The sequence below is a fragment of the Hymenobacter terricola genome (assembly GCF_017921975.2).
GTDB lineage: Bacteria > Bacteroidota > Bacteroidia > Cytophagales > Hymenobacteraceae > Hymenobacter > Hymenobacter terricola.
Window position 1 is genome coordinate 1 of the sequence record NZ_JAGEMO020000071.1, and the last position, 57,671, is coordinate 57,671.

The 57,671-nt window shown below is 60.1% G+C and carries 51 protein-coding genes (1 of these 51 running past the window's edge); 28 read left to right on the forward strand and 23 right to left on the reverse strand.

Annotation, left to right across the window (positions count from 1 at the left end):
• Positions 1-121: 121 nt before the first annotated feature.
• The 5 genes from J4G38_RS23340 to dnaG form a co-directional block, all read right to left on the reverse strand.
• Complete coding sequence (locus tag J4G38_RS23340) at positions 122-1,348, reverse strand: bifunctional 3,4-dihydroxy-2-butanone-4-phosphate synthase/GTP cyclohydrolase II (protein ID WP_210515644.1); 1,227 nt, start codon at positions 1,346-1,348, stop codon at positions 122-124.
• Positions 1,349-1,429: 81 nt separating this feature from the next.
• Positions 1,430-2,623 (reverse strand): glycosyltransferase, encoded by a 1,194-nt coding sequence (locus tag J4G38_RS23345; RefSeq protein WP_210515646.1) that lies wholly within the window; start codon positions 2,621-2,623, stop codon positions 1,430-1,432.
• Complete coding sequence (locus J4G38_RS23350; protein WP_210515648.1) at positions 2,623-3,924, reverse strand: glycosyltransferase family 4 protein; 1,302 nt, start codon at positions 3,922-3,924, stop codon at positions 2,623-2,625. Before J4G38_RS23350 ends, J4G38_RS23345 begins: the two co-directional genes overlap by 1 nt.
• A 119-nt stretch (positions 3,925-4,043) precedes the next feature.
• Positions 4,044-5,099, reverse strand: a complete 1,056-nt coding sequence (locus J4G38_RS23355; RefSeq protein ID WP_210515650.1) for a potassium channel family protein — start codon at positions 5,097-5,099, stop codon at positions 4,044-4,046.
• Between the two features lie 33 nt (positions 5,100-5,132).
• Positions 5,133-7,259 carry a DNA primase gene (gene dnaG / locus J4G38_RS23360; protein ID WP_210515652.1) on the reverse strand — a complete coding sequence of 709 codons (2,127 nt, stop codon included), beginning with the start codon at positions 7,257-7,259 and terminating at the stop codon, positions 5,133-5,135.
• Between the two features lie 38 nt (positions 7,260-7,297).
• On the opposite strand from dnaG, the gene J4G38_RS23365 reads away from it, so the two are divergent.
• Positions 7,298-7,987: a hypothetical protein gene (locus J4G38_RS23365; RefSeq protein WP_210515654.1), complete on the forward strand. Its 690-nt coding sequence runs from the start codon at positions 7,298-7,300 to the stop codon at positions 7,985-7,987.
• 129 nt (positions 7,988-8,116) lie between these two features.
• Complete coding sequence (locus tag J4G38_RS29250; protein ID WP_210515655.1) at positions 8,117-11,119, forward strand: leucine--tRNA ligase; 3,003 nt, start codon at positions 8,117-8,119, stop codon at positions 11,117-11,119.
• Between the two features lie 150 nt (positions 11,120-11,269).
• On the opposite strand, the gene J4G38_RS23375 is transcribed toward J4G38_RS29250, so the two are convergent.
• Positions 11,270-11,425 carry a hypothetical protein gene (locus J4G38_RS23375; RefSeq protein ID WP_210515657.1) on the reverse strand — a complete coding sequence of 52 codons (156 nt, stop codon included), beginning with the start codon at positions 11,423-11,425 and terminating at the stop codon, positions 11,270-11,272.
• 131 nt (positions 11,426-11,556) lie between these two features.
• Here J4G38_RS23375 and J4G38_RS23380 point away from each other — a divergent pair, with 131 nt between their 5' ends.
• Positions 11,557-14,172 (forward strand): M14 family metallopeptidase, encoded by a 2,616-nt coding sequence (locus tag J4G38_RS23380; RefSeq protein WP_210515659.1) that lies wholly within the window; start codon positions 11,557-11,559, stop codon positions 14,170-14,172.
• Between the two features lie 52 nt (positions 14,173-14,224).
• On the opposite strand, the gene J4G38_RS23385 is transcribed toward J4G38_RS23380, so the two are convergent.
• The 3 genes from J4G38_RS23385 to J4G38_RS23395 are packed head-to-tail and all read right to left on the reverse strand — an operon-like array spanning position 14,225 to position 15,457.
• Entirely contained in the window at positions 14,225-14,575 is a 351-nt protein-coding gene (locus J4G38_RS23385; RefSeq protein WP_210515660.1) for an MmcQ/YjbR family DNA-binding protein, read from the reverse strand.
• Positions 14,576-14,586: 11 nt separating this feature from the next.
• Positions 14,587-14,760 (reverse strand): DUF6728 family protein, encoded by a 174-nt coding sequence (locus J4G38_RS23390; protein ID WP_201987300.1) that lies wholly within the window; start codon positions 14,758-14,760, stop codon positions 14,587-14,589.
• 52 nt (positions 14,761-14,812) lie between these two features.
• Positions 14,813-15,457 carry a phytanoyl-CoA dioxygenase family protein gene (locus J4G38_RS23395; RefSeq protein WP_226163740.1) on the reverse strand — a complete coding sequence of 215 codons (645 nt, stop codon included), beginning with the start codon at positions 15,455-15,457 and terminating at the stop codon, positions 14,813-14,815.
• 180 nt (positions 15,458-15,637) lie between these two features.
• On the opposite strand from J4G38_RS23395, the gene J4G38_RS23400 reads away from it, so the two are divergent.
• A complete protein-coding gene (locus J4G38_RS23400; RefSeq protein ID WP_210515662.1) occupies positions 15,638-16,105 on the forward strand; it encodes a nuclear transport factor 2 family protein in 468 nt (155 codons plus the stop codon).
• Between the two features lie 6 nt (positions 16,106-16,111).
• Here the strand turns inward: J4G38_RS23400 and J4G38_RS23405 are convergent, their stop codons facing one another.
• Both J4G38_RS23405 and ispG read right to left on the reverse strand, forming a co-directional pair.
• Positions 16,112-16,393: a hypothetical protein gene (locus tag J4G38_RS23405; protein ID WP_210515663.1), complete on the reverse strand. Its 282-nt coding sequence runs from the start codon at positions 16,391-16,393 to the stop codon at positions 16,112-16,114.
• Positions 16,394-16,431: 38 nt separating this feature from the next.
• Complete coding sequence (gene ispG / locus J4G38_RS23410) at positions 16,432-18,423, reverse strand: (E)-4-hydroxy-3-methylbut-2-enyl-diphosphate synthase (protein WP_210515664.1); 1,992 nt, start codon at positions 18,421-18,423, stop codon at positions 16,432-16,434.
• Between the two features lie 143 nt (positions 18,424-18,566).
• On the opposite strand from ispG, the gene J4G38_RS23415 reads away from it, so the two are divergent.
• Entirely contained in the window at positions 18,567-19,052 is a 486-nt protein-coding gene (locus tag J4G38_RS23415) for a TlpA disulfide reductase family protein (protein WP_210515665.1), read from the forward strand.
• An 82-nt stretch (positions 19,053-19,134) separates the two neighbouring features.
• Positions 19,135-19,743 (forward strand): thioredoxin family protein, encoded by a 609-nt coding sequence (locus J4G38_RS23420; protein ID WP_210515666.1) that lies wholly within the window; start codon positions 19,135-19,137, stop codon positions 19,741-19,743.
• A 130-nt stretch (positions 19,744-19,873) separates the two neighbouring features.
• On the opposite strand, the gene J4G38_RS23425 is transcribed toward J4G38_RS23420, so the two are convergent.
• The 3 genes from J4G38_RS23425 to J4G38_RS23435 form a co-directional block, all read right to left on the reverse strand.
• Entirely contained in the window at positions 19,874-20,845 is a 972-nt protein-coding gene (locus J4G38_RS23425) for an NAD(P)H-quinone oxidoreductase (RefSeq protein ID WP_210515668.1), read from the reverse strand.
• A gap of 136 nt (positions 20,846-20,981) precedes the next feature.
• Positions 20,982-21,527 carry a PAS domain-containing protein gene (locus tag J4G38_RS23430; protein ID WP_210515670.1) on the reverse strand — a complete coding sequence of 182 codons (546 nt, stop codon included), beginning with the start codon at positions 21,525-21,527 and terminating at the stop codon, positions 20,982-20,984.
• Between the two features lie 37 nt (positions 21,528-21,564).
• Positions 21,565-21,930, reverse strand: a complete 366-nt coding sequence (locus tag J4G38_RS23435) for a hypothetical protein (protein ID WP_210515672.1) — start codon at positions 21,928-21,930, stop codon at positions 21,565-21,567.
• Between the two features lie 189 nt (positions 21,931-22,119).
• Between J4G38_RS23435 and J4G38_RS23440 the strand changes: the two genes are divergently transcribed.
• Positions 22,120-22,674: a hypothetical protein gene (locus tag J4G38_RS23440; RefSeq protein ID WP_210515674.1), complete on the forward strand. Its 555-nt coding sequence runs from the start codon at positions 22,120-22,122 to the stop codon at positions 22,672-22,674.
• 154 nt (positions 22,675-22,828) lie between these two features.
• On the opposite strand, the gene J4G38_RS23445 is transcribed toward J4G38_RS23440, so the two are convergent.
• The gene (locus tag J4G38_RS23445; RefSeq protein WP_210515676.1) at positions 22,829-25,018 is read right to left on the reverse strand and encodes a glutamine synthetase III family protein; all 2,190 of its coding nucleotides are present in this window, start codon (positions 25,016-25,018) and stop codon (positions 22,829-22,831) included.
• Positions 25,019-25,268: 250 nt separating this feature from the next.
• Between J4G38_RS23445 and J4G38_RS29065 the strand changes: the two genes are divergently transcribed.
• Positions 25,269-27,131 (forward strand): LTA synthase family protein, encoded by a 1,863-nt coding sequence (locus tag J4G38_RS29065; protein ID WP_210515678.1) that lies wholly within the window; start codon positions 25,269-25,271, stop codon positions 27,129-27,131.
• 31 nt (positions 27,132-27,162) lie between these two features.
• Positions 27,163-28,497 carry a tRNA (N(6)-L-threonylcarbamoyladenosine(37)-C(2))-methylthiotransferase MtaB gene (mtaB, locus tag J4G38_RS23455; protein WP_210515680.1) on the forward strand — a complete coding sequence of 445 codons (1,335 nt, stop codon included), beginning with the start codon at positions 27,163-27,165 and terminating at the stop codon, positions 28,495-28,497.
• On the opposite strand, the gene J4G38_RS23460 is transcribed toward mtaB, so the two are convergent.
• Positions 28,494-29,288: a helix-turn-helix transcriptional regulator gene (locus J4G38_RS23460; protein ID WP_210515682.1), complete on the reverse strand. Its 795-nt coding sequence runs from the start codon at positions 29,286-29,288 to the stop codon at positions 28,494-28,496. The genes mtaB and J4G38_RS23460 overlap by 4 nt on opposite strands.
• A 93-nt stretch (positions 29,289-29,381) precedes the next feature.
• The gene (locus J4G38_RS23465; protein WP_210515684.1) at positions 29,382-30,623 is read right to left on the reverse strand and encodes an ABC transporter permease; all 1,242 of its coding nucleotides are present in this window, start codon (positions 30,621-30,623) and stop codon (positions 29,382-29,384) included.
• 193 nt (positions 30,624-30,816) lie between these two features.
• Here J4G38_RS23465 and J4G38_RS23470 point away from each other — a divergent pair, with 193 nt between their 5' ends.
• Both J4G38_RS23470 and J4G38_RS23475 read left to right on the forward strand, forming a co-directional pair.
• Positions 30,817-32,094 (forward strand): asparagine synthetase B, encoded by a 1,278-nt coding sequence (locus J4G38_RS23470; protein WP_210515686.1) that lies wholly within the window; start codon positions 30,817-30,819, stop codon positions 32,092-32,094.
• 163 nt (positions 32,095-32,257) lie between these two features.
• Positions 32,258-34,111 (forward strand): glycoside hydrolase family 2 protein, encoded by a 1,854-nt coding sequence (locus J4G38_RS23475; protein WP_210515688.1) that lies wholly within the window; start codon positions 32,258-32,260, stop codon positions 34,109-34,111.
• A gap of 19 nt (positions 34,112-34,130) precedes the next feature.
• Here the strand turns inward: J4G38_RS23475 and J4G38_RS23480 are convergent, their stop codons facing one another.
• Positions 34,131-34,436: a hypothetical protein gene (locus tag J4G38_RS23480; RefSeq protein ID WP_210515689.1), complete on the reverse strand. Its 306-nt coding sequence runs from the start codon at positions 34,434-34,436 to the stop codon at positions 34,131-34,133.
• Between the two features lie 193 nt (positions 34,437-34,629).
• On the opposite strand from J4G38_RS23480, the gene J4G38_RS23485 reads away from it, so the two are divergent.
• The 3 genes from J4G38_RS23485 (at position 34,630) to fahA (ending at position 37,443) form a co-directional block, all read left to right on the forward strand.
• Positions 34,630-35,730 carry an Mrp/NBP35 family ATP-binding protein gene (locus J4G38_RS23485; protein ID WP_210515691.1) on the forward strand — a complete coding sequence of 367 codons (1,101 nt, stop codon included), beginning with the start codon at positions 34,630-34,632 and terminating at the stop codon, positions 35,728-35,730.
• A gap of 46 nt (positions 35,731-35,776) precedes the next feature.
• On the forward strand, positions 35,777-35,992 hold the full coding sequence (locus tag J4G38_RS23490; protein WP_068195361.1) for a NifU family protein: 216 nt from the start codon (positions 35,777-35,779) through the stop codon (positions 35,990-35,992).
• A gap of 164 nt (positions 35,993-36,156) precedes the next feature.
• Complete coding sequence (gene fahA / locus J4G38_RS23495) at positions 36,157-37,443, forward strand: fumarylacetoacetase (RefSeq protein WP_210515693.1); 1,287 nt, start codon at positions 36,157-36,159, stop codon at positions 37,441-37,443.
• On the opposite strand, the gene miaE is transcribed toward fahA, so the two are convergent.
• From miaE to lpxK, 3 genes are read right to left on the reverse strand one after another with little or no spacing between them, the layout of a single operon-like run.
• On the reverse strand, positions 37,444-38,040 hold the full coding sequence (gene miaE / locus J4G38_RS23500) for a tRNA-(ms[2]io[6]A)-hydroxylase (protein WP_210515695.1): 597 nt from the start codon (positions 38,038-38,040) through the stop codon (positions 37,444-37,446).
• Between the two features lie 10 nt (positions 38,041-38,050).
• Positions 38,051-40,093: a putative porin gene (locus J4G38_RS23505; protein ID WP_210515697.1), complete on the reverse strand. Its 2,043-nt coding sequence runs from the start codon at positions 40,091-40,093 to the stop codon at positions 38,051-38,053.
• Positions 40,094-40,150: 57 nt separating this feature from the next.
• A complete protein-coding gene (gene lpxK, locus J4G38_RS23510) occupies positions 40,151-41,242 on the reverse strand; it encodes a tetraacyldisaccharide 4'-kinase (RefSeq protein WP_210515699.1) in 1,092 nt (363 codons plus the stop codon).
• 55 nt (positions 41,243-41,297) lie between these two features.
• Between lpxK and J4G38_RS23515 the strand changes: the two genes are divergently transcribed.
• From J4G38_RS23515 to groL, 14 genes are all read left to right on the forward strand, one after another.
• Positions 41,298-41,987, forward strand: coding sequence for a uracil-DNA glycosylase family protein (locus J4G38_RS23515; protein ID WP_210515701.1), 690 nt, complete (start codon positions 41,298-41,300; stop codon positions 41,985-41,987).
• Positions 41,988-42,019: 32 nt separating this feature from the next.
• Positions 42,020-43,141 (forward strand): Nif3-like dinuclear metal center hexameric protein, encoded by a 1,122-nt coding sequence (locus J4G38_RS23520; RefSeq protein ID WP_210515703.1) that lies wholly within the window; start codon positions 42,020-42,022, stop codon positions 43,139-43,141.
• Positions 43,131-43,892: a zinc ribbon domain-containing protein gene (locus J4G38_RS23525; RefSeq protein ID WP_210515705.1), complete on the forward strand. Its 762-nt coding sequence runs from the start codon at positions 43,131-43,133 to the stop codon at positions 43,890-43,892. The genes J4G38_RS23520 and J4G38_RS23525 overlap by 11 nt, the downstream gene beginning before the upstream one ends.
• 122 nt (positions 43,893-44,014) lie before the next feature.
• Positions 44,015-45,556: a tetratricopeptide repeat protein gene (locus tag J4G38_RS23530; RefSeq protein ID WP_210515706.1), complete on the forward strand. Its 1,542-nt coding sequence runs from the start codon at positions 44,015-44,017 to the stop codon at positions 45,554-45,556.
• A 67-nt stretch (positions 45,557-45,623) separates the two neighbouring features.
• Positions 45,624-46,928, forward strand: a complete 1,305-nt coding sequence (locus J4G38_RS23535) for an anthranilate synthase component I family protein (protein ID WP_226163742.1) — start codon at positions 45,624-45,626, stop codon at positions 46,926-46,928.
• A 125-nt stretch (positions 46,929-47,053) separates the two neighbouring features.
• Positions 47,054-48,490: a tRNA (N6-isopentenyl adenosine(37)-C2)-methylthiotransferase MiaB gene (miaB, locus tag J4G38_RS23540; protein WP_210515710.1), complete on the forward strand. Its 1,437-nt coding sequence runs from the start codon at positions 47,054-47,056 to the stop codon at positions 48,488-48,490.
• Positions 48,487-48,756, forward strand: coding sequence for a type II toxin-antitoxin system HicA family toxin (locus J4G38_RS23545; RefSeq protein ID WP_210515712.1), 270 nt, complete (start codon positions 48,487-48,489; stop codon positions 48,754-48,756). Before miaB ends, J4G38_RS23545 begins: the two co-directional genes overlap by 4 nt.
• 11 nt (positions 48,757-48,767) lie before the next feature.
• Positions 48,768-48,989 carry a type II toxin-antitoxin system HicB family antitoxin gene (locus J4G38_RS23550; RefSeq protein ID WP_210515714.1) on the forward strand — a complete coding sequence of 74 codons (222 nt, stop codon included), beginning with the start codon at positions 48,768-48,770 and terminating at the stop codon, positions 48,987-48,989.
• 22 nt (positions 48,990-49,011) lie between these two features.
• The gene (locus J4G38_RS23555; protein WP_210515716.1) at positions 49,012-50,304 is read left to right on the forward strand and encodes a sigma-54 interaction domain-containing protein; all 1,293 of its coding nucleotides are present in this window, start codon (positions 49,012-49,014) and stop codon (positions 50,302-50,304) included.
• Positions 50,285-50,833 carry an LptE family protein gene (locus J4G38_RS23560; protein ID WP_226163744.1) on the forward strand — a complete coding sequence of 183 codons (549 nt, stop codon included), beginning with the start codon at positions 50,285-50,287 and terminating at the stop codon, positions 50,831-50,833. Before J4G38_RS23555 ends, J4G38_RS23560 begins: the two co-directional genes overlap by 20 nt.
• A 203-nt stretch (positions 50,834-51,036) precedes the next feature.
• On the forward strand, positions 51,037-52,503 hold the full coding sequence (locus J4G38_RS23565) for a hypothetical protein (RefSeq protein ID WP_210515718.1): 1,467 nt from the start codon (positions 51,037-51,039) through the stop codon (positions 52,501-52,503).
• Positions 52,504-52,529: 26 nt separating this feature from the next.
• Positions 52,530-52,934, forward strand: coding sequence for a preprotein translocase subunit SecG (gene secG, locus J4G38_RS23570; protein ID WP_210515720.1), 405 nt, complete (start codon positions 52,530-52,532; stop codon positions 52,932-52,934).
• 221 nt (positions 52,935-53,155) lie between these two features.
• Entirely contained in the window at positions 53,156-53,446 is a 291-nt protein-coding gene (gene groES / locus J4G38_RS23575) for a co-chaperone GroES (protein WP_210515722.1), read from the forward strand.
• 52 nt (positions 53,447-53,498) lie between these two features.
• Positions 53,499-55,145 carry a chaperonin GroEL gene (gene groL / locus J4G38_RS23580; protein ID WP_210515724.1) on the forward strand — a complete coding sequence of 549 codons (1,647 nt, stop codon included), beginning with the start codon at positions 53,499-53,501 and terminating at the stop codon, positions 55,143-55,145.
• Positions 55,146-55,593: 448 nt separating this feature from the next.
• Here the strand turns inward: groL and J4G38_RS23585 are convergent, their stop codons facing one another.
• Entirely contained in the window at positions 55,594-57,159 is a 1,566-nt protein-coding gene (locus tag J4G38_RS23585; RefSeq protein ID WP_210515726.1) for a peptide MFS transporter, read from the reverse strand.
• A 172-nt stretch (positions 57,160-57,331) separates the two neighbouring features.
• Positions 57,332-57,671 carry the 3' portion of an AraC family transcriptional regulator gene (locus J4G38_RS23590; protein ID WP_210515728.1) on the reverse strand. 572 nt of this gene lie beyond the right edge of the window, so the window shows 340 of its 912 coding nt (coding positions 573-912); its start codon lies off the right edge, out of view — the gene reads right to left on this strand; it ends in the stop codon at positions 57,332-57,334.

The following is a 57,671-nucleotide window of genomic DNA, read 5'->3' on the forward strand; positions in this document are numbered from 1 at the left end:
GTGCCCGGCAGGGCGACACTCGTTCACCGAATGCCGCCCTGCCGGGCACGCCCCCGCCGGGGCTTAACTACTGAATCGCAACGGTTTTACTACCGGCCTGCCGCCCCCGCTGGGGCTACGCCTACGCCGCCGGCGTTTCGGCCGGCACCACCCGCATGATGTCGTGGCCCATTTTGTCGCGTTTCGTGGCCAGATACACTTCGTTGTGCGGGTTGGAGTGGATTTCGATGGGCAGCGTTTCCACAATTTCGAGGCCGTAGCCGATGAGGCCGGTGCGCTTCTTGGGGTTGTTGGTGAGCAGGCGCATCTGCGTCACGCCCAGGTCGCGCAGAATGGATGCCCCCACGCCGTAGTCGCGCTCGTCGCCCTTAAAGCCCAGGTCTTCGTTGGCTTCCACGGTATCGCGGCCCTGCTCCTGCAGCTTATAGGCTTGCAGCTTGTTGAGCAGGCCAATGCCGCGGCCTTCCTGGTTCATGTACACGATAACGCCCCGGCCCTCCTGCTCAATCTGGCGCATGGCCTGGTGCAGCTGGGGGCCGCAGTCGCAGCGGCACGAGCCGAAAATATCGCCCGTCACGCAGGAGCTGTGCACCCGCACCAGCACCGGCTCGGGCCCGCTGATGTCGCCCTTCACCAGGGCCAGGTGCTTGGCTCCGTTCGAGCGCTGGGTGTAGGCATACAGGTCGAAATCGCCGTCCTCGGTGGGCATTTTCACTGATATTTCGCGGTGAATCAGGCTTTCCGTGGCGAGGCGGTATTTGATGAGGTCCTGCACCGAAATCAGTTTCAGGTCCCATTTTTTGGCTACTTTTTCCAGGTCGGGCAGGCGGGCCATCTCGCCGTCTTCCTTCAGGATTTCAACCAGCACCCCGGCCGGCTCAAACCCGGCCAAACGGGCCAAATCCACGGCGGCTTCGGTGTGGCCGGCGCGGCGCAGCACGCCTTCCTTGCGGGCTTTGAGGGGGAAAATATGACCGGGCTTGCCCAGCTCCTCGGGCTTGGTGGTGGGGTCGATAAGGGCCAGAATGGTCTTGCTGCGGTCGGAGGCCGAGATGCCGGTGGTCACCCCGTTCTTCAGCAAATCGACCGACACGGTGAACGGCGTGGCGTGCAGGGCCGTGTTGTGGCCCACCATCAGGTGCAGGCCCAGCTCTTCGCAGCGCTGCTCGGGCAGGGAGGCGCACACCAGCCCCCGGCCGTGGGTGGCCATGAAATTAATGATTTCGGGCGTGGCGCACTGAGCGGCGCAGATAAAGTCGCCCTCATTTTCGCGGTCCTCGTCGTCGACGACGATGACGACCTTGCCGGCGCGGATGTCGGCGATGGCGGATTCGATGGAGTCAAGCATGGAGTTGGTGGTATTTCGGGCCATAACAACGAGCCCCGGTGCAAAGTTAGCCCCGCCGTGCGGCACGGGTAGGGCGCACGCCTACTGGCCCTGCTGAAAGCGCTGCGTGGGCTGCCACACCGTGGTTTTGATGCCGCGCAGGTAGCGCCAGTACCCCAGCAGCAACGCCGCGTTCATGCTGTAGAAATGGGTAACAAACCGCAGCGGGCGCGAGTGCCGCCCGCGGCGGCGCAGGGCCGAGTCGAGCAGCAGCAGCAGCGGCAGGCCCAGCTGCCCGGCCAGCGCCAGCTGAGCAAACCAGCCCGCCCCACTAGCCACCAGCCCCGCCGTGGCCGCCAGCAGCACCAGCAGCAGCTGCGGCGTGTACCAGCGCAGCACCTTGTGCGACCACAGCGCAAACGCCACCCCGCGCCACGGCGGCCAGAGCAGCGCCCGAAACTCCTTCAGGTTCTGAAAATTGCCGGCCGAGATGCGGGCTTTGCGCCGGAATTCCTCCGGCAGATGGTCCGAAACGTCCTCGTAGCACACCGCCGTCAGCTCGTTGATGGCCTGGTAGCCGTCGCGCAGCACGGCCAGGGTGATGTAAAAATCATCGACCAGAAACGCCGCCGGGGCCGAATGATAACAGGCCCGCCGCACCGCGAAGCAGCCGCCAAACGCACCCATCATGGCGCCCCACAGCACGCCTTCCTGGTATTTCATCACGTTTTCGCGCTCCAGGTAGGCCTTTTCCTGGCCCGAAATGCCCTCGGCCCGGTGCTCGGGGTTGATGATGTGACCGCCCACCAGGCCAATCGCGGGATTATGGAAGTGCTTCACCAGCTCGTGCAGCGTGTCGGGCGCGAAAAACACGTTGGCATCGGTGAGCACCAGCACGGGCGCGGTGGCCTGCCGGGCCAGGTTTTCGATGACCGTGGGCTTGCCCGTGCGCTGGGCGTAGGCTTCAAAATGCAGCTGCGGGTACTCGGCCGCCAGCACGGCCAGCAGGTCGTTGGTTTCGTCCGAGGAATTATCGGAGCCCACCAGCAGTCGCAGCCGGTCGAGCGGGTAAGTAGTGGCAAACGTGGTGCGCACCTTCTCCACAATCACGGCTTCCTCGTTGTGCGCGGCCAGCAGGATGTCCACGGCCGGCCAGTCGGCGGCGGGGCCGTACACGTCCTGGTTTTGCTGGCGGCCCCGCGCCAGCCGCGCCAGCAGCAGCGGAAACAGCACGTAGGTATGCGCCACCAGCAGCAGGCAGCCCCAAAACACCAGCCAGAGGACCACCGTCGCCATCAAGCCAGCACCGGCCGCAACCGCTCGTAGAGGTCCACAAATTGCTGGGTTACCTGCCGCCGGTCGTAGAGGCGGGTGGCGGTGTGGGCGGCAGCCGCACCAATTGGGGCCGCCGAAAGCTCACCCCGGCCCCAGGCTCGCAGCGCATCCAGCCACTCAGCGGCCGAGTCGCGTAGCAGAATGTCGTGGCCGTCGCGCACGGCAATGCCTTCGGCTCCCAGCGTGGTGCTGAGCACGGCTTTGCCCAGGGCCATGCCCTCGATGATTTTGATGCGCATGCCACCCCCGCTGAGCAGTGGCACCACCATCAGCTCGTACTGCTGCATGAACGTTGGGGCCGAGTCCACAAAGCCGTGGATGATGACGTTATCGGTGCGCGGTTTCAGCAGCTCCTCGGGCGTGCCGCTGCCAGCAATGTGCAGCTCCACATCCGGCATTTCGGCGTGGATGGTGGGCCAGACTTCGCGCAGCAGCCACTGCACGCCTTCCAGGTTGGGCAGCCAGTTCAGCGAGCCAATCATGAACAGCGTGCACGGCTTGGGCTTGATGGCGGGGTCGGGCTGAAAGCGGGTAAGGTCCACGCCGGCGGGGATGAACTTGATTATGGGTCCGTAGACTGGTTGAGGCAGGGCAGCAACATCGGCAGCCGTTACGGGCGCGGGTAGACCTCCATAGAACATGCTCCGAAGCCGGGTGGCATCGTCTTCCGTAATGGCTACCACCGCGTCAAAACGGTGCAGCATTGACTTTTCGAAGGCTTTTAGCCGTCGAACCATATTCTCCAGGTACCACTTTTTCAATGGGTTTCCGGTGCGGCTCGCCAGCATTTCCCAAATAGTATACTCAACGTTGTGTGCCCGCAACGTGAGAGGCGGCAATGTTGACCAATTAGGCAAGATTTTTAATGATACCTGACCAGTAATAAAGCTAGCGTACCAAGCCATAAATGTGCCTTCCATCTGCACGGCGTCAAATTGCTCCGTCAGCAACAGGTGCGTCAGGCTTTGCGCTAGATTGGGACTGATAAAACGTTCCACGATATAAGGCTGCTTGCTAAACAGCAGGTTTTTCAGCGCTCGTACCGGCGTAATATCCGTGTCCACATCCACTGCTACCAGCCGGAAATTGGGCCCCAGGTGGTCCAGCGCATTGGCGGGCTGGTGGTGCTTAGGCGTGTTGATGGCCAGCATCGTGACCCGGTGGCCGGCCTGCACCAGGCCGGCAGCCACGTCATACATGGCAATGGCGCCACCGGTAGTCAACGGAAACGGAACGCGGGGACAGAGTTGCAGAATGTGCATGTTTATTTCAGTGAGCAGTTAACAGTAAGCAGTTAGCACTGCACATGAGCGATGCGGCGATACCTGCTTGGCTTCGAAATCAACTACTACTTGTTCACCGATAACTGTTAACTATTTTTCTAAAGTTGCCGGAAGCGGACCTCAAAGTTCTCAATCTGCTCTTCGCTGCCAAGCACCAGCAGCACGTCGCCGTCCACGAAAACGTAGTCGACGGGCGGGCTCACCAGCAGCGAGCCATTGGCCTGGCGCAGGCCAATGATGGTGGCCCCGGTGATGGAGCGCACGTCGAGCTCGCGGATGCTGCGGCCCCGCAAATCGCGGCGCAGCTGCGCGAAGGTCATTTCTTCGAGGCGCAGCTTGTCGGCGCTGAGGCCGGAGATGAGGTCGAGGAAGCGGATGACTTCGGGGCGCACCACGAGCTTGGCCATGTGCGAGCCGCCGATTTCGTCGGGCATTACCACCGAATCGGCCCCGGCCGAGATGAGCTTGCTTTCCGAGGTTTTGAGCGAGGCACGGGCGATGATTTTCATGCGCGGGTTGAGGGCGCGGGCCGAGAGGGCGACGAACACATTATCCGCATCCTTGGGCAGGGAGGTGATAAGGGCCGAGGCCCGCTCCACGCCGGCCTGCTTGAGCACGAGGTCGGTGGTGGCGTCGCCAAACACGGTAAAAATGCTGCCGCCGGGCACGCCGTCGCCGTCGTAGTCCTCGCCGGTGTGGCCTTCGGTGATGCTTTTCATCAGCTCCTGGTTCGACTCGATTACCACCACGCGGGCCCCGCTGGCGCGCAGCTCCTGGTAGGCCCGGCGGCCGTTGCGGCCAAAGCCACACACGATGACGTGCCCGCTGAAGCGCTTAATTTCCTGGTCGGTCCGAATCATTTTGTAAATTTTGCGCAGCTCACCACCAAAGATGAAAGAGGAAAACACCGACACGAGGTAGGCCACTACAATGAGATTGTAGAGAATGAAGAAGGAGACAAACAGGCGGCCGGCTTCTGAAAAGGGCCGCAGCTCGCCAAACCCCACCGTAGACACGGTGGTCACGGTCATGTAAAACGCATCGACCGGGCCGTAATGCTCGAAATAAGTAAACCCCGCCATGCCAATAACCAGACTTGAAACGGTCAGGACAATGGCCAGAATCAGGCGGTTGATATTAAGGCCTTTGAGCATCTGGGAAGTTTGGGAGGCACAAAAGAACGAAACTTATGCGCCCCGCGCCACCACGGTGCCCAGCAGCGCCGCCAGCTCATTGTCCAATTCCTTGAGCCGCTTGATGTCACCGAGAATTTCGAACATTTCGGCGTCTTCCAGGGGGTGGCGGAGCTTTTCGAGGCACTGGTCGAGCTCGCGCTGGACGTGCACTTTGTTGAGACGCAGCACGGCGTTGTCGCAGGCCAGCTGGGGCAAGTCCACTTCGTTGAAGACGTAGATTTCCTTGGTGCGCCAGTTGGGGCTGATTTCGTAGCGCTCGGTGGCCAGGTCGGTGATGAGCTGGCGGATGTCCTCGCGCTCGTTCTGGGCCAGCAGGCGGGCTTCGGGGAAACGGCCGGCCAATAGCTCCTGCCGGCAGATTTCCCACATTTCGGCGTAGAGCGGCACCGTGAGCGGGTTTTCGCCAAGCTGGCCCATGAGGTAAGCCGCCACGCTGATTTCGGGGTCGATTTCGCGGCCGGCATAGAGCACCAGCAGGCGCAGCACCTCGCGCTCGCACACCTGGAGCATGTCGGGCGCGTCGTCGGCATCGGCCGCTTTGCCCGGGGCCGACTGGAACGAAGCGCCCGCGCCCAGAATTTCCACGGTGGCCTCGTGGCCGCCGTACATGAGCATTTCGGCCTCTTCCTCGTCCGACATAGGGCGCGGCGCGGCCGGCTGGCCGGGGCGCTGGCCCTGGGGGCTGGAATTTCCGCTGTAGCTGGTGCCGCTGCTGTTTCCATAGCTGCTACCGGAGCCGCTGTTGCCGCCGTAGTTCCCTCCGCTCCTGCTGTCGCCCGACTTTGGCGCGGGGGCCTTCACCAGCTTGTTATACTCCGTGATGAGCACCTGCTCATCAATGCCGAACGTGGCCGAAGTCTGCTGCAAAAACACCTGGCGCTTGATGGCGTCGGGCACTTTGGCGATGCTGTGGAGCACGTCGCGGATGGCTTCGGCCTTCTTCACGGGGTCGTTGCTGGCCTCGCGGGCCACGAGCGTGGTTTTGAAGCTGATGAAGTCCTGGCTCTTGGTTTCGATGTACTCGGTGAAGCGCTGGTCGCCCACTTTGCGGATGTAGCTGTCGGGGTCGTCGCCGTCGGGGAAGAGCACCACGCGCACGTTCAGGCCGCCTTCGAGCAACAAATCCGTGCCGCGCAGCGAGGCCTTGATGCCGGCCGCGTCGCCGTCATAGAGCACCGTCACGTTATCGGAATACCGCTTGATGAGCCGGATCTGGCCCTCCGTGAGCGAGGTGCCCGACGAGGCCACCACATTCTTAATCCCGCCCTGATACAGCGACAGAACGTCCAGATACCCTTCCACCAGGTAGCAAACTTCCTGCGTCCGAATGGCCTGCCGGGCCTGAAACAGGCCATAGAGCACGTCGGACTTGTGGTAAATCTCCGACTCAGGCGAGTTCAGGTACTTCGCCATCTTGTCGTCGCGCTTCAGCGTGCGCGCCCCGAAGCCGACCACCCGGCCGCTGATGTTGTGAATCGGGAACATCACGCGGCCCCGGAACCGGTCGTAGCGCCGGCCGGTGTCGTGGCCCTGGTCGTCGGTGCGGGTGACGGTGAGGCCGGTTTTTTCCAGATATTTCTTGTCGTAGCCGGCCGTTTCGGCGGCCTTCATCAGGTCGTCCCAGCTATCGAGGGAGTAGCCCAGCTCGAAGGTTTGGATGGTGCTCAGGTTCAGGCCGCGCTCCTTGAGGTAGCCATAGCCGATGCTCATGCCCTCCTCGGAGTTCAGCAGCAGGCGGTGGAAGTGGCTTTTGGCCCAGTCGGAAACGATGAACTGGGAATCCCGCTCGTTCTGCTCCAGCTGCTGCTGAGGCGTTTTTTCCTCCTCCTCAATGGTTATGGCGTACTTCTTGGCCAGGTATTTCAGGGCTTCCACGTAGCTGGTGCCCTCCACGTCCATCACGAACTGCACCACGCCGCCGGCCTTGCCGCAGCCGAAGCATTTGTAGAGGCTTTTGGCCGGGTTGACGGAGAACGACGGCGACTTCTCGTTGTGAAACGGACACGGCGCCCACAAATTCTGGCCCTTGCGCTTGAGCTGCACAAAATCGCCGACGACTTCCACAATGTCGGCGGTCTGGATAATCTGGTCAACTAACTCTTTGGGGATACGGGCCATTGGGGCAGTTCAATCTAATATATTTGTCCGACGCTTGTTTGCCTGACTGTAGCGACGAGCTAACGCTCAGCGAACAAGGCACCGCCACGCCACTTTGGTGGTGGGCTACCAGCGGCAACGCCCTCGAAAATAACGTCGTCAGCGGGTTTGCTCCTTGTGTGCGGCGCTTCGAACCAGCCTTCTATCACAAAACTACGGCCGGCCGGGGCATCGGTCCACTCCCGGCCCGGCCCACGCCAGCCATCACCCCCTTCATTCCTTATCAGATGCTTTTTCTGAGTCTGTTTTCTTTCTTTGCCAACCAGCGCCGCCACTGGTTCGACAACACCAGGCACTACCCCAAAGAATACGTGGCCGGCGGCTGGGCCGCACTGCTGCAAGCCGAAACGGCCTTCAACAAAGGGCCGCTCTACAACGCACACCTCGAAACGCTGGAGGTAAAAAAAGAGCTTGAGGAAGTGCGCTATAAGTTTACGCTGGCCCGCGAAAAATGGGAAAAGGAAGAAGCGCAGCGCCTTTCCGCCAAGCAGCTGCTGAAAGAGGCGCACAGCCTCTCCCAGCACGACAAGCGCCACGCCGCCCGCGTGCGGCGGGTACTGGAGCGCATGGCCGAAGTAGCTGGCCTTACCGAGTATGAGCCCGAAGTCCGCATGCGCTACATCCAGGAACTGATAAAGCAGAGCCTGGAAAATGAGCAAGCCGAAAACCGCGAAAACCAGCCGCAGTAGCGCCGCAGCACGAACTTTATAGTTCGCGTACCTGAACGATATTATCAGCCCGACGACGCGAACTACAAAGTTCGCGCTACAGCCCTTTGCGCTACGTCCTACCTTTGCCGGGAATAAACTCCGCGCAAGATGCCCGCATACCGCCCCGAAGAAATCGAAAAGAAGTGGCAGGCCCACTGGAAACAGCACCACACGTTCCAGGCCGACAACCACTCCGAGAAGCCCAAATACTACGTGCTCGACATGTTTCCCTACCCCTCCGGGGCGGGCCTGCACGTCGGCCACCCGCTGGGCTACATTGCCTCCGATATCGTGACGCGCTACAAGCGCCTGCGGGGCTTCAACGTGCTGCATCCCATGGGTTTCGATTCCTTCGGCCTGCCCGCCGAGCAGTACGCCATCCAGACCGGCCAGCACCCGGCCGTGACCACCGAGCAGAACATCGAAACCTACATCAAGCAACTCAACAGCCTTGGTTTCAGCTACGACTGGAGCCGCGAGGTGCGCACGTCGGATGCCTCTTACTACAAGTGGACGCAGTGGATTTTCCTCAAGCTGTTCAACTCCTGGTACAACCTCGACACCAACAAGGCCGAGCCCCTCACCGGGCTCACCGCCCGCTTTGCCGCCGGCGGCAGCGAGGGCATCAACGCGGCCGGCGATGCCGAGGAGCGCCAGGTTTTCACCGCCGGCCAGTGGGCCATGTTCACCGAAAAGCAGAAGCTGGCCGCCGTGCTCCCCTACCGCCTCGCTTACCAGCAGGACACCTACGTGAACTGGTGCCCCGGCCTGGGCACGGTTTTGAGTAATGACGAAGTGAAAGACGGCCTGAGCGAGCGCGGCGGCTTCCCCGTCGAGCGCCGCCTCATGCCGCAGTGGAGCCTGCGCATCACCGCCTACGCCGACCGCCTGCTGCAAGGCCTCGACCAACTCGACTGGCCCGACGCCGTGAAGGAGATGCAGCGCAACTGGATTGGCAAGAGCATCGGGGCCGAAGTGACGTTCCCGGTTATTGCCGGGGAGGCTTCCAACGCATCCGAAAGTGCTTCCAACGGCCCGGCCATTAAGGTTTACACCACCCGCGTCGATACCATCTACGGGGCCACCTTCCTCGTTTTGGCCCCGGAGCATGAATTAGTGGATGTCATCACCACGCCCGCCCAGCGGGCGGCCGTGGACGAGTACATCGCCGCCACCAAGCGCCGCTCGGAGCGCGACCGCATGGCCGACGTGAAGGCCGTGTCCGGCGTGTTCACCGGCGCGTATGCCGCCAATCCGGTGAATAACGAGCCCGTGCCCATCTGGCTGGCCGACTACGTGCTGGCCGGCTACGGCACCGGCGCCGTGATGGCCGTGCCCAGCGGCGACCAGCGCGACTATCTTTTCGCCAAGCACTTCAACCTGCCCATCCCCGCCATTTCCGATGCCCAGCAGGGCCTCGACCAGCAGGCCGACCCCACCAAGGAAGGCCACTACATCAACTCCGGCATCATCAACGGCCTCACCTACAAGGAAGCCACGCCGAAGCTCATCGCCTTTCTCGAAGCAAAAGGCCTGGGCAAAGGCAAGGTGAATTTCCGCCAGCGCGACGCCATTTTCGGCCGCCAGCGCTACTGGGGCGAGCCCATTCCGATTTACTACAAGGACGGCACCGCCTACGGCATCGCCGAAAGCGACCTGCCGCTGGTGCTGCCCGAAATCGACGAGTACAAGCCCACCGAAACCGGCGAGCCACCCCTCGGCCGCGCCGCCAACTGGCTCTACAAGGACAAATACCCCTACGAGCTGAGCACCATGCCCGGCTGGGCGGGCTCGTCGTGGTACTACCTCCGCTACATGGACCCCACCAACGAAGCCCGCTTCGTCTCGGAAGAAGCCGAGCACTACTGGGGCTCCGTGGACCTCTACATGGGCGGGGCTGAGCACGCCACCGGCCACCTGTTGTATGCGCGGTTCTGGTATTTGTTTCTGAAGGACTTGGGGCTGGTGAGTGGCAATGAGCCGTTCCAGAAACTGATTAATCAGGGGATGATATTGGGGCGGTCGAATTTCGTGTATCGTTACAAAATCAAGTGGGACGTAGAGCGTAATGAAGACACTCGTAATGAGATTACATTCATTGAATTTCCGCAAGTATTTGTCTCTAAATCATTTTTCGACTTATTGTCAAATGCTGATAGTGAAGATGAAATGCTCACGAATCAAGTTTACAATTTTGTTGACCAATTGGTTAAGAAAATCGAGATTCAGAATCCCGGTTTTACCATTAATGCGCATATTTCTCCTGCCGATAAACACGCGTGCTCTGTATTACATGTTGATGTTAGCATTGTCAATAATGACGTATTGAACGTAGCCGCTTTTAGACATTCGCGGTCTGAATACGCAGCAGCTGAATTCATTTTCGAGGAAAATGGCACCTACTTGTGCGGTTGGGATATAGAGAAGATGTCCAAGTCAAAATTGAACGTCGTTAACCCCACCGAACTCATCGACAAATACGGCGCGGACGCGCTGCGCCTCTACGAAATGTTCCTCGGCCCGCTGGAGCAGTACAAGCCCTGGAACACCAACGGCATCAGCGGCGTGAGCGGCTTCCTCAAGAAGCTCTGGCGCCTCTTCCACCCCGAAGACGGGGCCCTGGCCGTGACCGACGAGCCGGCCACCCCGGCCGAATTGAAGGTCCTGCACCGCGCCATTCAGAAGGTGCAGGAAGACATCGAGAAGTTCAGCTTCAACACCTCCGTCAGCCTGTTCATGATTACCGTGAACGAGCTCACGGCCCTCAAATGCCACAAGCGCGCCATTCTGGAGCCGCTCGTGCTGCTGGTGTCGCCTTATGCGCCGCACCTCGCCGAGGAGCTGTGGCAGGAGCTGGGCCACGCGCCCGGCAGCATCAGCCACGCCGGCTACCCCGAGTTCCGCGCCGAATTCCTGGTGGAAGACTCCGTAGTGTATCCCCTCGCCATCAATGGCAAGGTGCGCGAGCAAATGCAGTTCGCCGCCGCCGCCACCGCCGCAGAGATTGAAACCGCCGTGCTGGCCTCGGACTTCCTGGCCAAGCACGGCGAAGGTAAGTCGGCCAAAAAGGTGATTGTCGTGCCCGGCCGCATGGTGAACGTGGTGGTGTAGTTGCTGCGGTTTGATTGACACGACAAAGGCCCGCTGCGCATGCAGCGGGCCTTTGTCGTAATTCTATTGGGCTAACAATGCCCCGGAGAGCGGAAGAGAAAGTCAAGCCCCAGCGGGGCGGACAGTCAGCGGCAACAGGTATGGCCGGATTTATTTTCGGGTATCTGGCTTTGAATTCTTTGGCTTTTCTACAACCTTACTTCTGTCAGCCGCGGGTTTCGCCACTTTGTAAGGGAGGTTCAGCTCGCGCAGGAGCTTCTGCACAACATTCACCCGGTCATCAGGCACGGTTACAGTCAGGTCCATGATTCAAACTTAAGCCTGAGCGGCGCAGAAGCAACCGGCTGCTTTGGGGGTTGTTCATACCGGGTTTAAACTTACTTCGCGTTGCTTTTGTGCCCTACCTTGTTGCCAATTAAGCCATTTTCCGACCTTCTATGCTACAACGCTTCCTGCGCCAACAGCCATCAACGGCTTCTTGCTCTCAATCATTTTCACGGCTGGCAGTTCTGTTTTTCGCCGCTCTACTCAGCTTCTCCAGCCGCGCCCAAACCACTGACACGGCCGGTCCGCTCCTCACGCCCGAGCAATTTCTTGGCTACAAGCTGGGTGCCCAGTTCACGCCCCACGCAGAGCTGCTGCGCTACGTAGCCCACGTAGCCGCCCACACGCCCGGCCGCATGAAGCTGGTGCGCTACGGCAGTACCTACGAGCACCGCCCGCTGGAAGTGGTGCAGATTGCCAGCGCCGAGAATTTCGGCCGGCTTGAAGATGTGCGTCACAACAATCTGCGTCTGGCGGGCCTGGAAACCGGCACCGGCCAGCGCCAGCAGCCGGCCGTGTGCTGGCTGAGCTACAACGTGCACGGCAACGAAGCCGTGAGCAGCGAAGCCGTGATGCAGGTGCTCTACGACCTGGCCAACCCCCAGGACCAGCAGATGCAGGACTGGTTGAAAAACACCGTCGTCATCGTGGACCCCTGCATCAACCCCGACGGCCACGACCGCTACGCCAACTGGTACAACCGCGTGCGGAACCAGTCGCCCAACGCTGGCCCCGATTCCTGGGAGCACCACGAGCCCTGGCCCGGTGGCCGGTTCAATCACTACTACTTCGACCTGAACCGCGACTGGGCCTGGCAAACCCAGCAGGAAACCCGCCAGCGCATCGTGCTCTACAACCAGTGGCTGCCCGCCGTGCACGCCGATTTTCACGAAATGGGGCCGAATAATTCCTACTACTTCTCCCCGGCCGCCAAGCCCTACCACGCCGATATTACGCCCTGGCAACGCCAGTTTCAGGGCATCCTGGGCGACTACAACAAGGTGGCCTTCGACAAAAACAACTGGCTGTATTTCACCCGCGAAATCTACGACCTGTACGCCCCCACCTACGGCGATACCTGGCCCAGCTTCAACGGCGCCATCGGCATGACCTACGAGCAGGGCGGCGGCGGCCCGGCCGGCGTGGCCTACTCCCGCCTCGACGGCGACACCCTCACGCTGGCCCAGCGCATTGCCCACCACCACGCCGCCAGCCGCGCCACCATCCAGGCCACTGCCGAGCGCCACGATGACTTGCTGCGCGAGTTCCAGAGCTACTTCGCCACTGCCAAAACCAAGCCCCAGGGCGAGTATAAAACCTATGTGCTTTCGGCTGGCAACGACCCCGGCCAACTCCGCACCCTCACCCAGTACCTCAACCGCAACCAAATCAGCTACGGTTTCGCCTCCAAACGCACAAAAACCAGAGGCTTCAACTATACCACCGGCAAAACCGAAACGGTACAAATTGAGCCCCGCGACGTGGTCGTGAGCATGTACCAGCCCAAATCGACGCTGGTAAAGGTGCTGTTCGAGCCCCGCCCGCAGCTCGAAGACTCGCTCACCTACGACATCACCTCCTGGGCCCTGCCCTACGCCTTTGGGGTGAGAGCCTACGCCCTTGCCGGCCGCCTCGATGTTTCGGCCAGCGCGCCCGCGCAGGCCATGGTACGCGGCAGCGCGGCCTCCACTACCGAGCGCCCCTACGCCTACCTGGCCCGTTGGAACAGCCTGCAGGACGTGCGCTTCCTGAGCCGCCTGCTGCAACAAAAAGTAAAAGTGCGCTACGCCGAAAAGGCCTTTGAGTCCGAAGGCCAGCAGTACGCGCCCGGCACGCTCGTCATCACCCGCACCGGCAATGAGGCCCTGGGCACGCGGTTCGACCAGCTGGTGCGCGCCCAGGCCGACTCGGCCGGCACCGTGGTTACGGCCGTGAAATCGGGCTTTTCCACCTCCGGGCGCGACCTCGGCTCCGGCACCGTGCACTTCGTGAAACAGCCGAGCGTGGCCGTGGTGGCCGGCCCCGGCGTCGACGCCACCGCGTTTGGCGAGGTGTGGCACTTCTTTGAGCAGCAGCTGGGCTACCCGCTCACGGTGCTGGGCACAGACTACCTCAGCCGGGTTTCGATGCAGAAATACGATGTCCTGATTCTGCCCAACGGCAGCTACAATGACATTTATTCCGACCGCAACCTCGAAAACCTCAAGGCCTGGGTGCGCGACGGCGGCCGCCTCATTGCCCTCGAAGGCGCCGCCAAGTTCCTCGCCAACAAGAAGGATTTCCTGCTCAAAACCAAAACCGTCGACAGCGTCGCCATCAAAAAGGCCAACAAGGAAAACCCCTACCAACTCCTGCGCCGCTACGGCGACTCGGAGCGCGAAGAAGCCGAGGACGTGGTGCAGGGCAGCGTGTACCGCGTGCAGCTCGACAATACTCACCCGCTGGCCTTTGGCTACGGCGACACCTACTTCGCCTTGGTGCGCAGCCCGCTCAACTATGGCTTCCTCGGCAAAGGCGGCTGGAATGTGGGCGTCATCAAGAAAGACAGCTACTCGGCTGGCTTCATCGGCACCAAAGCCCGCAAGGATTTAACGGATACGTTCGTGGTGGGCACCCAAGATTTGGGGCGCGGCGAAGTGGTGTATCTGGGCGATAACCCGCTATTCCGCGCTTTCTGGCAGGGTGGCAAACTGATGTTTGGCAACGCGGTTTTCTTGGTTGGGCAGTAGGCAACCAAACCGTCGGTAGTCAACCCCGGCGGGGCAGCCCAACTTGATTCTGCTAGGACTCCAGCGCTGCCTTCACCGCCTTTGGCAGCGAGGCCCTCACTAAATCATACGAGTGGTCGATGAGCTGCCGCAGCTGGCTATCCGGCGCGCCGGCACCGATGAGCACGGTGTTCCAGAGCTGCTTATTCATGTGGTAGCCGGGCAGCACGTAGTCGTGCGCCTCCCGCAGCTCCACTGCCCGCTCGGGGTCGCATTTTAGATTCATGCTGGCAAAGGTATTGATGTCGGTCAGCGCGAACATTTTACCGCCCACTTTGAACACCAGCGTATCGGGGCCAAAGGGTGTGTGTTCCGTCACGCCGGCCTTCAACAGACAGTAGTCGCGGAAATCCTCAATATTCATCCCGAATTTTCTTACAGCACGTAGCGGAACAGCATCACTACCAGGCACACCAGGAACATTGCCAGGCTGAGCTTATTGATGAAGTGCATGGTCTTCATGTTGAAGTTATTCTTGCGGTTGGGGTCGTGCTTGCGGAAATAATAACCGAGCACGGGGCCGAAGTTGAAAAGATTTTTACCGTTCATGGCGGGGCGGGTTGGGGTGTAGCTAAGGTAACACCTGGGCAGGAAGAAAGATTTATTGCATTACCTGCTTTCGCTCGCGCCATACCAATTCAGTTGGCAGTTCCACCGAGGCAAATTCCAGGTGCAACACCCGGCGCGGCCGGTCGCTCGTGCTGCGGTTTGACGCGTGCAGTAGCAATGGCTTCATGAGCATGGCGCCGCCAGCGGGCACGGCGCAGCTGGTGGCCGCCAGCGTGAGGCCGGCAATTTCGGCGGCCGGCACCACGCCCCGTTGGTGCGAACCGGGTACCACTTTCAGCGCGCCGTTGGTGGCGTCGCAGTCGTCGAGGTGGATGCGGATGGTGCATTCGTTTTCCAGCACGGCCACGGGCGGCTGCACCGAAATACCCTCCGGCTTGCTGGTCCAGGGGCCGAAACCGGGCAGGTTGGCGCGGCGGTCCACGTTTATCATCAGGTCCTGGTGCCAGGCCACCAGCCAGTTCGAGCCGGCTGGTTTGTCGAAATAAATGCTTTTCGTGAGGTGACAGCCGGCGGGAAAAAGTTGCGCCAATGCCCTACGCAAGGCATCCGTAGCCAGCAGCGGCCACAGTCCCGGCACCTCGCCCAGCACATCCCGGATGGCAAACACCTCCTGGCTGCGCCGAAAATTGGGGCCGCTCGCGGGGGCGCTTTCCACACTTCGCAGCAGCGTGGCCACCTCGTGGGCATTGTAATAGGGCGGGCAGCACCGCAAAGCCTTCGGCCCGCAGTTCCCCGGCCCACTCGCTGGGAGCATTAGTACCTTTCATGGGGCGCAAAGCTACTCCAGTGCCCGCGTCACGACCGAAGCAGCTCACCGCTCTGCCGCTTGCCTGTACCCGATTACTCCCGCTTGCCCATGAAAAAACCCACTCCTTTCCTACTGCTGGCCTCGCTATTCAGCGGCACTACCGCCCTGGCCCAGAAACCCTCAGCCGAAGCCAACGCGGTGAAGCAAACCGTCACCGCCTTTTTCGATGGCATGCGGCGCGGTGATAGCACCGCCGTGCGCCGCACCCTGGCCCCGGCCGCCGTATTTCACGCCTTCGGCGGCCAGCCCGGCCAGCCGCCCACCCTGCAAATCGAAAGCATCAGCGGCTTCCTGAAAGCCGTGGGCTCGCCCCACCCCGAAATCTGGGACGAGCGAGTGCAATTCGAACGGGTTTTAATCGACGCCAACCTGGCCAGTGTGTGGGCTCCCTACGAGTTCTACCTGGGCAGCAAATTCAGCCATTGCGGCTACGATTCGTTCCAGCTGGTGAAGCTGGCCGATGGCTGGAAAATCGCGCACATCATCGACACGCGAAGGAAGGAGAAGTGTAGGTAGCTTTCTTTAATCGCCAAAAGCAATAAGGCCACAATCAGCGGCATTTGCCTGCTTTAAAATATCAGTCAAATTTGAAAGGGAAGTACGATTTAGCTCTTTTAACTGGGCAATTTTTCGACTAACTGATTCATTTGACCAACGAAATTTTCCATAATAATCCAAGTGCTTTTCAACAACATTTGCTATCTGTGCTTCCTCAAATTCCTCCCATTCAATTCCACCAATAAATTTCAATTTTGGAGAATTATTAGTTGGTTGGCCATCATGAATCTGAAAGAAATCGAGCATAAATTGTTCAAGGAATCTTTAACACTTCAGCAAATATTTTAAACCCCCACCGGCTCCTCCACCAATTCCTTCTCAATCCAGCGGCCATCCTCGCGCATCAGCTCAATCAGGTCATCCACGGCCCGCTCTTCGGGCACCGATTTCTTGATGACTTCCTGGCCGCGGTAGAGGGAGATTTTGCCCTTGCCCACGCCCACGTAGCCGTAGTCGGCATCGGCCATTTCGCCGGGGCCGTTCACGATGCAGCCCATGATGCCGATTTTGATGCCCTTGAGGTGGTCGGTGCGCTTGCGAATCATGGCCGTGGTTTCCTGCAAATCAAATAGCGTGCGGCCGCAGCTGGGGCAGCTGATGTATTCGGTCTTGCTCATGCGGGTGCGGGCCGCCTGCAGGATGCCGAATGAGAGCTGGTTGAGCGCATCGATGTCGCGCAGCCAGTCGGCCTGCTCCTGCACGGGCAGCAGGTCGGTGCAAAGCGAGATGCCGTCGCCGAGGCCGTCGATGAGCAGGCCACCGACATCCGTGGCCGCGTCGAGCTGGGTTTGGGCCGGGTTCTCCATGGTGTAAGTGCGGCGGACGAGGACCGGGCAGGTCACGCCGGCATTCATCAGCTCGAAAAAAGCCCGCCGCATTTCGGGCATGGCGTGGGCGTTGGTGGTGCTCAGCGCCAGCACCACGTTGGAGGCCTCGCGCAGGCGCGCCAGCAGGTCTTTATCCAGCGCGTCCAGCTCCGCGACGAGGAAGTTGAGCTGCGGGTGCAGCCTGGCAAAATCGTCCATGTAGTTATCCACCGTCATCAGGGGGAAATGGTCGGGGCGCTGGCCGGCATCGACCCAGGCGGTGTGCGTCACGATTTCCCGGAGACCGTTGGGCAGCATGTAGGGTACCGGTCGCTCCCCCGTGTAGATGTAGTCGGCCCCGTGGTCAGCCATCTGGAACTTGTCCAGAAACGGCGAATACAGGTGGCCCGCGGCGCGCAAGTCGGCGTATTCCAAGTGTGGCAGCCGCGACAAGTCCACGATGACCCGTGGCACGTTCTGCCCGCCGAAATTGGCTACCTCGTGCGTGTGGCGGCGAAAATATTGGAACGGATTGATGGGCTCCTCGCCCACCAGCGGCTTAATGGGCCGGGCTTCCACGGCGCGGCCGGTGTAGCGGTCAATCAGCATGCGGGCCACTGGTGCTTCGGCTTCGGGCGCTTCGGTAAGGCTCACGCGCACGGTATCGCCCAGGCCGTCTTCAAGCAGCGTGCCGATGCCCACGGCACTTTTGATGCGGCCGTCTTCGGCCTCGCCGGCTTCCGTTACGCCCAGGTGCAGCGGGTAGGGCTGCAAGCCTTCTTCGTCGAGCTTTTGCACCAGCAGGCGGTAGGCCTGCACCATCACCTGCGTGTTGCTGGCCTTCATGCTCAGCACCACATCGTAGTAGTTTTCCTCCTCGCACAGGCGCAGGAACTCCAGCGCCGACTCCACCATGCCCAGCGGCGTATCGCCATAGCGGCTCAGAATGCGGTCGGACAGCGAGCCGTGGTTGGTGCCGATGCGCATGGCCGTGCCGTACTGCTTGCAAATCTGGACCAGCGGCCGGAACCGCTCCCGGATGCGCTCCACCTCGGCCGCGTAAGTGGCGTCGGTGTATTCAATTTCTTCGAACTTCTTCTTATCGGCGTAGTTGCCGGGGTTCACGCGCACTTTCTCCACGATGCGGGCGGCCAGCTCGGCGGCATTGGGCGTGAAGTGAATATCGGCAATGAGCGGTACGTTGCAGCCGCGCTTGCGCAGCTCTTTTTTGATTTCCAGCAGGTTCTGGGCCTCTTTCATGCTGGGCGCGGTGATGCGCACGTACTCGCAGCCGGCTTCCACCATGCGCAGCGTCTGCTCCACTGAGCCGAGCGTGTCCATCGTGTCAACGGTGGTCATGCTTTGCACCCGAATGGGGAAGTCGCCTCCCATCGGCACGCCGCCAATGTTGACCACGCGGGCCACGCGGCGCTTGTACTCGGTCAGGCTGGGGCAATACGTTTTGTTCATGAGCCAAAAACTATGGTCGGAAGGCGAAAGTTGCGCCACCCCGCAAAGGTAAAGCCGTAAGCGGGTCGACTTCGCGAATTTGCCGCCGCAACTTCTGCCCTACTCACGCTGTCTGTGAACAAAATGGTCCAATGTAATTGCCAATGTCCCGACTGAAATTCCTGCTCCTAAGCGTTTTCTTGCTCCTGGCGGCTCCCGGCTTTGCCCAACAGGTCACCGTCATCCGGTTTCCCGAGCTTCAAAAGCGCCTCTCGCGGCCCACCGACACCACGTACGTCGTCAATTTCTGGGCTACGTGGTGTGCGCCCTGCGTGAAGGAGCTGCCTGGTTTCGAGCTGGTGCGGGCCACGTATGCCAGCCGAAAAGTGAAAGTACTGCTGGTTAATCTGGATTACGCTTCGCAGCTCGACAAGAAAGTCAAGCCCTTCGTCAAACACCGCGGGCTCAAATCCGAAGTGCTGCTGCTCAACGAGTCCGACCCCAACGACTGGGTGGGCAAAGTGGACCCCAAGTGGTCCGGAGCATTGCCTTTTACTTTGATAATCAACAATAAAACCAAACAGCGCGCTGCATTTGAGCGCGAGCTTTCGCCTACTGAGCTAACCGCAGCTCTCCGAAAATTTTTGTAAATTCAAGTAGCTGTCCCAACGATGGCGTGCTTGAGTTTTGCACGACGCTAGTTTTTCAGCCCTTCACTTCATTTTTATCGCCATGAACAAGCTCCTGCCCTTTCTCACCCTCTGCTTCGCCTTGCTGCTGAGCAGTTTCGTAACCCGGCCCACCGCCGATGGCTACAAAGTAGGCGACAAAGCCACCGATTTTAAACTGAAGAACATCGACGGCAAAATGGTGTCCCTGGCCGACAACAAAGCCGCCAAAGGCTACATCGTGGTATTCACCTGCAACACCTGCCCCTTTGCCCAGGCCTACGAAAGCCGCATCGTTGCCCTGAACACCAAGTATGCGCCCCTGGGCTACCCCGTAGTTGCCATCAACCCCAACGACCCCGCCGTGGCCCCTGGCGACTCCTACGCTGCGATGCAATCCAAGAAATACGCCTTCCCCTACCTGCAGGACGAATCGCAGGAGGTGGCCAAAACCTACGGTGCTACCCGCACGCCCCACCTCTTCATTCTCACCCGCCAAGGCAATGATTTCGTGGTGTCGTATATCGGGGCCATTGATGACAACTCGGAAGATGCCAAGCTGGTGAAAACGAAATACGTGGAAAATGCGATGACCGAAATTCTCGCCGGTAAAGCCGCCACTACCAATTCGACCAAAGCCATTGGCTGCGGCATTAAGTGGCGCCGGGCATAAGCTGATAGCTGAACTCATTGAACGTCATGCTGAGCGAAGCCAAAGCACCACTACCGCGAGCGTAAATAATTACTGCTGCGGTAGAGGTGCTTCGGCAAGCTCAGCATGACGTGCTGTTGTATAGTTGCTGTTACGGCCCTACTTCCAACACAATCTTACCAATGTGCGCACTGCTTTCCATCAGCTGATGCGCGGCGGCCGCTTCGGCCAGAGGAAAGGTTTTGTAGATAACGGGCCGGAATTTCCCGGCGGCCACTAGCGGCCACACGTGCTGTTCCACTTCCGCTGCCAGCGCGGCTTTGAAGTCGGCGGAGCGGGGCCGCAGCATGCTCCCCGAGATGCTTAAGCGACGGCGCATCACCTCCAGGGCATTAAATTCGCCTTTGCCGCCTTGCATGGCATTCACGAAAACCAGGCGGCCGTCCTCCCGCAGCAGGCGCAGGTTTTTGGCGATGTAGTCGCCGCCAATCATGTCGAGAATAACGTCGACGCCTTCGGCGTTGAGCACCTGCTCAAAATCCTCCGTTTTGTAGTTGATGGCCCAGTCGGCTCCCAATTCGCGGCAGGCCGAGCACTTGGCATCATCCCCGGCCGTAATGGCCACGCGGCTGCCCCGCGCCCGCGCCAGCTGAATGGCCGTGGTGCCAATGCCGCTGCTGCCGCCGTGCACCAGCAGCAGCTCGCCGGGCTGCAATGCCCCGCGCTGAAAAACGTTGTGCCACACGGTAAACACGGTTTCGGGCAGCGCGGCTGCTTCCACCATGCTCAGGCCGGGCGGAACGGGCAGGCAGTGGCGGGCATCTACCACGGCCAATTCGGCGTAGCCCCCGGCCGGCAACAGCGCGCACACGGCATCGCCTGGTTTCCAGCGCGTAGCCTCGGCCCCGCATTGCACCACGGTGCCCGCTATTTCCAGGCCCGGCACCTGGCCGGAGGCATCCGCACCGGCGTATTTGCCTTGGCGCATGAGCACATCGGGCCGGTTTATTCCGGCTGCATGCACGCGAACCAATACTTCGTGCGCGGCCGGCAGTGGGTCCGGCTGCTGGCGCATTTGCAGCACTTCGGGCCCGCCGGCCTGCTGAATAACGATGGTGTTCATGCGAGGATTAATGAAAAAGTAAAGTCGGGCGCTTCAAACAGTCTTCGGATACGCACCGCCTCGTGACAGCTAACGAAAAACGGCTCCGAAGAGCCGTTTAAATTTCACCAGAAATAAGCGGCGCAACGCTATAATGCTACGCACTGCCCAACTGCTGCCGCAAGGCCTGAACTTCCCGCTCCAAATCCAGCGTCCGAAACACCACTTTGGCTTCGAGGTCAGAATAGGCCAATTCCAGCTGTTCGCGCATCTGACGCTGTTCCTGAATGTCGGTGCAAGTGCCAAACCACGCAATTATCTGCCCGTCGTCACCCCGCCGCGGCAACGCCTGCCCCAAAAACCAACGGTACGACTCGTCCCTGGCTTTGAAGCGGTATTCGATGCGGTAGTCGCCGCCGGTCGCCAATGAATGCCCCCACACCTGGCGGGCCCGGGCCTGGTCATCGGGATGCAGCAGGTTGTTCCACATGTCCGGCCCCACGCTATCGGCCAGCGTGTAGCCCGTAAAGTCAATCCAGCGCTGGTTGAAGTACGTGTGGAAGCCGTTGATGTCCGTTATCCAGACCAATTGCGGAATAAGGTCGGCCAGAAAGGTGAACTGCTCGGGCCCAACCAAGCCATTTTCGGAAGCAGCGGGCATGGACACGGCGGGCAACGGGGTAACGGGAGGCGAAGGATTCACGAACGAATGGGGACGTAAGGTTCGGTAATAATAAAGATTAGGCGCGGTCAAGCTGCATTTCCATGCCCGAGGCAAAGTACAGATTGAGTTGGCCGCGCAAGCCATCGGCTGAGCGGCGCATGCGCGTAACCAGCGCGCGGGTGGCCTCATTGGGCAGTTCAAAACTGAGGTATGGCCGGTTCAGTATTTCGTCGCGGGTTATTTCCCACCGGCCCATCTGGCCCGGTCCGGATGATTCCGTTTGCGCCTCCAGTTGGCCCGGATTGAAGACCAGCCGAGTAGCTTGTGCCAATGGGCTATCCGGGTCGTTACGGTTAAGCACCCGACTGGCAACCTGCCATTCGCCACCGAAATAGTCGTCCGGCAGTTGTTGTAAATTTATATCCAGTAGCAAATCAGACATGCAGAAATTAAAACAGCCCCGCGGCTGCGAAAAGTACAGTTGAACCGTTTAATGCACGTCCCAGGCATGGGCGAAAACGTTGCCCACAACCGGCAATAGAGGACCTGCCGGCCCGCCTAACCCAAAATCAAGCACCACCGTTCCTTCGCGTTTACTGATTTTTATCCGAATTAATACGTACTCCCTGATATGAAAAAGCCCCGCTTTATTCCGGCATTGCTCGGTGCCGCTCGCTTCACGGGGTTAGCCGCCTGGCAAACCGGGCGCCTGTTCCGCCAACTCGCCGCCCGCGCCCTCGATTCGGTGCAGGACGTCCTTCGGGCCGAAGTGGAGAAAGGCAACCTCAAGCTGGTGGCCGATTTTCTGGCCGACAAAGCGTTGCCTGCTGCCCGCGTGCTGCTGGTTGAGCAGATGACCGTGCGGCTGCTCCTGCGCCTGGGTTTGCGCGGGGCCCTTGCCTCCAACGTAGTGGGCTGGGTGTTGCCCTTTGTGATTGAAAAGCTCATTGCCGTAGGCAACAAAAGTGGCCTGTTTGATAAGCTCAAGGCCAATCCCACCATAAGCGAGTCGCTCGACAAGCTGGATGAGCTACGCCGCGCCACCTGGAAAATGCTGGTGCCCGACCCTGGCAGCAGCGCCGAAGTCCTCGAAGACGAAGCAGATGCCCTTACGCCGCGGCTACCGCTCCTACTAGCAGCTCCCGCCGCTGCTGCGAAGCATAAACGTGCCCCCACAGCTAAATAGCCAATAATTTCGAATCTTATGCCGTATTAAAAACCCTGCAATCGATTGCAGCGTATAACCAAAAAAAGCCACCTCACCTGAGATGGCTCTTTCAAAACCGGGGCGCGGCGAGAATTCCCACCCAACACCGGACCCGATTCCGTCCTCCGACGATTTACCGGCTGAACAAAAGTTCGCGGTACTTCACCAGAGGCCAGTCCTCGTCGGCCACCATCTGTTCGAGCTTGTCTACGGCTCGGCGGATGGGGTCGAATTTTGGTTTTACTTCCTCGCAGTATGCAACCGCCAATTCGCGGGCATCTCCAATTTTGTTAGCTTGTTTACGCGCCTCCGTCATGGCGTCGGCGTTGGTTTTAATGGTTGAAACGTGGCGGGAAATGGATTTAATCATTTCCACGGTCACTTGGCTGTTCTCGTCGTCGAGGCCAATTTCACGTAGGCCGCGCACGTTGTCGATGAGTTTGGTCTGGTAGGCCAGGGCCGTGGGGATGATGTGGTTAATGGCCAAATCACCGAGCACACGGCTTTCAATCTGAATTTTCTTCTGGTATTCTTCCAGCAAAATCTCGTGGCGGGCGTGTAGCTCAACCGGCGAGAAAATGCCGTGCCTAGCAAACAGGTCGGCCGCGTCGTCGCGCACCAGGGCGTCGAGGGCTTGCGGCGTGGTAGCAATGTTGTTCAGGCCGCGGCGAGCCGCTTCCTCTTTCCACTCATCTGAGTAGCCATTGCCTTCAAACCGAATGGCTTTCGAGCTGATTACGTACTCGCGCAAAACCTCAACGATGGCAACCTCTTTTTTCTTGCCTTGTTCGATTAGTGCGTCAACAGATTTCTTGAAGTCAATGAGCTGGTCGGCCACAATGGTGTTGAGCACCGTCATTGCTGAGGAGCAGTTGGCCGAAGAACCTACGGCGCGCAGCTCAAACTTGTTGCCGGTAAAGGCAAAAGGCGACGTACGGTTCCGGTCGGTGTTATCGAGCAGGATGGGCGGAATCTTGTCAATGCCCAGCTTCAGGTAAATGTTGTCGCCTTTGTCGAGGGGCAGCTTGGCGGTGCGCTCCAGTTCATCGAGCACCGAGTCCAGCATCGAACCCACAAACACCGAAACAATGGCCGGCGGGGCCTCGTTGGCACCCAGGCGGTGGTCGTTTGAAGCCGAGGCAATGCTGGCGCGCAGCAAGTCGGCGTAGCGGTGCACGGCCTGAATCGTGGTGATGAAGAAGGTCAGGAACTGGAGGTTTTCCTTGGGCCGGCGGCCGGGAGCGAGCAGGTTCACACCCGTATCGGTGCTCATTGCCCAGTTGTTGTGCTTGCCGCTGCCGTTCACGCCGGCAAAGGGCTTCTCGTGCAGCAGCACCTTGAAGTTGTGGCGCTCGGCCACGCGGTCCATCACATCCATCAACAGCTGGTTGTGGTCCACGGCCAGGTTGGCGTCTTCAAACGTGGGAGCGCACTCAAACTGGTTGGGGGCCACTTCGTTGTGACGGGTCCGCAGCGGGATGCCCAGCAGATTCGCTTCTTCCTCGAAATCGAGCATGAAACCGTGTACCCGAGCCGGAATCGAGCCGAAGTAATGGTCGTCGAGCTGCTGGCCTTTGGCCGGAATGTGACCGAACAAGGTACGGCCGGTCATTACAAGGTCGGGGCGGGCGTCATACAACGCTTTATCAACCAGAAAATATTCCTGCTCAATGCCGAGCGTGGTGTTGACGCGGCTCACGTCTTTGTCGAAATACTGACAAACTTCCACGGCCGCTTTTTCCAGCACGGCCAGTGATTTCAGCAGCGGCGCTTTATAATCGAGGGCCTCGCCGGTGTATGCCACAAAAATGGTGGGAATACACAGGGTTTTGGCACCTACCGTTTCAATGATAAAAGCAGGCGAGGTGGGGTCCCAGGCAGTGTAGCCGCGGGCCTCAAAGGTGTTGCGAATGCCACCGTTCGGAAACGACGAGGCATCGGGCTCCTGCTGCACCAGCGCGGAACCTTTAAAATTTTCAATCGGCCGACCGTCCGAATTGAGGTCGAAGAACGAGTCGTGCTTTTCGGCGGTAGCCCCGGTTAGCGGTTGAAACCAGTGAGTGTAGTGAGTAGCACCTTTGGCCATGGCCCAGGTTTTCATGGCTGAAGCGACGGCATCGGCTACGTTGCGTTCCACGGTAGCCCCTTGTTTTATAGCGGCTTGCAGCTTCTTAAAATAGTCGCCGGGCATGGTAGCCCGCATGGCTTCAAGGTTAAAAACACTTTGCCCAAAACTGTCGGAACGACGCGCAGCAGCAGGTGCCACCGTAATAGGGCGTCGCAGGTTAACAAGTTCGAGGGCTTTAAAGCGGAGAATGGCCATATTAGCGGGGAAACCAGGCGGGAAAAATGTGTGAGCGTTGAATTACGATTCTTGGGGCAAAGATAAAACACGAATCAGTTCCACCTCTATCCGACCCCCAAATAAAAGGGCTTTTTTCAAGAAAGTGTATTTTTTTCACCCTCCCCCCCTCCTTTAATACGACCAATCTGCAATTTTTGTCGACTAAACCTCACAATCCACTTATTTCTTGTTTTTTTTAGTCCGTTGGCTGGCAGTCTATCTTTGGGGCGTGAAAAACCGCTTTGCGTTTCAGCCCCGCTACTTCTTATTCTGGCTGCTATTTTTTGGACTGGGCCGCGCCATGTTCCTGGGCTATCAGCACGCATCCACGGCGCATCTCTCCTTACGGACGCTGCTGGGGACTTTTGGCTACGGACTGCGGCTGGATGCCTCGGCTGCGGCGTATGTGTGCATGCTGCCGTTTTTATTTTTTGTTATCGGCAGCCTGCTGCCACGGCTGCCGCTACAGGGGCTCATCCGGGCTTACTCGGCGGCTATTAGCCTGGTTTTGGCCTCTTTGATTACCGCCGATTTGGAGTTGTACCGCACATGGGGATTTCGGCTGGACGACACGCCCCTGCAATACCTGAATTCGCCCCAGGAAATGGCCGCTTCGGCAGGGAGCGCGCCGGTGGGGCTGCTGCTGGGGCTGCTGCTGGGGCTGCTGGCCAGTAGCTGGTGGCTGTATAATAAGATAGTGGAGCCCCTCGCTGTGCTGCCCACGTGGTTCGGGCGGGGGCGAGCAGCTTTGGCGGGGCTGCTTTATGTGGCTTTGCTGGTGGTGCCCCTGCGCGGCGGCACCCAGCAAATTCCGGTGAACCAGAGCGACGTCTACTTCTCCCATGTCGCCTTTGCCAACCACGCGGCCATGAATGCGCCATGGAACATGATGAGTGCGCTGGTCCTGCGGGCGGAAGAGCAGCCGATTCAGCCGCTCATGCCGGACAGCACGGCCCGGCGGCTGGTGGCAGGCCTTTACCCGCGAGCAGTGGGCGCGCCGGCTTTGCCCGATTCTTCGGCCTCCATTCTGGCCGATGCGCGGCCCAATGTGCTGTTCATCATCCTCGAAAGTTTTACGGGCAAACTGGTGGGCAGCGTGGGTGGGGAAAAAGGCGTGACGCCGAACCTGGACAGCCTGGCCCGCACGGGCGTCTTGTTTACCAACATTTATGCGGCGGGCGACCGCAGCCAGAAAGGCCTCGTGGCGCTGCTGTCGGGGTATCCCAACCAGCCCACGACCAGCATTATCAAGTTCCCGCGCAAAACCGAGCACCTGCCGCACCTGTGCCGCTCGCTGGCGGCGGCGGGCTACCGGTCGCACTATTATTACGGCGGCGAACTGGCATTTGCCAACATGAAAAGCTACCTGCAAACGGCCGGCTACGAGCAGTTCACGGAGCGCGCCGACTTTGCCGCCGCCGACCAGAACTCCAAATGGGGCGCCCACGACGGCGTGCTCTTCAACCGCATGCTGAGCGACCTGAAGCGGCAGCCGCAGCCATTTTTTGTCACCGCCTTCACCCTGAGCAGCCACGAGCCGTTTGAGGTGCCCATGAAACGCAAATTCCCGGGTACAACCGAGGCTGACTTGTTCCGCAACTCAGTTTATTACACCGATTATACCCTGGGCCAGTTCCTGCAGAAAGCCCAAAAAGAACCGTGGTACGCCCACACCCTGCTGGTGCTGGTAGCCGACCACGGCCACCAACAGCCCCACGACTCCCCCAACCAAAGCCCCGAGAAGTTTCGGATTCCGCTGCTGCTGGCTGGTGGGGCCCTGCGGCCCGAAGTCCGTGGCCGGGTCGTGAGCACCATCGGCTCGCAAACGGATGTGGCGGCCACGCTCCTGCGCCAGCTCAACCTGCCCGCTACTTCTTTCGCGTGGAGCCGCGACTTGCTGGCTCCGCATCCCACTTCCTTCGCCTATTACTGCTTCAATAACGGCTTTGGCACCGTGGCACCGGCCGGCACAATTTCCTTCGACAACGTGAACCGGCAGGTCTGGGAGCAAAGCAGCCCCGGGCTCGCGCCCCAGCTGCAATTGGGCAAGGCGATGGAACAGGTTTCACTGGAAGATTTTGCCCGAAAGTAGGAACGCGCGCCCGCCGTACCTTTGCGGGGCCATGCCTACCCCCCAATCCGTTGCCTTTTATACCCTCGGCTGCAAGCTGAATTTTTCCGAAACGTCGGCCATTGGCCGCCAGTTTGAGGAAAAAGGCTTTCAGAAAATCCCGTTCGAAGCCGGGGCCGACCTGTACGTCATCAATACCTGCTCCGTAACCGACCACGCCGACCGCAAGTGCCGGAAAGTGGTGCAGCAGGCCCTGAAGCACAACCCCGACGCCTTTGTGGCCATCGTGGGCTGCTACGCCCAGCTCAAACCCCAGGAAATTGCCAACATTCCCGGCGTAAGCGCCGTGCTGGGCGCGGCCGAGAAATTCATGCTGGTCGATATTCTGGCTGATTTCAAGAAGCCCGCCGCAGGCCAGCCGGGGCAGGTGCACGCCTCCCCCATTTCCGCAGCCACGGAATTTCACGCCGCCCACTCGTTTGGCGACCGCACCCGCACGTTCCTCAAAGTGCAGGATGGCTGCGACTATTCCTGCTCGTTTTGCACCATTCCGCTGGCGCGGGGCGGCAGCCGGTCGGGCAGCATTGCCAGCGTGGTAGCGCGCGTAGAAAAGCTGGCCGAAACCGGCGTGAAGGAAATTGTGCTGACAGGCGTTAACCTTGGTGATTTTGGGCTGCAAGGGCCGGAACGCGAGCGGCGCGAAGATTTTACCCAGCTGGTAAAAGCCCTCGATGACGTGGCCGGCATCCGTCGTTTCCGCATCAGCAGCTGCGAGCCCAACCTGCTGACCGACGAAATTCTGGATACCGTGGCGGCTTCGGCCCGCTTCATGCCGCACTTCCACATCCCCCTGCAAAGCGGCTCCGATAAGATTCTGGGGCTGATGCGCCGCCGCTACCGCCGGGCGCTCTACGCCAGCCGGGTGGCCCGAATCAAGGAGCTGATGCCGCACGCCTGCATCGGCGTCGATGTGATTGTAGGCTTTCCGGGCGAGACGGACGCGGACTTTTTGGACACCTACAACTTCCTGAACGAATTGCCCATTAGCTATCTGCACGTTTTCCCTTACTCGGAACGCCCCGATACGCTGGCCCCCACCCTGCCCGGCCGGGTGCAGGACCGGGTTCGGCACGAGCGCACCACGCAGCTGCGGAGCTTATCGGAAAAGAAGAAGCGGTTTTTCTACGAGCAGCACCTCGGCCTGGAAACCAACGTGCTATTCGAAGACGACGTAACCGATGGCCGCATGGAAGGCTTCACGCCCAACTACATCCGCGTGGCAGCGAAATACGACCCGCTGCTAGTGGGCGAAATGAAGATGCTGCGGCTGACCGCCGTGAATGCCTTTGGGCTGATGGAAGCCGAAGAAGTGGGCATATTGGCCTAAACCATTGCCTGTCGGGCCATTGCCAGCATTTCGCGCAGCATTTGCTGCTGCTCCAGCAGATGCTGATTGCGCAATTCGGCCATGGCGAGTTGGTGCTGCAGGTACTGCGCATTGAGGGCAGCGGCTACGTAATTTTCGGGTGCGGCAACGGCCACTGGTACCGGCGGCGCTACTGCTGCGGGCGTGGGCGTAGTCGGGGCCGGAACCGGTTCTGGGGCGGGCGGAGCAGCCATCAGAGCGGCAGCTTGCGGAACAGATTCAATTACGGGTAATGCCGTTTCGGAAGACGTTTCGGGTGCGCTGGCGGTGGTCATTCGTGTTGCTTCTTCGGGTGCAGGGGTGCTGGTGCCAACGGGCTGTGCGGCGGCGGCGGCCAGGGCCAACGTAGCGGCGATTTCGGCAGGCTGCAGCCGCGTGCCGGCCACGCCGGGGCCGGGCCGGCGGTGCATCGGCAGCTCTACATCGGCCAAATCGATGGGCTCCAACGGCAGTTCCGAAGCGGAGGGAGCGGCCAATGGAGCAATGGACGGCACCGTGGGTTTGGGCGCGGGCTCGCCGCTTACCAGCATGGGGCCACGGCCCAACAGCAGCCAGTCCCTTGATACATTTGGGTAGATTTCAAACACCCTGCACAGCAGGTCGTAGCCGGGTTTATTGCGGCCGTCGATGAGGTGCTGCACTACGCTGGCTGTTTTGCCCAGGGAGATGGCAAAGCTGTTTTTGGTCAGGCCAAACTGCTGAATGAGCTGCGCGAAGCGTTGGTCGATGGGAACAGGAACGGGGGCAGCCATAGCATTTGCACAAATGAGTAGTTGCGCAAATGTATAATATTCCCGCTCCCGAATCGGCAAAGGGAGCCCGCCTTGCGTTTTTTCAGTGGCAGGCTACTCGTAGCGCAACGACTCAATCGGGTCCAGGGCGGCGGCCTTGCTGGCGGGGTAGTAGCCCGAGGCCAGGCCCACTCCTACGCAGATTACGAGCCCGACAATCATCCACACCCACGGCACCAGGAAGGAGCCCGAGCCCACAAACTTGGCCACCCCATTGCCGCCCAGCACGCCCAGCAGGATGCCGAACGAGCCGCCCAGCAGGCAGATAACAATGGCCTCAAGCAGAAACTGCTGGCGAATTTGCACAGCCGTTGCGCCCAGCGCCTTCCGGATGCCGATTTCGCGGGTCCGCTCCGTTACCGATACCAGCATGATATTCATGAGCGCAATGCTGGCGCCCAGCAGCGTGATGAAGGCGATGATGCTGCCGCCGGCCCGCACTTTACCCGAAATCGACTCCAAATCCGCCGCCAGGGATTCGCTGCTTTCTACCACGAAACTATCTTCATTGCCCAGCTTGTCGTGGCGCACGGCGCGCATCACGCCGGTGGCCTGGCCCATCAGGAATGCCATCGTGCCCTGCTTGTCGGTGGCGGTTTTGATGTCGTAGGTGAGGGCACCCTGCCGGGGCAGCTGATTGCCGGTTTCGAGGGGGACCAGGGCCATGCGGTCGGCCCCGCCGCCGCCGCCCGCGCCGGTGCCGCTTTTTTCGAGGAGGCCCACAATCAGGAAGCGGCGGCCCATGGCGGCCACGTATTTGCCCACCGGGCTTTGCCTGGGAAACAGCTTGGAGCGGATTTCATCGCCCACAATCAGCACGTTGGCCCCGCTGGTGAGCTCGGCCTGCGAGAACGTGCGGCCGCCCACCAGGTTGTAGCCCTGAATTTTAAGGTAGTTCTCATCGCCCGCGATGACCTGCATGTTGGGGTTGGTTTTGGTGCCGTTGGCCTTCATTTCCACGGCTCCGGCAATGAACGCCGAAAGACCTACCTGTGCCTCGTCGCCCATCGCCGTCTTGTATTGCTTGGCTTGCAGAAAGCTGATGGGCGGGTACTGCCGGGCCTGCACGCCGCCGCGCCGGAAGCGGTTGCTGTAGCCTTTGGCGTGCAGCTCGAAGGAGTTGGCCCCGAGGCTGGCGAACGTTTCGGACAGCGAATTCTTCATCGCATCAATCCCCGTGAGGATGCCCACCAGGGCAAACAACCCGATGCTCAGGATGAGCGCCGTGAGGATGGTGCGCAGCAAATTGGCGCGGATGGAGCGGAAAGCTTCGCGGACGTTTTCGAGGGGATTCATGGGCTGGAGCTCCAACTTTCAGCTGGAAAATCATTGAGCGATAAGGAGACGGCCTAAACGACGCGGCGCCCGGCAGTTGGCTGCGTGGCCTTTGGGGCGGGGCAATGGGCCAAAGTTCGGCGGCCGGCGCTTAACTTGAACCACCCGCGCCGCAACCTCGTTGGTTCGCTGCGTCTCTTTTCCCAAAAACACCATGCTATTTAAGCGTCTTCTGCTTTTCCTGCTCCTGGCTGTGGCCGGCATGGCCGCGCCGCTGGCCGCCCGTGCCAACCACGTGTTCATTCCGATGGACAACACCCAAAAAGAATGCCTTAAAGCCTACGGGGTGGCCTTTTGGCTGCTTCAGCGCGAGGTCCCCGTCGACTGGCTCCTGAACTACCGGGGCGGCTCGTTCGCCTTCGAAACCACGCCCGGAGCCGAGAATGAGCTGGCCGTGCGGGGCGTCACGTTCCAGGTCATCAGCGAGGCGCAGTACACCGGCATCCTCCAGGAAATAGCCGACCCCAACGCCAATATGGACGTGATGAAGCTGGAGAAAGTGCCCAAAATAGCGGTGTACACGCCCAAAGGCAAACAGCCCTGGGACGATGCCGTGACCATGGTGCTCACCTACGCCGAAATTCCCTACACGCAGATTTACGACGACGAAGTGCTGCACGGCGACCTGCCGAAGTACGACTGGCTGCACCTGCACCACGAAGATTTCACGGGCGAGTACGGCAAATTTTACGCTACCTACCGCAGCTACCCCTGGTACCAGCAGCAGGTGCGCGATGCCGAAGCCGCCGCCAAGCGCAACGGCTTCACCAAAGTGAGCCAGATGAAGGCCACGGTGGCCGTGAAAATGCAGGAATTTATTGCCGGGGGCGGCTTTTTGTTCGCCATGTGCTCGGCCACGGATAGCTACGATATTGCCCTGGCCGGCCTGGGCGTGGACTTGGTGGAAAGCATGTACGACGGCGACCCGGCCGACCCCAACGCCCAGTCGAAGCTCAATTTCAACCGCTGCCTGGCCTTCCAGAACTTCCAGCTGGTGCGCAACCCTTACGAGTACGAGTATTCCAACATCGACATGCAGCCCGGCGAGCGCGGCCTGGGCGAGCAGAACGACTATTTCTCGCTCTTCACGTTCTCGGCCAAGTACGACCCGGTGCCCACCATGCTCTGCCAGAACCACGAAAAAACCATCCACGGCTTCATGGGCCAGACCACGGCCTTCCGCAAAAGCCTCATTAAGCCCGACGTGGTAATAATGGGCGACACCAAGCAAACCGGCGAGGCGCGCTACCTCCACGGCACTCTGGGCAAAGGCACCTGGACGTTCTACGGCGGCCACGACCCCGAGGACTATCAGCATTTGGTGGGCGAGGAACCCACCGATTTGTCGCTGCACCCTAACTCCCCCGGCTACCGGCTAATATTGAACAACATTCTTTTCCCGGCCGCCAAAAAGAAGAAGCAAAAGACCTGATATCGGGCGCAGTGCCCCACAAAAAAAGCCCTGATTGGAAACGACCAGGGCTTTTTTGTGCACAGGTTTTTCAATGTTGGCAATTGCTGCCCTGAAACTGCATCATTAGACCCGTTCCTGCCGTTAAGACCGGGGAATTACCCGATTGAGCCCCCTTTTCTGCATGGACGAACTGCATCAAGCCAATTACTCGCTCTCGGCCAGCCGGCCCGATGAGCAGCAGCCCACCGAGGAAATAGCCAATCCCCTGCCCCGCGCGGTACTGCGCCTGAACAGCCATGTGCTGCTCGATGGCCAATGGCGCTTTGCGCACGATGTGGATGATACCGGCCTACGCGACGACTGGGCCCTGGGTCACAGCTACGAGCATATGGCCCAATGGCCGGGGTCGGTGGAAGCACATCTGGCGCAAGCGCGGGGCCAGCAGGACGGCGCTACCTGGCACGACAAAGTGGTGGTGTGGTACGAGCGGGAGTTTACCTTGCCCGAAGTGGCCGAGCCGCAGGTGCGCTCCATGATTCAGCTTACGTTTGGGGCCTGCGGCTACGAAACGCGGGTCTGGCTCAATGGGCAGCCGCTCAAAACCATTGAGGGCGAAGAAGTTCACTTTGGCGAATACACTTCCTTCACCTACGAGCTGGATGAGGCAAACCTGCACCTCGTGAACCGCCTCACCGTGCGCATTGCCGACACAATGGACGCGGAAACGCCGCGCGGCAAGCAGGAATCGCACGTGTACAAGCGCGGCGGTATCTGGTACCAGACCTACACCGGGGCCGTGCGCAGCGTATGGCTGGAAGTGGTGGAGCGCAACCGCCTGCGCTCCCGCGTGGGGGTGGTGAGCGTGGTAGAAGACCAGCTCGTGCGCTTCAACCTCACCCTGCGCATCCACGACGCGGGCCCGTACATCATTCGCCTCCAGGTCTTTGACCCGCTGACTACGGACCGCACCGTGCCGCTGGCCATGTCCGACTTCCCGCTGCACTTGGAAGCCGGGCAGTGGCAGCAGCGCGTGGTACTGGAGGTGCCGAGCGCGGAATTGTGGTCGCCGGAAGCCCCGAACCGCTACCGGCTGGTGGCGCAGCTCATCAACGCCGAAGGCTATGCGGCCCAGATTGAAACGCTGTTTGGCCTGCGCAAAGTGGAGGCCCGCGGGCGCTACGTGTACCTCAACAACCAGCCCACTTACCTCGACGGCATCCTTTACCAGCCCGGCCAGGCCACCCTGGAGGAAATGCAGCGCCATATGCACGCCATGAAGGCCCTGGGCTGCAACCTGGTGCGGGTTCACATTGCCGGCATCGACCCGCGCATCTACAACCTGGCCGATGAGCTGGGCCTGCTGCTGTGGGTGGAAGTGCCCAGCCCGCACAGCTCGACGCCGCGCAGCCGCGAAAACCACCGCGCCGAGCTGCTGCGCATGGTTACGCTCAGCGAAACCCACCCCAGCATCATCATCTGGAGCTTGTATAACGAGGACTGGGGCGCCCAGGACATTGCCACCAATGCCGAAACCCGTCAGTACATTGTCGACACCTATCACTTCATGCAGATTGCCTATCCGCAGTTTCTGGTGGTCGATAATGACGGCTGGCACCACGTTTCCTACACCGGCCGGCTGAAATCGGACCTGCTCACGGCCCACCTCTACACGCCTGATTTCAGCCGATGGCAGGAACTGCTCGACCGCCTGGTGGGCGGCGAGATGGAAGGCACGGCCGCCTTCCCACTGGTGGTGGGCGACCCGTTCTTTTATCGCCACCAGGTGCCGCTGATTGTGAGCGAATGGGGCGGCTTTGGCTTTTCCGACTACGGCGGGCCGCAGGATGCCGAAGCCCGCACCAACAGCATCCGCGACTTCAAGCAGGAGCTGCGTCGCCGGCCCATTGCCGGCGACGTCTACACCCAGGCCACCAACATCGAGGACGAGCGCAACGGGCTGATTGACCCGGCTACCGGTACATTAAGCGTGCCGGCGGGCCTGCTGGCCTCGCGGCAGCTGGAATATCTGCAATAAAACGATGGACGAAACCGCTTCAGTAGCGCGGTGAGGACCGGCCCGATTGTGGGGCGGCCAGCGTAGCCGTCATGCACCAGGCAGCTCCCAGGGCCGTATTGTTAGCCCGGAGCTGCATATAGATTTTACCGCGCACGGTGCTCGTCACCGAGGCCTGCTGCACCACCAGCTCTGCCACGGCCACGCGCTGGCGCGGAGCGGGAACTTTGGCGGCGACAGGCACTACCAATTCAAAAACCACCACTTGCTCCGTTTCTTCGTCGCAAGTGGGAAAGCAGCACATTTCTACGTTGCCGGGGCCGGGGGTATGGTCGAGGTTTTGCATAAAAAAAAAGGTGGAGTGTAGTAGGAGTAGAAAGAGAAGTGCAACAAGCTTAGGTAAATATGGCTCGAATTTGTCGAATAATTGCTAGTGAAGGGCTTAGTTCATGGAATGGCAATTTGGGCCGGCTCGAACCGGCCCGCCGCTTCCGGGGTTATCTTTGCAGCCCGCCATTTTCGGTGTTTTGCCTGCCCATATGATAACTAAAGAAGCCGTTCTCAAAGCCCTGAGCTACGTGGAAGAGCCCGACCTGGGCCAGGACCTCGTGACGCTCAACATGATTGAGAATATTGAGATTGACGGTCTCACCGTTGCGTTTACCGTGGTACTCACCACTCCGGCCTGCCCGCTCAAACAACTCATCCACGATGCCTGCGAGCGAGCCATTCATACGATGGTAAATAAGGACGCCAACGTGGTAATTACCATGACTTCGCGCGTGACCACCCTGCGCAACAACCGCGGCGACCTGCTGCCCGGCGTGAAAAATATTATTGCCATTGCCTCGGGCAAGGGCGGCGTGGGCAAAAGCACCGTCACGGCCAATCTGGCGGTGGCGCTGGCAGCTACCGGTGCCAAAGTTGGCCTGGTCGATGCCGACATTTCCGGACCCAGCATGCCCACCATGTTCGGGGTTGAGAACGAGGCCCCGCACGTATTTCAGGGCCCGAACGGCAAAAACCTGATTCAACCCATCGAAAAATACGGGGTGAAGCTGATGAGCATTGGCTTCCTGGCGCCGGCCGAATCGGCCATTGTGTGGCGCGGCCCCATGGCTTCGTCGGCGCTCAAGCAATTCATCACGGAAGTGGACTGGGGGGAGCTTGACTACCTGTTGCTCGACCTGCCGCCCGGCACTTCCGACATCCACCTCACGCTGGTGCAAACCGTGCCCGTAACCGGCGCCGTCATCGTGACCACGCCGCAAAAAGTGGCCCTGGCTGATGCGCAGAAGGGGTTGCAGATGTTCCGCCAGCCCCAAATCAACGTGCCCGTGCTGGGCGTGGTGGAAAACATGGCGTGGTTCACACCCGCCGAACTGCCCGATAACAAGTACTTTATTTTTGGTGAAAACGGAGGCCAGCGCCTGGCGGCGCAGCACGATGTGCCGCTGCTGGGCCAATTGCCGCTGGTGCAGAGCATCCGCGAAAACGGTGATGAAGGCCAGCCCGCCGTGTTAGACCCTGAATCGGCGGTGGGCCGGCTCTTTGCCGACCTTGCCGAAGCCGTGGCCCGCCAAGTAAGCATCCGAAACAACGTGGCTCCCAAAACGGCCGTCGTGCAGATGAATCCCTAATCCCGTGGAAACGACACCCTCACCCCCCATTTTTGACCACCCGCTGATGCCCCGCATCGAGGCCGCCCTGGACAGCCTGCGCCCCTACCTGGCCACCGATGGCGGCAACGTGCGCGTGGCCAACATCACCCCCGAAGGCGTGCTCCAGCTGGAATGGGAAGGGGCCTGCGGGGCCTGCCCCATGTCGCCCATGACCCGCGCCGGCCTCGAAGACACGGTAAAAAAAGCCGTGCCCGAAATTACGGCCGTTGAGGCCCGATAACTCCATTTTTGTTCAGCCAGTTGCCATAAAGCACGTCATGCTGAGCTTGCCGAAGCATCTCTACTGCGAGAGTAATTATTTACTATTGCGGTAGAAATGCTTCGGCAAGCTCAGCATGACGTGCTTTATACCCACTTTTTTCCTCCGCATCCTCCTCCCTCCACATGTCCTCTGCGCTTAATTCGCCCACGCTCCGCTCCTGGATTGACATTGCCCCCACTTGCGACTTTCCCATCCAGAATCTACCTTTTGGGGTTTTCGAAACCGATGAGCGGGGCCCGCGCCTGGCGGTGGCCATCGGGGGCTACGTACTGGACCTGTACGCCGCCAGCCAGTTCGGCTTTTTTGAGGACTTGACGGAATTAGGCGCCGCCCAGCCCAAGGTGTTTCGCCGCCGTTCGCTCAATGCGTTCCTGCGCCTGGGGCGCCCGGCGTGGCGGGCCGTGCGCCAGCGCGTGAGCGAGCTGCTGCGGCACGACGAGCCCCGGCTGCGCGACCACGAGGAAGCCGTGCGCACCTGCTTGCTGCGCCAAACCGAGGTTCGCATGCTGCGGCCCGTGAAACCGGCCAACTATACCGATTTCTACAGCAGCATCGAGCACGCCACCAACGTGGGCACCATGTTCCGCGACCCGGCTAACGCTTTGCTGCCCAACTGGCGCCACCTCCCCATCGGCTACCACGGCCGCACCAGCAGCATTGTGGTTTCGGGTACGCCCATCAAGCGCCCCAACGGCCAGCGCAAGGCTCCGGACGAGGCCACGCCCACGTTCGGTCCCAGCCGCCAGCTCGATTTTGAGTTGGAAATGGCCTTTGTGGTTGGCACCGGCACTGAGCTTGGCACGACCGTGCCAATAGAGCAGGCGGAAGAGCACATCTTCGGCCTCTGCCTGTTCAACGACTGGAGCGCCCGCGACCTGCAAAGCTGGGAATACGTGCCGCTGGGGCCATTTTTGGGCAAGAACTTTGGCAGCAGCCTGGCTCCCTGGGTGGTCACGCTCGATGCGCTGGAGCCCTTCCGCACCGCTGGCCCCGTGCAGGAACCCACGCCCTTGCCCTACCTAAACCAGAGCGGGGCCCACAACTTCGACATCAATCTCGAAATAGCCCTCACGCCCACCCATGGCCCCGAAACCACTATCAGCCGCACCAATTTCGGCCTGATGTACTGGAGCATGGCCCAGCAGCTCACCCACCACGCTTCCAACGGCTGCAACCTCGAAGCCGGCGACCTCTACGCCTCCGGCACCATCAGCGGCGCTACCCCCGATTCGCTCGGCTCAATGCTGGAACTGGCGTGGCGCGGCACCCGCCCCGTGCCCCTGGCCGATGGCTCGGAACGCAAATTCCTGCTCGATGGCGACACGGTAATCATGCGCGGCTACGCGGAGAAAGAAGGCCTTCGGATTGGGTTTGGTGAAGTGAGCGGCACCATCCTGCCCGCCGAATAATTAGTGCATTCTATCGTCGCGCACTGGCAGATTCGTCACAATTTCGCCTTCTATTTTTAGCAATTCCTGCAGCCGTTCTTCTACTATTTTGGGGTCGCAGTATTCTTTGGCCAAATCGACGTAACTTACGAAATGCGCGGCTTCCGAAACCATTAATTCGTAATAGAATTTACTTAATTCCTGGTCGGCGATATTCTGCCACAATAATTTAAATCGTTCGCAGCTGCGCGCTTCAATTAAGGCCGATACCAGCAGCTGGTCCATGAGCTGACGCTCGCGGGCGCCGCCTTTGCGCACGTAGGCCAGCAGCTGCACCACATACTCGTCTTTGCGCGGGCGGCCCAGAGCAAAGCCGCGCTTGCGCAGCTCCAGCAGCACCCGCTCAAAATGGCTCCATTCCTCGGCTACTAAGTCCGTCAGCTCATCCACGAGGCGGGTTTTCTCGGGATAATGGATAATCATGCTGATGCCGGTACTGGCCGCTTTTTGCTCGCACCAGGCGTGGTCGACCAGAATATCTTCGATATTTTTTTCGGCAATATTAACCCAGCGCGGGTCGGTATTCAGCTTTAATTTCAGAATGGTTTTCTCTTTCATCGCCGTGCTTCTAATTGAAGAAATTCCACTTCACACCAAACTGAAATCGCCGGGGGTAGCCGGTATAATAAGGCGTCGCGAAATAGCCATTATCCAACACGCCCTGGTTGACATACGCCACTTTTAAAAACACCGATACTGCTTTAATATCCGCCGAAAGAAATACGTCAACTATCGGGTAATTGCGGATGGTGAAATAGTCCTGCTGGTAGAATTGCTGGGTGCTGGGGCTGTAAGTAAACGCTTTGTAGCTCGACTGATAATACAGCTCGGCCCCGATTTGATTGAATAGCGCTTTGTGAAAAATGTAGCTCTCGTAGAAAATGCGAGAATTGGTTACCAGCTTCGGAATGCGGAGGCCGTCTACGTCGCCGCCCTGGGTGTAGGTGGCTTGGTTATCCAGCCCAACCCGCCCGACCCGAACCTGATGCCGGGCGAAGCCAATGACGAGGTTGCGCGCCACCGAAGCCTGAGCCGGCATCGCCAGGTCATTGTAATACACCAGGTTGGCAATGTTTACCACGCCGCCGCTGGCTTCGAAACGATGCTCGGAAAGGATTGAAAAGTTGGGGATTTTCAGTTTCAGGCGGGCCGTTAATTGAGTGGTATTGGTATTGTTGAACCGGCCAATGTTGTGCCATTCGTAGTTATTTCCCACGAACTCCTGCTGGGTAAGAGTGGGCGAAACCGAGCTGCTGAGGGCTTCGGCCGAGAGCGGGCCGGTGCGAATGGAAGCCCGCAGCCAATATTCCGGATAATTCTGATACGGGCTGCCAATTGAAACGGCGTGGAGCTCGCCGGCAGTTTCAATCGCGTAAATCGTGTGGTAGTTAAACGACGCGGTGCCGCCGAGAAACAACTCATTGAAAGTGCGCTTGGGAGCTGCCTGCACCAGACTCAGGCCAGTGGTGGCGGGCGTGGCCGAAAATTGATTGACCGTCAATGATTGGGTAACTAGGCTGGCGTCGCGCAGGCGGCCATACAAGCGGTATTCCACCACCTTGGTGCGCCCAAGTACGCCCACGGTATTTTCTACTTGGCGGAGTTCAGCCCGGTCCAGAATGGCCGCCGTATTGCGCAGTACGCGGGGATAGAACAGGACCCGCGGAAAATAGACCTCTGCCGGATTGAGGCGCACCAGGGCCGCATCAGAATAGCTATTGTACTGCCGCTTGGCGTCGAAAGTGTGGTAAACCGTCAGCCCGCGACCAAGCAGGCGGTAAGTTTGCGTGAAGTACAGTTCGTCGCGGGCCTCGGTATTTGCGGCCTGGGTGAGATAAACCTGTTCCTGCGAGTATTTAAATAATTCCTGGGGCCGGCTTTCGCCGATGGTGATGCTGTCGCCGTTTTCCGACTTTGCCCGGGATGTAATTGGCCGGATGCCCCCCTGTTCGATGGCCCGGTGGCGCACGTTGCTGAAGTTAAACAGCAGATGGTAGCGTTCATCCTCGGTTTGGTAGCGACCAAAAAACAGCAGGTTGGAATGCTCCACCAAGCCATCGCGTGAAGACCGGGCGGCCAGGATTTTATTCGACGCAATGCGCTCGTAGGCCAGGCCGATGCTGAAATTTTTTTTCAGGCTGCGGCTGTAGCTAATCTCAAACACCTGCTCGCCGGCACCCGACTGGATGTACCGGAAAAACGAGTACGGCGACCGGGAATCGTAGTACGGCACCGTGGAGGCATCGCGGGCATACTTGTCGAACACGTTGCGCCCCAAACGGGCTCCCAGCTGCAAATTGGGCTGGTACAGCAACGGCCGCGAGGCCGTGCCCACGGCCCCCAAATCCTGCTGAAACGTGGTGTCGTGAAACCAAAACCGGGCTTGCGGCCAGCGCGTGAGCGTGGTATCAAGCGGCGTGCCGGCCGTGGAGTCGCGCAGCACCTCGGCCTCGTAGATGAGGCGCGTGGTTTTGGGGCCGTACAGCACCTTAGTGGAGTCATCAACCACCTGGGCCTGGGCGGCGGGCGTGGCCAGCAGGGTCAGCAGAAGCACCAGCAGCCCCACCAAGGCCTGCCCAAATGATAAAAATCCTCGTTGCGATGCCTTCAAGCAGGTAACTAAAATACGCCGGGGGTTGAGAAAGGCCCGGCTGGGTCAAAAGTAAAATCAGACGCTGGGAGTGGGCACGCCGGGCAAAAGTTGCCGCAAAACTGCTGCTCCATTGCCCAGAAACGCCACCCGCACCGGAATGGTATAGAGCGGCAATCCGGTTCGTACTTCCCGCAGTTCGGCGGCGAGCAGGCGCGTGGCGTCCTTTTCCGTCGTAAAAATAGGCCACCCCGGCTGCCAATGCGCCCGCAGGGCCGCTAAATCGGCGGGTTGAAAAGCGTGGTGGTCGGGAAAGCTGGCGTGGTATCGGATGATGTAGCCTTGGTTTTCAAGGTATTCGCGCAAGGGGCCCGGCTGCGCGATGCCGGTAAGCAATAAGGCCGGGCCGGGCACTGGCTCAGCAGCAGTGGCCGCTTTCGTTGCGACTGTTGGTCCTTCGGCCGGCTCCGGCAACAAGCATGGGGCGCCGTATTCGTACATTGAAAATAGCACGGGCACCTCGGCCCGGCTGTAGCGCCTGACGCCTTGAACCACCAGCGCCTGGGCCACCTCAGGGAGAGCGGGCGGACATTTGGTGATGATGACAACATCGGCCCGGCCTGCGCCCCGGCGGCTTTCGCGCAGGCGGCCGGCGGGCAGCACCCAATCGTGGTAAAAGGGCCGGGCCCACTCCGTTAGCAGCACATTCAGGGCGGGCTGCACGGCGCGGTGCTGGTAGGCATCATCGAGCACGATGACCGTGATTTCTGGGTGCGTTTGCAGCAAAAGCAATACGCCTAGGCGGCGCTTTTCGGCCACGGCCACGACTACTTTCCGGGCGGCAAACTGCTCGAAATACTGCCATGGTTCGTCGCCCACGGTCGCGGCCGAATCGGTGGGGCCGGCCAGGCGCGGGCCCCGCGTGCGGCGGCCGTAGCCCCGGCTCAGAATGGCCGGGCGGTGGCCCTGGCACAGCAATTCTTCCACCAGCCAGGCCACGTGGGGCGTTTTGCCGGTGCCTCCCACCCGCAGGTTGCCCACCCCAAGCAAGGGCACGGCAAAGGTTTCGGTCCGCTTCCAGCCCGCGTCGTACAGCCAGTTGCGAATGGCCAGCACCCCGTCGTATAACCAGGCAAACGGCAGCAATAAAAAAGCAAGCAAACGGGCCATAAGCGTTGCAAAAGTACAGCCGGTTTGGGTGGAGCCGCCGCCGTACTTTTGGCCGATGCCGACCTTTGCCGACCGCCTGCTGCATTTTCTCACCACTTTTCCCTTGCCGGGCACTTTGCCGGACGGCGTTGAAGCGCGCAGTCCCTTCCGCGAGCCGGCCGTGCACGACCTACTCCGCCAGTTCGCCCAAAAGTTTTATGCCGATAACCAGCCCCGGGTGGCCGTTCTGGGCATCAACCCCGGCCGGCTGGGCATGGGCCGCACCGGCGTGGCCTTCACCGACCCCGCCGCCCTGACTGAATTTTGCGGCATCGCCCATGACTTGCCCCGGCAACGGCCCGAAACATCCACGCAGTTCGTGTATAAAGTCATCACCGAAATGGGCGGCCCGGCGGCGTTTTATCAGCATTTTTATCTGGGCTCGCTGTATCCGCTGGTTTTGCTGAAGAGCGGGCTGAATTACAATTACTACGATTCGCCAGCCCTCACCAAAGTCCTGTGGCCGGATATTCAACGCTCACTGCGCCAGCAGGTGAAGACGTTGGGTTTGCGGCGGGACGTAGCCGTGAGCCTCGGCAAGCGCAACGGTGAATTCTTCAAGCGCCTCAACGCCGAATTGGGCCTGTTCGATGAAATAGTTGTTTTGGACCACCCACGCTACCTCATGCAATACAAAAGCCGCAGTATGGAAGCCAACGTGGCGCATTATGTAGAAAAATTAGGCCGTTACCTGTCCAACTCGTAATTCATAATTCCAAACTCATAATTCCAAGATAAGTGCCTACTGTTCAAGACCTGGCCCGCCTGCTGGAAGCCGCCGCCCCCCTCGCCTACCAGGAAAGCTACGACAATGCCGGCCTGCAATGCGGTGACCCACAAGCCGTAATCACCGGCGTCCTGATTACGCTCGACTGCACGCCGGCCGTCGTGGCCGAGGCTATCCGGCGCGGCTGCAACGTGGTGGTGGCGCATCACCCGGTCATTTTTCGGCCTCTCAAGCGCCTCACCGGGGCCAATGAAGTGGAGCAAACCATCATAGCCGCCCTCAAAAACGACGTGGCCATCTACGCCGCCCATACCAACCTCGACAACGTGCGCGGCGGCGTGAACGACAAGCTGGCCGAAAAGCTGGGCCTGACCAAAACCCGCGTGCTGGCCCCGCAAAGCGGCACCCTGGCCCGCCTCACCACCTACGCCCCAAACCGGCCCGAAGACCAGCAAACCGATGTGGCCGGCCGCATCCTGGCCGCGCTCTACGCCGCCGGCGCCGGCCAGGTGGGCCAGTATTCCGACTGTAGTTTTCGGGCTGAAGGCACCGGTACCTTCACCCCCGGCCGGGGCGCGCAGCCCGCCATCGGCGCCCGGCACCAGCCCGAAACGGTGCCCGAGTTGCGGCTGGAAGTGCTGCTGCCCCTGCACCGGCAGGCGGCTGTGCTGCGGGCCTTACGCGCCGCGCATCCCTACGAAGAAGTGGCCTACGAGCTGATTAAGCTGGAAAACGTGCACCAGGAAGTAGGGGCCGGCCTGGTGGGCGAACTACCTGCGCCGCTGGCCCCCGCGGCATTTCGGCAGCTGCTGAAGCAACAGTTGCTGGTGCCGGTGGTGCGCCACACGGCTTTCGAAAAGGAAATACAAACCGTGGCCATCTGTGGGGGCGCCGGCGCTTTTCTCATTGGCGCGGCGCGGGCGGCCGGGGCCGATGCCTACGTGACCGGCGATGTGAAATACCACGAGTTTTTTGGGGCTGAGGGGCAACTCATGCTTTGCGACGTGGGGCATTTTGAGAGCGAGCAGTTCACCGGCGAGGTATTCCGGGATTTGCTAACGGCCGGATTTGGACGTACTTTTGCGGTCTTAATCGCCGAAACCCCTACGAACCCCGTTCAATATGACTGCTAAAAGTGCCGCCGTGGCTCACGCCGACGTTCCCGTAGCCGCCAAGCTCGAAGCCCTGCTCACCTTGCAGCACCTCGACTCGCAGCTCGATGAAATCCGGCGCGTGCGCGGCGATTTGCCCGAAGAAGTCCGGGATTTGGAAGACGAAATTGCTGGCTATGAGGTGCGTGTCAAGAAATTTGACGAAGAAATTCAGGGCCTGAACGACTTCATCAAGAGCCGCAAGCAGGCCAGCAAAGACGCCGAAACGCTCATTAAAAAGTACGACGAGCAGCAGCAGAACGTGCGGAATAACCGCGAATTCGAAGCCATTGCCAAGGAAATTGAGCTTCAGCGCCTGGAAATCCAGATTGCCGACAAGAAAATCAAAGAGTCGCAGTACCAGATTGACGTGAAAAACGCCGAAATCAGCGGTACGAAATCGAAGCTCGACGAGCGCCGCAAGGACCTCGACAACAAAAAAGGCGAGCTCGACACCATTGTGGGCGAGAACGAGGAAGAAGAGCGCGGCATCATGGCCCAGCGCGAGGAAGCTACCAAGCCAGTGGAAGACCGCCTGCTGACGGCCTACACCCGCATTCGCGGCAACGTGCGCAACGGCCTGGCCGTGGTGCTGGTGCGCCGCGACGCCTGCGGCGGCTGCTTCAACACGGTGCCGCCCCAGCGCCAGGCCGACATCATCTCGCACAAGAAAATCATCGTGTGCGAGCACTGCGGCCGCATTCTGGCCGACGTGGAAGCCCGTGCAGTCTAAGCCCGGCTTTTGAGCAATTCAGAAATCTGATTAGCTGATTGAAATCGTAAAAGGAACGGCCCGGTGTCGTTCCTTTTTTTGTTGCTTTGTTAATGACGTTTTCGGCGGAAATTTTTCAGCGTGTGCGTGGATTTGGAGGGCAGCCGGCCAGCCGTTGGCGCGGGCTGCTGGGCGTGGCGGTCGGGGCTCTGATTTCCAGCTTTGCCACCCCGCCGCAAACTGCCGCCCCCGAAACTGTAGCTCCCATTCCTACAGCCGAGCAACTTACGGCCTCCAGCCGCCGCGCTTACGCCGAAGTGCTGAAGTTGCGCCTGGGTCCCGCCCGCGAGCTGCTGCGGCCGGCACTGGCCGGCTCACCGGCCGCCCCCGCCCCTATTCTGGTGGCCGATTGCGCTGATTTTGTGGAGTTGATTATCGCCCAGGATGCCAGCCGCTACGATGCGCTGACGGCGTCCCAGGAAGCGCACCTCGCCGCCCTGGACCGCGCGCCGGCCAGCGTCCTGCGCGACTATGCCCGCGCCGAAATCACGCTTCACCTGGGCCTGAGCCAACTGTTATTCAAGCATTTGGTAATGGGTGGGTATCATTTGCGCAGCGGCTACCACCAGATGCAGGACGTAGTGAAACATTATCCTTCGTTTGTTCCGGCCCGCAAAACATTGGGTATCTGTGAGTTTGCAGTGGGCTCATTGCCCGAAGGCTACCACTGGCTGCTGCGCCTGCTGGGCCTGACTGCCAACGTGGATACGGGCCTGAAAAACCTGGCCCTGGCCGCCAGCCAGCCTAGCGACTTCCAAATTGAAAGCCAGCTGTACCTGACGCTCATTCGGGAAGGCTATTACAAAAAGCCCGACGAAGCGCTGCACCTGATTGAGCGCCTCAGCGCCCAGCAGCCGGACAACCTGCTGTTTACCTACCTGCTTATCAGTGTCAACAAGCGCCAGCACCGGGGCGATGCCGCCCTGGCCGCGTACCGCGCGCGGCCCACCGGCTCTGGCTATCTGCCGGTGCCCTACCTCCACCACATGGCCGCCGACCTGCTGCTGTTTCGGGGCGACTACGCGGCCTCGGAGCACGAAAACCTGGCGTTCTTGCGCGAGTTCATGGGCCAGCACTACCGCAAGGATGCGGCTTTTAAGCTGTACCTGGCTGCTTGGCTGGGCGGGCAGCCCCCCGCCGCGATGGCCCGCTACCGCGCGCAAATCAACCAGCCCGGCCCTTCCGATGTGGAGGAGGACAACTACGCTCAGCACTATTACGAAGAGGCCAAGGCCCTCGACCCCATCCTCACCCGTGCCCGCCTGCAGTCCGACGGCGGCTACAACCAAGAGGCCCTGGCCACGTTGCGGGGCTTCCACGCGACGGCCACCACGCTCTGGCGCGACCGGATTGAGGAACCCTACCGCCGCGCCCGGGCTTACCAGGGCCTCGGCCGGCTCGATTCGGCCTGGTTCTATTTTGAGCGAACCCAGACCATCTCCGGCCCGAAAGCACCGTACTACTTCGCCCCTCAGGCGGCGCTGCAACAGGGCTACCTGGCCCAGGAAGCCGGCAAAAAAGTCCAGGCCCGGTTCTACTTTGAGAAAGCCCTGCACTACCCCTGGCACGAATACAAGAACAGCACCGACGCCAAAGCCACGCTGGCCCTGCGGGAGTTGAAGTAAGCCCGAACTTTGGGCTGGCAGTAAGCGCAACCGCTGGCCGCTAGCCTGTTACCTGATGCCCTCTCCTGTGCCTTTTTCTGCTGAATCCGTCGCCCACCTCACGGTCCCTTTGGCCGAACTGCCGACCGATTTCCGGGTGCGGGCGCTGCATTGGGGCGCAGCATTTCCGCACTGCGCTTATTTCGAGCCCAACGCAATGGCCTACCCCCACGGCCCGTTCGACCGCATTCTGGCGGTGGCCGGGCCAGGGGCCGACGCGGCCAACTCGCTCGCCGACTTGCGGGCGCTGCCCGATTCTTTGGCTGAGCAACGCTTTCGCTGCGGCTTCGTTACCTACGAAGCCAAAAATGAGATTGAAGCCTTAACGAGTCAGAACCACGACGGATTTGCGTGGCCCCAGCTGCATCTTTTCACGCCGCAAACGTGGCTCTGCTGGCGGGCGGAATCAGTGGAAATTCATGGGCAAACCAAAGGCGTGTTAAGCCAGATACTGGCCTTGGCGGTGCCCGTGGTGCCCGCCCCGCAGGTGCCCGCGCTGCTCCCCCGGCTGCCCAAGGCCGACTACTTGCGGGCAGTGGAAGCCATTCGGGAGGACATTCTCAACGGGGAAGTGTACGAGCTCAACCTCTGCCAGGAATTCTATGCTGAAAACGTGGCGCTGGCGCCCGTCGACGCGTTTTGGCGCTTGATGGAAGCTTCGCCCGCGCCTTTTGCCGGCTTCATTCGGTGGCATGACCATTTCCTGCTCTGCGCCTCCCCGGAGCGATTTCTGGCGCACCGGACGCCGCAAATCATCTCCCAACCCATTAAGGGCACCATCCGGCGCGGGGCCACGCCGGCCGCAGACGAACAGCAGCGCCAAACCTTGTTGCACGACGAAAAAGAGCGCGCCGAAAACCTGATGATTGTGGATTTGGTGCGCAATGACCTCGCCCGCGTGGCCCAAACCGGCACCGTGCGCGTGCCCGAGCTGTTCGGCCTCTACCCTTTCCGCCATCTCTGGCAAATGATTTCTACCGTCGAAGCCGACCTCCGCCCCGGTGCCGACCTGGTGGATGTGCTACTGGCCACCTTCCCAATGGGCTCGATGACCGGGGCTCCAAAAATCCGGGCCATGCAACTTATTGAGCACTACGAAAACAGCCGCCGCGGCCTCTACAGCGGCAGTATCGGCTACCTCTGGCCGGACGGCAATTTTGAATTTAACGTCGTTATCCGCTCGTTGCAGTACCGCCAGGACACTGGCTACCTCAGCTTCCAGGTCGGCTCCGCCATCACCTACGACTCTGACCCTGAGCGCGAATACGAAGAATGCTTGCTAAAAGCCAAGGCATTGTTGGAAGTACTGAATACAGTTATCAGTGAGCAGTGAACAATTAGCAGTTACCTGTTCACTGCTCACTGATAACTGTTCACTGTTCACTGATTAAACCTGCCATTCTGTCATTTTACGTGGCTTTACCCTATCTTTGTGCCCCGCCGAAAAGCGCTACTATTATGTCCCAAGCCCTGTTAACCCTTGATTTTTTAGATAAAGAAGCCCCTGCTGCCGAGGCTACCCCGAGCGGCGAAGTGCGGGTAACGGCCGCCACGCGCACTGGCCGGCAGCGTAAGCTCTACATCGAGAGCTACGGCTGCCAGATGAATTTCTCGGATTCTGAAATCGTGTCCAGCATCCTGTTTGATGAGGGTTTTGATACCACCGACGACCTGGCCAGCGCCGATTTGGTGCTGCTCAATACCTGCTCCATTCGGGAGAAGGCGGAGCAGACGGTGCGCATGCGCCTGTCGCAAATCAACTCGCACAAGAAGCGCAACCCCGGCCTGCTGGTGGGCGTGCTCGGCTGCATGGCCGAGCGCCTGAAAAGCAAGTTTCTGGAGGAAGAAAAAATCGTCGACCTCGTGGTGGGCCCCGATGCCTACCGGGATTTGCCCCAGCTCATCAGCCAGGTCGATGGCGGCCAGAAGGGCGTGAACGTGCTGCTCAGCCGCGAAGAAACCTACGCCGACATCACGCCCGTCCGCCTGAATTCGAATGGCGTGTCGGCCTTCATCAGCATCATGCGCGGCTGCGACAACATGTGCTCGTTCTGCGTGGTGCCCTTCACCCGTGGCCGCGAGCGCAGCCGCGACGCCCACAGCATCGAGCGCGAAGCCCGCGACCTGGTGGCCGCCGGCTACAAGGAAGTCACCCTGCTGGGCCAGAACGTGGACTCTTACAAATGGGCCTCTGCCGATGGCACCGAGCACGTCAATTTCGCCCAGTTGCTGGAGCGCGTAGCCCTCATCAGCCTCGAGCTGCGCGTGCGCTTCTCCACCTCGCACCCCAAAGACATTACCGACGAGGTGCTGCACACCATGGCGCGCCACGAGAACATCTGCAAGTTCATCCACCTGCCGGCCCAGAGCGGCAACTCTCGCGTGCTGGCCCTCATGAACCGCACCTACGACCGCGCCTGGTACGAGGAGCGGGTGCAGGCCATTCGCCGGATTCTGGGCGAGGACTGCGCCATCAGCTCCGACATGATTTCGGGCTTTTGCTCCGAAACCGAGGAGGAGCACCGGGACACCATGAGCCTGATGGAGCTTGTGCGCTACGACATGGCCTACATGTTCTTCTACTCGGAGCGCCCCGGCACGCTGGCCGCCCGCAAGCTGGCCGACGATATTCCGCTGGAAGTAAAGAAGCGCCGTCTGCAGGAAATCATTGATTTGCAGCAAATTCACAGCGCCGAACGCAACAAGCGCGGCGTGGGCCGGGTGCACCGGGTGCTGGTTGAGAACTTCTCCAAGCGTTCGAAAGACGACCTGAGTGGCCGCAACAGCCAGAACCAGGTTGTCATCTTTCCAAAGCAAAACTTCAGGAAAGGCGACTACGTGGATGTACTCGTTCACAGCAGTTCGGCCAGCACTTTGCTGGGGAATGCGATATGAGCCAACGCCGAAAGTTTCTGGCGCAGCTATTGAATTCAACCTCTTCTGCAAACCTAGATTTTACTGCACTGGTTAACCTCTTGGTATTTCTAGGGTTTGAGTTGCGAATTCGCGGCAGTCATCACATTTTCACCCATTCTGAAGTTGAAGAAATCATCAACCTGCAACCTGCTACTGGGAATACCGTCAAGCCCTATCAAGCTAAGCAGGTGCGCGAATTGATTATTCACTATGACTTGGCCAGCCATTTTCGTGATACCCTTTAACGAACATAATCATGCCTGACAGCAGCATTTATCCCGTTGTGGTTTATTGGAGCGAGGATGACCGGGCGTTTATCGCCGAGATTCCCGACCTGCCTGGCTGCATGGCCGACGGTTCATCGCAAACCGAAGCCCTTCACAATGTCGGAGTCATTGCGCAGGAATGGATTGTAACTGCGCTGGAACTGGGTCGGACGATTCCAACTCCTCGCCAGCGACTACAATTCGCGGCTTAGTTTCCAATTAGCACAAATAATTTTGACACCTTCCGAAATTCAATCCATCAAGCTCCGGTTTGGCATCATCGGCAACGCGCCGGCGCTGAACTACGCCATTCAGGTGGCCGCGCAGGTCGCGCCCACTGACATGACGGTGCTCATCACCGGCGAAAGCGGGTCGGGCAAGGAGTCGTTTTCCAAGATTATCCACGCCTTATCGCCGCGCAAGCACGGGCAGTTCATTGCCATCAACTGCGGGGCAATTCCCGAGGGCACCATTGATTCTGAGCTATTTGGCCACGAGAAAGGCTCCTTCACCGGGGCCAATGAGGCGCGCAAAGGCTACTTTGAGGTAACCAACGGCGGCACCATTTTCCTGGACGAAATCGGCGAAATGCCGCTCGGCACCCAGGCCCGCCTGCTGCGCGTGCTGGAAAATGGCGAATTCATCCGCGTAGGCTCCAGCAAGGTGCAGAAAACCGACGTGCGCGTGGTGGCCGCCACCAATGTGAACCTGCTCGACCGCGTGCAGGCCGGCACTTTCCGCGAAGACCTGTACTACCGCCTCAACACGGTGCCCATCACGGTGCCGCCGTTGCGCGAGCGCGGGGAGGACATCTACCTGTTGTTCCGCAAGTTTGCTTCGGATGCGGCCGAGCGGTACCGGACCCGGCCCATCACCCTGCTGCCCGACGCGGTACCGGTGCTCACGCGCTTTCGCTTCCCCGGCAACATCCGCCAGCTCAAGAATATAGCCGAGCAGATGTCGGTGCTCGAAACCGAGCGCGACGTGGATGCCCGCCGCCTGGCCCCGTACCTGCCGCAGGACCAGGCCAACCGCCTGCCCATGTTGCTCGGGTCGGGCGCGGCCGAAGGGACCACAACCGGTTATTCGGAACGGGACTTGCTCTACAAAATTCTGTTCGACATGCGCCGCGACATGACGGACCTGAAAAAAATGGTGCTGGAGCTGGCTACCGGCCAGCGCCCCCACGAAGCACAGGAACTACTGCGTCAAAACAGTCATCTGTTCAACAATACCGCTCCGGCTGGTTCGTTTGAGAGCGGGCAGGCGGCCGAGTATTTCCTGCCCGCCGCGCCCAGCTCGTACAACAGCGAGCCGGTGACAAACTACGAGGACGAAGCTCCCGTGGAGGACATTCCGCACGAAACCGAGGAGGAAACCCTTTCCCTCGACGTGAAGGAACGGGAGATGATACTCAAGGCGTTGAAGAAACACAACAACAAGCGCAAGTACGCGGCCCACGATTTAGGCATTTCGGAACGCACCTTGTACCGTAAACTCAAACAGTATGACCTGGAGCAAGTGTAAGGAAGTGGCGGGCCGGCGGTTCGCGTGGTTGTGGCTGCTGCCCTTCTTCTTTGGCCTGGGCGGCTGCGGCATCTACTCGTTCAATGGCACCAACATTGACCCGGCCGTGCGTACTATTTCTATTGCCACCATTCAAAACAACGCGCCCCAGGGACCTTCCTTCCTCACCCAGCGCTTCACCGAAGATTTGAAGGATTATTTCCAGCGCAACACCAACCTGAAGCTGGTCCCGCGCGACGGCGACCTGCAGTTCGACGGCAACATCGTGGCCTACGATTTTGCCCCGGCCTCCATTCAGCAAGTCAACGGCGTGGACCAGGCCGGCTCCAACCGCCTCACCATTCAGGTCAAAATCCGCTTCACCAACACCAAGGACGACAAGCAGAGCTTCGAGCAGGTGTTCCAGAACTTCGACGATTACGCCGGCACCCGGAACATTGCCACGATAAACAGCGACCCAACCGCCGTGCGTACCACTACCGACAAAATCATTACCGATATTTTCAACAAGTCGGTAGCAAACTGGTAACGGCCGAACCAACTGGTAATTGCCGCAGCTTTGGCGGTGAAATCAGCTACCGAATTTTACCAGAAATCGCACTTAGCTGGGCGGTATGTGCGGTGACATTCGCGTAAATTAGCGTAATGTTGCGCCCCCGTTACCCGTTTCGAGGTGCAGCAATTCAGGATTAATTCCGCTGCTGCTGCTCTCCCAAAGCCCACCCAATCCCAGTGACCCGCGCCACGCTTCTGCACGTTCTCGACCGTCCCACCGCCCTCGGCCCGGTGGAAGTGCGCGAGCTCGAACAGCTGGCCCAGGCCTTTCCCTACTGCCAAACGGCCCACCTGCTGCTGGCCAAAGCCGCCCACGACCAAGGCACCATGCTGGCGGGCCAGCGCCTGCGCCGCGCCGCCACCTACGCCGCCGACCGCGCCCTGTTGCGCCGCCTCATCGAGCAAGTAGAGCCCGCCGCCGAAGAGCCCGCGCCTTCAATGGAACTTCCGGCTAGTGCCAAGGCCCAGGCCCCGCCCCCGCTGGCAGTCTCCGCGCCGGCGGTAGCCCCCATCGCCGAAGCCCCAGAGCCAGACCAAGAAGCCGAACAAGTAGAGATTGTGGCAGCGCCCGCGATGGAACTGGCCACCAGCGCAAGCGCCCCGGTGGAAGTACTGGTTTCAATGAGCGCCATGGCTGCTCCCACGGCGTTCGCGCCAGAGATAGAATTTGCTTCTACTGAGACGGAAGCAGCGGTGGCCGTCATTCCCACGGCAGAAATTGCCGAGGAAATGCCACAAATAACCAAGGAAACAGAAGCCCCGGAAGCTGCGGCAGCGCCCCAAATCCCGGAAGCCGATTTGCCGCTATTGGTCGACCAGGAAGGGGTTCAGATTCCGGCGGCAGAGGCTGCGGCAGAAATTTTGCCAGAGCCAGAAGCGGAAACTGCGGCCGAAACCGAGCAAGATTTGCCCGCTCAGGCTCCGGCCGTTCGTCCGCCCGTTGAGGTTGGCGAAGCCCGGTTTGAGTTTGGCCTCGCCGAAACGCCCCCTGCCAGCGCGCCGGCTTATGAGCTGCCGGGCCTGGTTGATGAATGGGCCGCCGCTGCCGTCACGCTGAGCATGGGCAGCCCGGCGCTGCTCACACCCGCCAAGGCGGAAGAAGCCTGGACCGCGCCCATTTTTACGCCCGCCGCTTTTACCGGCGATGAAGCCGTGGGGTATGCTTTCGGCGAAAGCAGCCGCCTGGGATTTTCCATGCAGCTCCTGAACCTACTGGCTGCCAAGGCAGAAAACGCCGAATGCACTTCGGAATTGACCGCCGCCGCGCAGCCTCCAGCCGTTGCGCTGCCACCAGCTGGCGCGTTTTTCGAACCCGACCCGCTGCTGCTGGCCCACTGGGCTGCGCACTGCCCGCCGCCCCCGGCAGTGCCCTCGTCGCTCGACCTCATCAACAACTTCCTGCGCCGCCAGCCACGCCTTAGCCGGCCGGCGATGCTACCGCCTTCCCCCGCCGCCCAAGCCGATTTGAGCGCGCGCAGCACCCGCGCCGAACCCAATTTGGTATCCGAAAGTCTCGCCCGTATCCTCGTGCGGCAAGGCAAAACCGCCCGAGCCATTGAGATTTATGAAAAGCTCATGGTGAAACAGCCGGAAAAAATGGCGTACTTTGCGGCCCAAATACAACAATTGCAACCTTCGGCTTAAGTAGCCTTTTGACTTTTTTGCCCCTCATGTACACTGCTCTCGTCATCCTCATCCTCGTCGTGTGTTTCCTGCTGGCCCTTGTGGTGCTGGCCCAAAACCCCAAGGGCGGCGGAATCTCCAGCCAGTTTAGCGCCGGCGGTGCTGCCAGCATGATGGGCGTGAAGCGCACCGGCGACCTGCTCGAAAAACTCACCTGGGGCTTTGCAATCGGGTTGGTCGTCCTGGCCCTCGGCTCCCACATGCTGACTTCTACCGGCGGCGGCCCCGTTCGCAGCGTGAACCAGCAGCGCGCCATGGAAACCAAATTGCCCGCTCCTTCGGCCCCGGCTCCGGGAGCGCCCGCCCCTGGCACTACGGCCCCGGCCGGTACGAGCACGGCTCCGGCTACCGTCCCGGCTGGTACCGCTCCGGCTTCGACGCCTGTTAAATAGTTTTAGCTTCTCTCAATTCGGTAAAAGCCGGTGCTTCCTTTGGGGAGGCACCGGCTTTTTCGTGGGTTGCTTTTCAGTTGACAGAAGCGGCCATTCGTCACTTCTGCCACGTTCAGGCGGCGAAACCTGCCCATTTTGTCAGGTTTACGGGGCTGGCACGGGAAATGAGACAGGGCCGTAAACTTAGTTTTTCCACCTAACTCAAACCAAATACACACAGAATGGCACTTAGCATGAAACCGCTGGCCGACCGCGTCATTGTTCGCGCCGCCGCCGCCGAGGAGAAAACCAAATCCGGCATCATCATCCCTGATACGGCCAAGGAGAAGCCCCAGCGTGGCGAAGTGGTAGCCGTGGGCGAAGGCAAAACCTCCGATGCGGGCTCTATCATCAAGCCCCAGGTGCACGTAGGCGACCAGGTGCTGTACGGCAAGTACGCCGGCACGGAAATCACCGTCGATGGTGAGGACCTGCTCATCATGCGCGAGTCGGACATTTTCGCTGTGCTCTAGGCCCGCCGAAAATTTATAACTCCTAAATTCATAACTCCTAATTCTTCCCACAGTGGCTAAGAACATCCAATTCGACACCGAAGGCCGCGCCCGCTTGCAGGCCGGCGTGAACAAACTGGCAAACGCCGTGAAAGTGACCCTCGGCCCGAAAGGCCGCAACGTCATTATCGACAAAAAATTCGGCGCGCCCACCATTACCAAGGACGGTGTGACCGTGGCCAAGGAAATCGAGCTGCGCGACCCGATTGAAAACATGGGCGCCCAGCTCGTGAAAGAAGTGGCTTCGAAAACGGCCGACCAGGCTGGCGACGGCACCACGACGGCTACGGTGTTGGCCCAGGCCATCTACACCGCCGGCTCGAAAAACGTGGCCGCTGGTGCCAACCCGATGGACCTGAAGCGCGGCATCGACAAGGCCGTTATTGCCGTGGTTGCTAACCTGAAGGCTCAGTCGAAGAAAATCGAGAACAACTCGGAAATCGCCCAGGTGGGTACGATTTCGGCCAATAACGACGCGGAAATCGGCAAAATGATTGCCGATGCCATGGACAAAGTTGGTAAGGAAGGCGTTATCACGGTGGAAGAAGCCCGTGGTACGGAAACCGAAGTGAAGACGGTGGAAGGCATGCAGTTTGACCGCGGCTACCTCTCCCCTTACTTCGTGACCAACCCCGAGAAAATGGAGGTTGAATTCGAGTCGCCCTACGTCCTCATCTACGACAAGAAGGTGAGCACCATGAAGGAGCTGCTGCCCGTGTTGGAGCAGGTGCTGCAGACGGGCAAGCCCCTCGTTATCATTTCGGAAGATGTGGATGGCGAGGCCCTGGCTACGCTCGTAGTGAACAAGCTGCGCGGCTCGCTGAAAATCGCGGCCGTGAAGGCTCCTGGCTTCGGCGACCGCCGCAAGGCCATGCTGGAAGACATTGCTACCCTCACGGGCGGTACCGTTATCAGCGAAGAGCAGGGCTACAAGCTCGAAAACGCGACGTTGGAGTACCTCGGTACGGCTGAGAAAATCATCATCGACAAGGACAACACGACCATCGTGAACGGCAAGGGTGAGAAAACGGCCATTCAGAGCCGCATCGCCCAGATTAAGGCCCAGATGGAAACCACGACGTCGGACTACGACAAGGAGAAACTGCAGGAGCGCCTCGCTAAGTTGAGCGGCGGCGTAGCCATTCTCTACATCGGGGCTTCGACTGAAGTGGAGATGAAAGAGAAGAAAGACCGGGTTGACGATGCCCTGCACGCCACCCGCGCCGCCGTTGAGGAAGGCGTGGTACCCGGCGGCGGCGTGGCCCTCGTGCGTGCCATTGAGGCGTTGGCCGCAGTGGATACCCACAACGCCGACGAGCGGACCGGTGTAAACATCATCCGCACGGCCCTGGAATCTCCCCTCCGCACCATCGTGGCCAACGCTGGCGGCGAAGGCTCGGTGGTGGTGCAGAAGGTGCGCGAGGGCAAAGGCGACTACGGCTACAACGCCCGTGAGGACCGGTACGAAAACCTGGTGGCCGCTGGTATCATCGACCCCACCAAGGTGACCCGTCTGGCCCTCGAAAACGCTGCTTCTATCGCCGGCCTGCTGCTGACGACGGAGGCCGTGATTTCGGATGAGCCCGAGCCTAAGGATGCTGGCCATAGCCACGGCGACGGCGGCATGGGCGGCATGGGTGGCATGGGCGGCATGATGTAAGTCGAGCCGCTTGTAGCCCTTTGCTATAAGAACGAAAGCCCCGCTGGCAGTGCCGGCGGGGCTTTTTTGTGCGCGCAAGGTTTGTGGCGCGGAGCGAAGGTTTGTGGTTCGGACGTAAGGTTTGTGGTTCGGAACGAAGGTTTAGGGTTCGGAAACGGTTAGCAGGACTTCGGAAACGCTTGGCGGGGCTTCGGAAACGCTTGGCGGGGCTTCGGAAGCGGTTGGCTACGCTTCGGAAGCGGTTGGCGGGCGTTCCGAAACGGTTGGCGGGGCTTCGGAAGCGGTTGGCGAGTGTTCCGAAGCTTCTGGCTATGCTTCGGACACGGTTGGCAGCGGTTTCGGAGGGGCAGGCATTGCCTGAGAGCACAAGGACGGCAGGCTCAAGCACAGAAAAGCCCCATTGGTGGTACCAACGGGGCTTTTGCGCATTAAAAACGATTCATGCCTACTATGCCACCGGCGCGGGGTAGTTGCGGGCGTCCATCATCTTGGCCAGTTTGCCGCTGATGAGGAAGAGCAGGCCCGCCGCCACGGCGGCCGACACCACGAACACCATGAAGAAATCGTAGAGGTTGGTGATGTGGAAGCCGAGCAGCACCGGCGCGGGAGCCGTGGATTTGGGGTCGGGGTACAGGCTGCTCATGTAGCCGGCCAGGTAGTTGGCGGCGGCGTTGGCGAGGAACCACACGGCCATCAGCAAAGAGGCGAATTTGACTGGGGCCAGCTTGTTGACCAGCGACAGGCCAATGGGCGACAGGCAGAGCTCGCCCACGGAGTGCAGGAAATACAGGGCCACGAGGAAGAACATGCTCACCTTCACGCCGGGCTGCAGGTTGTGCACGCCGAAGCACATCACGAGGTAGCCGGCGGCCAGCATGGCCAGGCCAATGGCCATTTTGAGGGGGGACGGCGGCTCGGCGCCGCGGCGGCCGAGGGCCGTCCAGACCATGGCCATGAGCGGCGCGCCCACCACCACGAAGATGGCGTTGAGGTTCTGAAAAATGCTGGCCGGCAGGGTGAAACCGAAGATGGTGCGGTTCATCTGCTCATCGGCGAAGAAGGTGAGCGAAGCCGGGGCCTGCTCGAAAGCAGCCCAAAAGAACACCACGAAGAACGACACGATGAAAATGACCATGATGCCCTTGATGTCGGCCCCGCTCAGCGACTTATCGCTGAAAATCATGTAGGCAATGCCAATGACGGCTACGCCCAGCAGCGGCGCGATGGTGGGAAACTTGGCCGAGTCGAGCCACAAAATGCCCAGTATCAGAGCCAGCAGCACCGGCAGCAGCGCGTACACGCCCATGATGCCTTTTGAATGCGCGGGCGTTTCGCCTACCTGCACGCCATCCGGCGTGTGCAGGTACTTGTCCTTGCCCCAGTTGAACACCACGGTGCCCAGCAGCATGGCAATGCCGCAGGCCAGGAAAGCCCAGCGGAAATCGGCCGGCCGGCCGGTGTCGCCGATGAGGCTGGTGATGGTATTGCCGATGAACGAGCCCAGGTTGATGCCCATGTAAAAGATGGTGTAGGCCGCATCCTTGCGCGAGTCGGTGGGGCGATAGAGCGAGCCTACCATGCTCGAAATATTGGGCTTGAAGAAGCCGTTGCCCACAATCATCACGCCCAGGCCCAGGTACAGCAGCCAGTGGCTGAGGGCGTGGGTGCTGGCCGGGCCGTAGTTGGAGGCCGAAAAAAACAGGGTGAACTGCCCCAGCGCCATCAGCAAGCCGCCGGTGAGGATGGAGCGCCGGTTGCCCCAGTACCGGTCCGAAATAAAGCCCCCGATGAGGGGCGTGAGGTACACCAGACTGGTGTAGCCGCCGTAGAATTTGGACGCGAAGGCCTTGTCCATCATCATGGCCTTGGTGAGGAACAGCACCAGCACGGCGCGCATGCCGTAATAGCTGAACCGTTCCCACATTTCGGTGGCGAACAGCAGGTATAGTCCGCTGGGGTGACTGGTGGATTCCGCTGACAGCGGTTGCTCGGTCTGAGCAGGAACAGTTTGCATGTGAAAAATTAGAGTGGGGAATAAGTAAGCAAACGCGGGGAAGCGCTTACAGGCGCCATTAGCGCACCATGGGTACGGTAAATCTAGGAAAGTTTCGGCATTATGAAGCCAGCATTACTTCTGGACCGCCTGCGTATCTGGTGTCCGCGTGGCCGCAGCATGACGTTCTTTTCTACGGCTCCGCCCTGGCCGTTTTGCCCGAAACATCGCTGCGGTAGGCCTTGGCCCGGTAAGCCCCCGGCGCCATGCCGGTCTGCTTGCGGAAAAATCGCGTGAAATACCCAGGGTCGACAAACTGCAGTTCGTAGGCGATTTCGGCCACCGAGAGCGAGGTATACAGTAGGTAGTTGTGGGCTTTGCGAATGGTGTGGGCCTGCACGATTTGCTGGGCCGTTTTGCCCTTCACGGCCTGGCAAATGCGGTTGAGGTGCACGGGTGTAATCTTCAGCCCCTGAGCAAAATCGGAGATTTTCTTCTCGAAAGGCGCGGTGCGCTCAATGGCTTTCTGAAAC

Bases quoted from the DNA above. Each gene is read 5' to 3' on its own strand.
- lpxK (WP_210515699.1), bottom strand. From the start codon at position 41,242: ATGGCCCGTTTGCTTGCTTTTTTATTGCTGCCGTTTGCCTGGTTATAC.
- J4G38_RS23390 (WP_201987300.1), bottom strand. From the start codon at position 14,760: ATGAACGGTAAAAATCTTTTCAACTTCGGCCCCGTGCTCGGTTATTAT.
- J4G38_RS23480 (WP_210515689.1), bottom strand. From the start codon at position 34,436: ATGCAAAACCTCGACCATACCCCCGGCCCCGGCAACGTAGAAATGTGC.
- J4G38_RS23425 (WP_210515668.1), bottom strand. From the start codon at position 20,845: ATGAACACCATCGTTATTCAGCAGGCCGGCGGGCCCGAAGTGCTGCAA.
- J4G38_RS23525 (WP_210515705.1), top strand. From the start codon at position 43,131: ATGACTGCTAAAAGTGCCGCCGTGGCTCACGCCGACGTTCCCGTAGCC.
- J4G38_RS23490 (WP_068195361.1), top strand. From the start codon at position 35,777: ATGCCCCGCATCGAGGCCGCCCTGGACAGCCTGCGCCCCTACCTGGCC.
- J4G38_RS23515 (WP_210515701.1), top strand. From the start codon at position 41,298: ATGCCGACCTTTGCCGACCGCCTGCTGCATTTTCTCACCACTTTTCCC.
- J4G38_RS23465 (WP_210515684.1), bottom strand. From the start codon at position 30,623: ATGAATCCCCTCGAAAACGTCCGCGAAGCTTTCCGCTCCATCCGCGCC.
- dnaG (WP_210515652.1), bottom strand. From the start codon at position 7,259: ATGGCCCGTATCCCCAAAGAGTTAGTTGACCAGATTATCCAGACCGCC.
- J4G38_RS23585 (WP_210515726.1), bottom strand. From the start codon at position 57,159: ATGCAAACTGTTCCTGCTCAGACCGAGCAACCGCTGTCAGCGGAATCC.
- J4G38_RS23345 (WP_210515646.1), bottom strand. From the start codon at position 2,623: ATGGCGACGGTGGTCCTCTGGCTGGTGTTTTGGGGCTGCCTGCTGCTG.
- miaE (WP_210515695.1), bottom strand. From the start codon at position 38,040: ATGAAAGAGAAAACCATTCTGAAATTAAAGCTGAATACCGACCCGCGC.
- J4G38_RS23355 (WP_210515650.1), bottom strand. From the start codon at position 5,099: ATGCTCAAAGGCCTTAATATCAACCGCCTGATTCTGGCCATTGTCCTG.
- miaB (WP_210515710.1), top strand. From the start codon at position 47,054: ATGTCCCAAGCCCTGTTAACCCTTGATTTTTTAGATAAAGAAGCCCCT.
- J4G38_RS23400 (WP_210515662.1), top strand. From the start codon at position 15,638: ATGAAAAAACCCACTCCTTTCCTACTGCTGGCCTCGCTATTCAGCGGC.
- secG (WP_210515720.1), top strand. From the start codon at position 52,530: ATGTACACTGCTCTCGTCATCCTCATCCTCGTCGTGTGTTTCCTGCTG.
- ispG (WP_210515664.1), bottom strand. From the start codon at position 18,423: ATGAACAAAACGTATTGCCCCAGCCTGACCGAGTACAAGCGCCGCGTG.
- J4G38_RS23380 (WP_210515659.1), top strand. From the start codon at position 11,557: ATGCTACAACGCTTCCTGCGCCAACAGCCATCAACGGCTTCTTGCTCT.
- J4G38_RS23415 (WP_210515665.1), top strand. From the start codon at position 18,567: ATGTCCCGACTGAAATTCCTGCTCCTAAGCGTTTTCTTGCTCCTGGCG.
- J4G38_RS23475 (WP_210515688.1), top strand. From the start codon at position 32,258: ATGGACGAACTGCATCAAGCCAATTACTCGCTCTCGGCCAGCCGGCCC.
- J4G38_RS23420 (WP_210515666.1), top strand. From the start codon at position 19,135: ATGAACAAGCTCCTGCCCTTTCTCACCCTCTGCTTCGCCTTGCTGCTG.
- J4G38_RS23460 (WP_210515682.1), bottom strand. From the start codon at position 29,288: ATGGCTGCCCCCGTTCCTGTTCCCATCGACCAACGCTTCGCGCAGCTC.
- J4G38_RS23405 (WP_210515663.1), bottom strand. From the start codon at position 16,393: ATGCTCGATTTCTTTCAGATTCATGATGGCCAACCAACTAATAATTCT.
- J4G38_RS23385 (WP_210515660.1), bottom strand. From the start codon at position 14,575: ATGAATATTGAGGATTTCCGCGACTACTGTCTGTTGAAGGCCGGCGTG.
- J4G38_RS23350 (WP_210515648.1), bottom strand. From the start codon at position 3,924: ATGCACATTCTGCAACTCTGTCCCCGCGTTCCGTTTCCGTTGACTACC.
- J4G38_RS23470 (WP_210515686.1), top strand. From the start codon at position 30,817: ATGCTATTTAAGCGTCTTCTGCTTTTCCTGCTCCTGGCTGTGGCCGGC.
- J4G38_RS23560 (WP_226163744.1), top strand. From the start codon at position 50,285: ATGACCTGGAGCAAGTGTAAGGAAGTGGCGGGCCGGCGGTTCGCGTGG.
- J4G38_RS23340 (WP_210515644.1), bottom strand. From the start codon at position 1,348: ATGCTTGACTCCATCGAATCCGCCATCGCCGACATCCGCGCCGGCAAG.
- J4G38_RS23435 (WP_210515672.1), bottom strand. From the start codon at position 21,930: ATGTCTGATTTGCTACTGGATATAAATTTACAACAACTGCCGGACGAC.
- J4G38_RS23550 (WP_210515714.1), top strand. From the start codon at position 48,768: ATGCCTGACAGCAGCATTTATCCCGTTGTGGTTTATTGGAGCGAGGAT.
- J4G38_RS23445 (WP_210515676.1), bottom strand. From the start codon at position 25,018: ATGGCCATTCTCCGCTTTAAAGCCCTCGAACTTGTTAACCTGCGACGC.
- groES (WP_210515722.1), top strand. From the start codon at position 53,156: ATGGCACTTAGCATGAAACCGCTGGCCGACCGCGTCATTGTTCGCGCC.
- fahA (WP_210515693.1), top strand. From the start codon at position 36,157: ATGTCCTCTGCGCTTAATTCGCCCACGCTCCGCTCCTGGATTGACATT.
- mtaB (WP_210515680.1), top strand. From the start codon at position 27,163: ATGCCTACCCCCCAATCCGTTGCCTTTTATACCCTCGGCTGCAAGCTG.
- J4G38_RS23440 (WP_210515674.1), top strand. From the start codon at position 22,120: ATGAAAAAGCCCCGCTTTATTCCGGCATTGCTCGGTGCCGCTCGCTTC.
- J4G38_RS23545 (WP_210515712.1), top strand. From the start codon at position 48,487: ATGAGCCAACGCCGAAAGTTTCTGGCGCAGCTATTGAATTCAACCTCT.
- J4G38_RS29250 (WP_210515655.1), top strand. From the start codon at position 8,117: ATGCCCGCATACCGCCCCGAAGAAATCGAAAAGAAGTGGCAGGCCCAC.
- J4G38_RS23485 (WP_210515691.1), top strand. From the start codon at position 34,630: ATGATAACTAAAGAAGCCGTTCTCAAAGCCCTGAGCTACGTGGAAGAG.
- J4G38_RS23375 (WP_210515657.1), bottom strand. From the start codon at position 11,425: ATGGACCTGACTGTAACCGTGCCTGATGACCGGGTGAATGTTGTGCAG.